The 57,671-nt window shown below is 42.4% G+C and carries 51 protein-coding genes and 1 tRNA gene (2 of these 52 cut by a window edge); 33 read left to right on the top strand and 19 right to left on the bottom strand.

The window, feature by feature from the left end:
• Positions 1-218 carry the 5' end (the start) of a helix-turn-helix transcriptional regulator gene (locus DK415_RS05915; protein ID WP_109432854.1) on the bottom strand. It extends 736 nt beyond the left edge of the window, so only the first 218 of its 954 coding nucleotides appear in the window; the start codon lies at positions 216-218; the stop codon falls past the left edge of the window.
• A 181-nt stretch (positions 219-399) separates the two neighbouring features.
• Positions 400-1,875, bottom strand: coding sequence for a ribonuclease G (rng, locus tag DK415_RS05910; RefSeq protein ID WP_109432853.1), 1,476 nt, complete (start codon positions 1,873-1,875; stop codon positions 400-402).
• A 138-nt stretch (positions 1,876-2,013) separates the two neighbouring features.
• Here rng and putP point away from each other — a divergent pair, with 138 nt between their 5' ends.
• The 5 genes from putP to yedE all read left to right on the top strand — a co-directional run bounded on the left by putP (position 2,014) and on the right by yedE (position 7,887).
• Positions 2,014-3,534: a sodium/proline symporter PutP gene (putP, locus tag DK415_RS05905; protein ID WP_109432852.1), complete on the top strand. Its 1,521-nt coding sequence runs from the start codon at positions 2,014-2,016 to the stop codon at positions 3,532-3,534.
• A 23-nt stretch (positions 3,535-3,557) separates the two neighbouring features.
• Complete coding sequence (gene cmoB, locus DK415_RS05900; RefSeq protein ID WP_109432851.1) at positions 3,558-4,523, top strand: tRNA 5-methoxyuridine(34)/uridine 5-oxyacetic acid(34) synthase CmoB; 966 nt, start codon at positions 3,558-3,560, stop codon at positions 4,521-4,523.
• Positions 4,524-4,609: 86 nt separating this feature from the next.
• On the top strand, positions 4,610-5,908 hold the full coding sequence (gene purA / locus DK415_RS05895) for an adenylosuccinate synthase (protein ID WP_109432850.1): 1,299 nt from the start codon (positions 4,610-4,612) through the stop codon (positions 5,906-5,908).
• 66 nt (positions 5,909-5,974) lie between these two features.
• On the top strand, positions 5,975-6,646 hold the full coding sequence (locus DK415_RS05890; protein ID WP_109432849.1) for a DUF484 domain-containing protein: 672 nt from the start codon (positions 5,975-5,977) through the stop codon (positions 6,644-6,646).
• Positions 6,647-6,825: 179 nt separating this feature from the next.
• Positions 6,826-7,887: a YedE family putative selenium transporter gene (gene yedE, locus DK415_RS05885; protein WP_109432848.1), complete on the top strand. Its 1,062-nt coding sequence runs from the start codon at positions 6,826-6,828 to the stop codon at positions 7,885-7,887.
• Positions 7,888-7,993: 106 nt separating this feature from the next.
• Here the strand turns inward: yedE and suhB are convergent, their stop codons facing one another.
• On the bottom strand, positions 7,994-8,794 hold the full coding sequence (gene suhB, locus DK415_RS05880; RefSeq protein WP_109432847.1) for an inositol-1-monophosphatase: 801 nt from the start codon (positions 8,792-8,794) through the stop codon (positions 7,994-7,996).
• A 153-nt stretch (positions 8,795-8,947) separates the two neighbouring features.
• Between suhB and trmJ the strand changes: the two genes are divergently transcribed.
• The 9 genes from trmJ to iscX all read left to right on the top strand — a co-directional run bounded on the left by trmJ (position 8,948) and on the right by iscX (position 15,416).
• Positions 8,948-9,673: a tRNA (cytosine(32)/uridine(32)-2'-O)-methyltransferase TrmJ gene (trmJ, locus tag DK415_RS05875; RefSeq protein ID WP_109432981.1), complete on the top strand. Its 726-nt coding sequence runs from the start codon at positions 8,948-8,950 to the stop codon at positions 9,671-9,673.
• An 82-nt stretch (positions 9,674-9,755) separates the two neighbouring features.
• A complete protein-coding gene (gene iscR, locus DK415_RS05870) occupies positions 9,756-10,229 on the top strand; it encodes a Fe-S cluster assembly transcriptional regulator IscR (protein WP_109432846.1) in 474 nt (157 codons plus the stop codon).
• 46 nt (positions 10,230-10,275) lie between these two features.
• Entirely contained in the window at positions 10,276-11,490 is a 1,215-nt protein-coding gene (locus DK415_RS05865) for an IscS subfamily cysteine desulfurase (protein WP_109432845.1), read from the top strand.
• A gap of 58 nt (positions 11,491-11,548) precedes the next feature.
• Positions 11,549-11,932 (top strand): Fe-S cluster assembly scaffold IscU, encoded by a 384-nt coding sequence (gene iscU, locus DK415_RS05860; RefSeq protein ID WP_048748757.1) that lies wholly within the window; start codon positions 11,549-11,551, stop codon positions 11,930-11,932.
• A 198-nt stretch (positions 11,933-12,130) separates the two neighbouring features.
• Positions 12,131-12,454 (top strand): iron-sulfur cluster assembly protein IscA, encoded by a 324-nt coding sequence (gene iscA / locus DK415_RS05855; RefSeq protein WP_005700962.1) that lies wholly within the window; start codon positions 12,131-12,133, stop codon positions 12,452-12,454.
• A gap of 11 nt (positions 12,455-12,465) precedes the next feature.
• The gene (gene hscB, locus DK415_RS05850) at positions 12,466-12,987 is read left to right on the top strand and encodes a Fe-S protein assembly co-chaperone HscB (protein WP_109432844.1); all 522 of its coding nucleotides are present in this window, start codon (positions 12,466-12,468) and stop codon (positions 12,985-12,987) included.
• Between the two features lie 23 nt (positions 12,988-13,010).
• On the top strand, positions 13,011-14,870 hold the full coding sequence (hscA, locus tag DK415_RS05845; protein ID WP_109432843.1) for a Fe-S protein assembly chaperone HscA: 1,860 nt from the start codon (positions 13,011-13,013) through the stop codon (positions 14,868-14,870).
• Between the two features lie 10 nt (positions 14,871-14,880).
• Positions 14,881-15,222, top strand: coding sequence for an ISC system 2Fe-2S type ferredoxin (gene fdx, locus DK415_RS05840; protein WP_005700966.1), 342 nt, complete (start codon positions 14,881-14,883; stop codon positions 15,220-15,222).
• Positions 15,222-15,416: a Fe-S cluster assembly protein IscX gene (gene iscX, locus DK415_RS05835; RefSeq protein ID WP_109127639.1), complete on the top strand. Its 195-nt coding sequence runs from the start codon at positions 15,222-15,224 to the stop codon at positions 15,414-15,416. Before fdx ends, iscX begins: the two co-directional genes overlap by 1 nt.
• 132 nt (positions 15,417-15,548) lie before the next feature.
• On the opposite strand, the gene metG is transcribed toward iscX, so the two are convergent.
• Positions 15,549-17,609, bottom strand: coding sequence for a methionine--tRNA ligase (gene metG, locus DK415_RS05830; protein ID WP_109432842.1), 2,061 nt, complete (start codon positions 17,607-17,609; stop codon positions 15,549-15,551).
• Positions 17,610-17,780: 171 nt separating this feature from the next.
• Between metG and apbC the strand changes: the two genes are divergently transcribed.
• Positions 17,781-18,893, top strand: a complete 1,113-nt coding sequence (apbC, locus tag DK415_RS05825) for an iron-sulfur cluster carrier protein ApbC (RefSeq protein ID WP_109432841.1) — start codon at positions 17,781-17,783, stop codon at positions 18,891-18,893.
• A 151-nt stretch (positions 18,894-19,044) separates the two neighbouring features.
• Here apbC and ndk read toward each other — a convergent pair whose 3' ends face one another.
• Positions 19,045-19,470, bottom strand: coding sequence for a nucleoside-diphosphate kinase (gene ndk / locus DK415_RS05820; protein ID WP_109127636.1), 426 nt, complete (start codon positions 19,468-19,470; stop codon positions 19,045-19,047).
• An 11-nt stretch (positions 19,471-19,481) separates the two neighbouring features.
• Positions 19,482-20,789, bottom strand: a complete 1,308-nt coding sequence (gene pepB, locus DK415_RS05815) for an aminopeptidase PepB (protein WP_109432840.1) — start codon at positions 20,787-20,789, stop codon at positions 19,482-19,484.
• A 217-nt stretch (positions 20,790-21,006) separates the two neighbouring features.
• On the opposite strand from pepB, the gene infA reads away from it, so the two are divergent.
• Positions 21,007-21,225: a translation initiation factor IF-1 gene (gene infA / locus DK415_RS05810; RefSeq protein WP_006717435.1), complete on the top strand. Its 219-nt coding sequence runs from the start codon at positions 21,007-21,009 to the stop codon at positions 21,223-21,225.
• Positions 21,226-21,284: 59 nt separating this feature from the next.
• On the opposite strand, the gene lnt is transcribed toward infA, so the two are convergent.
• From lnt to galT, 5 genes are all read right to left on the bottom strand, one after another.
• Positions 21,285-22,829, bottom strand: a complete 1,545-nt coding sequence (lnt, locus tag DK415_RS05805; RefSeq protein ID WP_109432980.1) for an apolipoprotein N-acyltransferase — start codon at positions 22,827-22,829, stop codon at positions 21,285-21,287.
• A 108-nt stretch (positions 22,830-22,937) separates the two neighbouring features.
• Positions 22,938-23,834: a CNNM family magnesium/cobalt transport protein CorC gene (gene corC / locus DK415_RS05800; protein ID WP_109432979.1), complete on the bottom strand. Its 897-nt coding sequence runs from the start codon at positions 23,832-23,834 to the stop codon at positions 22,938-22,940.
• A gap of 198 nt (positions 23,835-24,032) precedes the next feature.
• Positions 24,033-25,070: a galactose-1-epimerase gene (gene galM / locus DK415_RS05795; RefSeq protein ID WP_109432839.1), complete on the bottom strand. Its 1,038-nt coding sequence runs from the start codon at positions 25,068-25,070 to the stop codon at positions 24,033-24,035.
• Positions 25,064-26,218, bottom strand: coding sequence for a galactokinase (gene galK, locus DK415_RS05790; RefSeq protein WP_109432838.1), 1,155 nt, complete (start codon positions 26,216-26,218; stop codon positions 25,064-25,066). Before galK ends, galM begins: the two co-directional genes overlap by 7 nt.
• Positions 26,219-26,353: 135 nt before the next feature.
• The gene (gene galT / locus DK415_RS05785; protein ID WP_109432837.1) at positions 26,354-27,397 is read right to left on the bottom strand and encodes a galactose-1-phosphate uridylyltransferase; all 1,044 of its coding nucleotides are present in this window, start codon (positions 27,395-27,397) and stop codon (positions 26,354-26,356) included.
• Between the two features lie 243 nt (positions 27,398-27,640).
• Between galT and DK415_RS05780 the strand changes: the two genes are divergently transcribed.
• The 4 genes from DK415_RS05780 (at position 27,641) to mglC (ending at position 32,504) form a co-directional block, all read left to right on the top strand.
• Positions 27,641-28,660, top strand: coding sequence for a substrate-binding domain-containing protein (locus DK415_RS05780; protein ID WP_109432836.1), 1,020 nt, complete (start codon positions 27,641-27,643; stop codon positions 28,658-28,660).
• A gap of 216 nt (positions 28,661-28,876) precedes the next feature.
• A complete protein-coding gene (gene mglB, locus DK415_RS05775) occupies positions 28,877-29,869 on the top strand; it encodes a galactose/glucose ABC transporter substrate-binding protein MglB (protein WP_048748781.1) in 993 nt (330 codons plus the stop codon).
• Between the two features lie 73 nt (positions 29,870-29,942).
• Entirely contained in the window at positions 29,943-31,475 is a 1,533-nt protein-coding gene (gene mglA, locus DK415_RS05770; protein WP_162540475.1) for a galactose/methyl galactoside ABC transporter ATP-binding protein MglA, read from the top strand.
• A gap of 18 nt (positions 31,476-31,493) precedes the next feature.
• Positions 31,494-32,504, top strand: coding sequence for a galactose/methyl galactoside ABC transporter permease MglC (gene mglC / locus DK415_RS05765; RefSeq protein WP_006717420.1), 1,011 nt, complete (start codon positions 31,494-31,496; stop codon positions 32,502-32,504).
• An 83-nt stretch (positions 32,505-32,587) separates the two neighbouring features.
• Here the strand turns inward: mglC and DK415_RS05760 are convergent, their stop codons facing one another.
• Both DK415_RS05760 and fabB read right to left on the bottom strand, forming a co-directional pair.
• Positions 32,588-34,444 (bottom strand): ATP-binding protein, encoded by a 1,857-nt coding sequence (locus DK415_RS05760; protein ID WP_109432835.1) that lies wholly within the window; start codon positions 34,442-34,444, stop codon positions 32,588-32,590.
• Between the two features lie 141 nt (positions 34,445-34,585).
• Positions 34,586-35,806, bottom strand: a complete 1,221-nt coding sequence (fabB, locus tag DK415_RS05755; protein WP_109432834.1) for a beta-ketoacyl-ACP synthase I — start codon at positions 35,804-35,806, stop codon at positions 34,586-34,588.
• A gap of 166 nt (positions 35,807-35,972) precedes the next feature.
• Between fabB and mnmC the strand changes: the two genes are divergently transcribed.
• The 3 genes from mnmC to DK415_RS05740 all read left to right on the top strand — a co-directional run bounded on the left by mnmC (position 35,973) and on the right by DK415_RS05740 (position 44,612).
• The gene (gene mnmC, locus DK415_RS05750) at positions 35,973-37,991 is read left to right on the top strand and encodes a bifunctional tRNA (5-methylaminomethyl-2-thiouridine)(34)-methyltransferase MnmC2/FAD-dependent 5-carboxymethylaminomethyl-2-thiouridine(34) oxidoreductase MnmC1 (RefSeq protein WP_109432833.1); all 2,019 of its coding nucleotides are present in this window, start codon (positions 35,973-35,975) and stop codon (positions 37,989-37,991) included.
• A 196-nt stretch (positions 37,992-38,187) separates the two neighbouring features.
• Positions 38,188-41,337, top strand: a complete 3,150-nt coding sequence (locus DK415_RS05745; protein WP_109432832.1) for a TonB-dependent hemoglobin/transferrin/lactoferrin family receptor — start codon at positions 38,188-38,190, stop codon at positions 41,335-41,337.
• Between the two features lie 278 nt (positions 41,338-41,615).
• Positions 41,616-44,612, top strand: a complete 2,997-nt coding sequence (locus tag DK415_RS05740) for a TonB-dependent hemoglobin/transferrin/lactoferrin family receptor (protein ID WP_109432831.1) — start codon at positions 41,616-41,618, stop codon at positions 44,610-44,612.
• 106 nt (positions 44,613-44,718) lie between these two features.
• On the opposite strand, the gene grpE is transcribed toward DK415_RS05740, so the two are convergent.
• Complete coding sequence (grpE, locus tag DK415_RS05735) at positions 44,719-45,297, bottom strand: nucleotide exchange factor GrpE (protein WP_109432830.1); 579 nt, start codon at positions 45,295-45,297, stop codon at positions 44,719-44,721.
• A 127-nt stretch (positions 45,298-45,424) separates the two neighbouring features.
• Here grpE and DK415_RS05730 point away from each other — a divergent pair, with 127 nt between their 5' ends.
• Together DK415_RS05730 and recN are read left to right on the top strand one after the other, a co-directional pair.
• Positions 45,425-46,342 (top strand): NAD(+) kinase, encoded by a 918-nt coding sequence (locus DK415_RS05730; protein WP_109432829.1) that lies wholly within the window; start codon positions 45,425-45,427, stop codon positions 46,340-46,342.
• A gap of 74 nt (positions 46,343-46,416) precedes the next feature.
• A complete protein-coding gene (gene recN, locus DK415_RS05725; protein ID WP_109432828.1) occupies positions 46,417-48,093 on the top strand; it encodes a DNA repair protein RecN in 1,677 nt (558 codons plus the stop codon).
• 62 nt (positions 48,094-48,155) lie between these two features.
• On the opposite strand, the gene DK415_RS05720 is transcribed toward recN, so the two are convergent.
• Positions 48,156-48,803, bottom strand: coding sequence for an OmpW/AlkL family protein (locus DK415_RS05720; RefSeq protein WP_109432827.1), 648 nt, complete (start codon positions 48,801-48,803; stop codon positions 48,156-48,158).
• A gap of 274 nt (positions 48,804-49,077) precedes the next feature.
• Here DK415_RS05720 and DK415_RS05715 point away from each other — a divergent pair, with 274 nt between their 5' ends.
• From DK415_RS05715 to nhaA, 8 genes are all read left to right on the top strand, one after another.
• On the top strand, positions 49,078-49,836 hold the full coding sequence (locus DK415_RS05715; RefSeq protein ID WP_109432826.1) for a beta-methylgalactoside transporter: 759 nt from the start codon (positions 49,078-49,080) through the stop codon (positions 49,834-49,836).
• 7 nt (positions 49,837-49,843) lie between these two features.
• Positions 49,844-50,395 (top strand): septation protein A, encoded by a 552-nt coding sequence (locus tag DK415_RS05710; RefSeq protein ID WP_109432825.1) that lies wholly within the window; start codon positions 49,844-49,846, stop codon positions 50,393-50,395.
• A gap of 3 nt (positions 50,396-50,398) precedes the next feature.
• Positions 50,399-50,860: an acyl-CoA thioester hydrolase YciA gene (gene yciA / locus DK415_RS05705; protein ID WP_109103643.1), complete on the top strand. Its 462-nt coding sequence runs from the start codon at positions 50,399-50,401 to the stop codon at positions 50,858-50,860.
• A 19-nt stretch (positions 50,861-50,879) separates the two neighbouring features.
• Positions 50,880-51,176 (top strand): YciI family protein, encoded by a 297-nt coding sequence (locus DK415_RS05700; protein ID WP_006717394.1) that lies wholly within the window; start codon positions 50,880-50,882, stop codon positions 51,174-51,176.
• Between the two features lie 94 nt (positions 51,177-51,270).
• A complete protein-coding gene (locus DK415_RS05695) occupies positions 51,271-53,508 on the top strand; it encodes a transglycosylase SLT domain-containing protein (protein WP_109432824.1) in 2,238 nt (745 codons plus the stop codon).
• Positions 53,509-53,540: 32 nt separating this feature from the next.
• A complete protein-coding gene (trpR, locus tag DK415_RS05690) occupies positions 53,541-53,849 on the top strand; it encodes a trp operon repressor (RefSeq protein WP_109432823.1) in 309 nt (102 codons plus the stop codon).
• On the top strand, positions 53,827-54,600 hold the full coding sequence (gene mtgA / locus DK415_RS05685; RefSeq protein ID WP_109432822.1) for a monofunctional biosynthetic peptidoglycan transglycosylase: 774 nt from the start codon (positions 53,827-53,829) through the stop codon (positions 54,598-54,600). Before trpR ends, mtgA begins: the two co-directional genes overlap by 23 nt.
• Positions 54,601-54,774: 174 nt before the next feature.
• Positions 54,775-55,941, top strand: coding sequence for a Na+/H+ antiporter NhaA (nhaA, locus tag DK415_RS05680; RefSeq protein WP_109432821.1), 1,167 nt, complete (start codon positions 54,775-54,777; stop codon positions 55,939-55,941).
• Between the two features lie 51 nt (positions 55,942-55,992).
• Here the strand turns inward: nhaA and DK415_RS05675 are convergent, their stop codons facing one another.
• The 4 genes from DK415_RS05675 to DK415_RS05660 form a co-directional block, all read right to left on the bottom strand.
• Positions 55,993-56,208, bottom strand: a complete 216-nt coding sequence (locus DK415_RS05675; RefSeq protein ID WP_109432820.1) for an excalibur calcium-binding domain-containing protein — start codon at positions 56,206-56,208, stop codon at positions 55,993-55,995.
• Between the two features lie 163 nt (positions 56,209-56,371).
• A tRNA-Leu gene (locus DK415_RS05670) sits at positions 56,372-56,457 on the bottom strand.
• Positions 56,458-56,472: 15 nt separating this feature from the next.
• On the bottom strand, positions 56,473-56,823 hold the full coding sequence (secG, locus tag DK415_RS05665; protein ID WP_109127614.1) for a preprotein translocase subunit SecG: 351 nt from the start codon (positions 56,821-56,823) through the stop codon (positions 56,473-56,475).
• Positions 56,824-56,981: 158 nt separating this feature from the next.
• Positions 56,982-57,671, bottom strand: partial view of a DNA topoisomerase III gene (locus tag DK415_RS05660; protein WP_109432819.1) — the 3' end only. 1,236 nt of this gene lie beyond the right edge of the window; 690 of the gene's 1,926 nt are visible here — the last part of the coding sequence; its start codon lies beyond the right edge, outside the window; it ends in the stop codon at positions 56,982-56,984.

Genomic DNA, 57,671 nt, shown 5'->3' with positions numbered 1-57,671 from the left:
TCTTTCCAGCGATAACTGTAAGGCTTGCTGAGGGTATTGCATTCAATATCAAACTGTTCAGACAGGCTTTTTAATTGACGTTGAATGCTACGAATATCACGAGAAAATCCCATGTCCTCCAATTTTTGTTGAATTTCATGACTACTGATATAACTGCGTTTTGGAATTAAACGTAAAATTTCTAATTGAAACTGCAATGCATTGGATTCTTTTGCCATACTATTTCTCAGCGTTGTTATGTAAAAATCCCCAACGCATTGTCGGGGACGAGAATGGAATTGCATTATCCTAATATCGCGATAGGTTGCTCAGGACGTTTCTTGTGACAAGAGAGAAAACAACGACATTCGATGAGAGGTTAAACATCTCTAAAAATAGGCTGTTTTCCCACCGCACTTTTTACATCACCACCACATCAAACTGTTCCTGTGTGTAAAACGGTTCAGTTTTTATTTGAACTTGTTTTCCAATAAAGACTTCCAACTCGGCTAACAAACCGTGGGATTCTTCGTTGATTAAATAGTCTGCAACCGCGTGAGAGGCGTAAACCACAAATTGTTCGCTGGAAAATAAATGGTGCACGCGGATAATTTCACGCATGATTTCGTAACACACGGTTTCCACGGTTTTCACTCGTCCGCGGCCTGCACAAGTCGGGCATTCACAACAAAGGATATGCTCCAAACTTTCCCGCGTACGTTTACGGGTCATTTCCACCAAACCTAATTGCGTAAAGCCATTCACGTTTGTTTTCACCGGATCACGCGATAAGGCATCTTGCAAGGATTCCAACACACGATTACGGTGTTCTTCACTTTGCATATCGATGAAATCAATGATAATCATGCCGCCGAGATTGCGCAGTTGAAGTTGTTGCGCGATGGTTTTGGTGGCTTCAATATTGGTGTTGAAAATGGTTTCTTCCAAATTACGATGTCCCACGAATGCACCGGTATTGATGTCGATGGTGGTCATGGCTTCCGTTTGTTCAATAATTAAATAGCCACCGGATTTGAGATTCACCCGTCTATCTAAGGCATGATGAATGCCTTTTTCCACACTGTACACATCAAAGAGCGGTTGATTTCCAGTGTATAAAATCAGTTTGTCGGTGAGGTTTGGGATAAATTCTTCGGTGAATTGTTTCACTTCATTGAAACAAAGTCGGGAGTCAATGTGAATGCGATCCAACTTGCCGCCGATAAAATCGCGCAGAATGCGCTGTGTCAGCGCCAATTCGCCGTAAAGCATAGAACGAGTTGGGTATTTCGCACGGCGTTCTAGCACTTTTCGCCACAAGCGTTTTAAGAAATCGGCATCTTGTTGTAAATCCAGTTCAGTCGCCCCTTCGGCCGCAGTACGGATAATAAAACCGCCCAATTCATCACATAAAGGCAAGGTGAGTTCTTTCAATCGATTACGTTCTTCCTCGCTTTCAATGCGTTGTGACACGCCCACATGGCTATTTTCCGGCATGAATACTAAATAACGGGAAGGCAAGGTAATATCCGTGGTGAGTCGTGCACCTTTCGTGCCAAGCGGATCTTTTACCACTTGCACCACAATATCCTGCCCTTCATGTACCAGTTGGGAAATGTCTTTCACCACAAATTGCTTTTGTTCACTTTCTTCCACACATTCGGTGTGCGATACAATATCTGACGCGTGTAAGAAAGCGGCTTTTTCCAGCCCGATGTCCACAAATGCCGATTGCATTCCCGGTAATACACGGGTGACGCGGCCTTTATAAATATTTCCGACAATACCACGTTTGCCTTGGCGTTCAATATGCACTTCTTTGAGCAAACCGGTTTCCACTAAGGCAATGCGCGTTTCGCTTGGTGTCACATTGACCAATAATTCAACAGAATCCATAAAATATCTTATCCAAAATGTCATTGTTATTGATTTTGCCGATTAGTCTAACGAAAAGGAAAATAGAATAACAGGGGCAAATAAGGTAAAATGCTCCCCTTTTTTTTGAATATAAGAACTATTTTTAGGATTGATAGAATGTTTGGTTTAGATCCGACAATTGTTACATTTACTATTTATATTTTCGGCATGATTGGCATTGGGGTTGCCGCCTATTATTACACCAAAGATTTATCCGATTACATTTTGGGTGGTCGTCGCTTAGGCAGTTTCGTCACGGCGATGTCTGCCGGTGCTTCGGATATGTCCGGTTGGCTGTTAATGGGGTTGCCTGGCGCCGTGTATTTATCCGGTTTGGTCGAAGGCTGGATTGCCATTGGTTTAACCTTAGGGGCCTATTTAAACTGGCTCTTCGTTGCCGGACGTTTACGGGTTTACACCGAATTTAATCATAATGCGTTAACCCTGCCCGAATATTTCCATCATCGTTTTGGTACACGTCACAACGCATTAAAAATCGTTTCTGCCTCCATTATTTTGGTGTTCTTCACCATTTATTGCGCTTCGGGCGTGGTTGCCGGTGCAAAATTATTCCAAAACCTCTTTTCAATCGATTATTCCACCGCACTTTGGTATGGCGCACTGGCGACTATCGCCTACACCTTTATTGGCGGTTTCCTTGCCGTGAGTTGGACGGATACGATTCAAGCCACACTGATGATTTTCGCCTTATTGCTTACCCCTGTTTTTGTGGTGATTTCTATCGGCGGCATTGACGACTTACAAAGCATCGTACAACAAGCGGAAATAAGCGCACAAAAAGAATTTACGGACTTATTCCGTGGCACCACCATTATGGGCTTGTTAAGCCTTGCCGCGTGGGGATTAGGCTATTTCGGACAACCACACATTCTCGCTCGCTTCATGGCGGCAGACTCTGTGCGCTCCCTCAATAAAGCCCGCAAAATCAGCATGACCTGGATGGTGCTTTGCTTAGTCGGTGCCGTTGCCATCGGTTTCTTTGGTATGGCGTATTTCTATGCAAATGCAAACACCGCCTCTGCCGCTTTGGTAAACCATGAGCCGGAGCAAGTTTTTATTGAGCTATCCCGCATACTATTTAATCCGTGGATTGCCGGTATTTTGCTTTCCGCGATTCTTGCCGCGGTGATGAGTACCTTAAGTTGCCAGTTGTTAATTTCTTCCAGTGCGATTACGGAAGACTTTTACAAAGGCTTTATCCGCCCGAAGGCATCAGAAAAAGAATTAGTTTGGCTCGGTCGCGCCATGGTATTGGTGATTGCTGCTATAGCCATTTGGATTGCACAAGACCAAAACAGCAAGGTTCTGAAACTTGTGGAATTTGCTTGGGCGGGCTTCGGTAGCGCTTTTGGTCCGGTAGTTTTACTTTCACTCTTTTGGAAACGCATGACCTCCTCCGGTGCCATGGCAGGCATGCTCACCGGCTCAATAACGGTATTTGCTTGGAAAGAATGTTTACCGCAAGAAAGCGAATGGGCGCAAGTGTATGAAATGATTCCCGGCTTTATGTTCGCCGCCATCGCGATTATTATTGTGTCACTGCTATCCGCAAAACCGGATGCCGCCATTACCGACACCTTTGAAAAAGCCCAAAAAGCGTATCATGATGCGCTGTAACCTTGATTAACCGAGATAACGATATGATCGATTTTCGCCCTTTTTATCAACAAATTGCCACGACCCATCTTTCCCCTTGGTTGGAAACCTTGCCATTACAAATGAAACAATGGCAACAACAAACCCATGGGGAATACGCCAAATGGGCAAAAGTCGTGGAATTTCTACCGCACTTGCCGGCTTCCCGTATTGATCTAAAAAGTGCGGTCAAATCTGAGTGCGATTCTGCGCTTTCCGATGGTGAACGCCAGCGCATTATTCACCATTTAAAACAACTCATGCCATGGCGAAAAGGGCCTTATCATTTACTCGGCATTCATGTGGATTGCGAATGGCGTTCCGATTTCAAATGGGATCGCGTGCTACCACATTTAGCGCCGTTGCAAGATCGCACGATTTTAGACGTAGGTTGTGGCAGTGGGTATCATATGTGGCGCATGGTGGGCGAAGGTGCGAAAATGGTGGTGGGCATCGACCCGACGGAATTGTTCTTATGCCAATTTGAAGCGGTTCGCAAATTACTAAATGACGATCGCCGAGCTAATTTGATTCCTCTCGGCATCGAGCAAATGCAACCGCTCGCGGCGTTTGATACGGTGTTTTCTATGGGGGTGTTATATCACCGCAAATCGCCCCTAGATCATCTTTCCCAACTGCGTGCGCAACTGGTTAATGGCGGTGAATTGGTGCTCGAAACCTTAGTGGTGGACGGCGATGAAAATACTGTATTAGTCCCGATGGACCGCTACGCCAAAATGAAAAATGTATATTTTATTCCATCCGTTGCCGCACTGATTCATTGGTTACAAAAAACCGGCTTTAAAAATGTGCGTTGCGTGGATGTCGCTGTCACCTCATTAGAGGAACAACGCAAAACCGATTGGTTAGAAAATGAATCTCTCATTGATTTTCTCGATCCGAATGATCATAGCAAGACGATTGAAGGCTATCCCGCACCGAAAAGAGCGGTCATTTTAGCGAATAAATAAAGGAATTACATTGAGATTCAAGGCTGAAAATAGTAAAGTAGGCAACCGTTGATTTTTATAAACTAGCTTAAAAAAGGCGGAAAATTATGGGTAAAAGTGTTGTTGTTCTCGGCGCGCAATGGGGCGATGAAGGAAAAGGAAAAATCGTTGATTTGCTCACCGACCGCGCTAAATATGTGGTTCGTTATCAAGGCGGTCATAATGCCGGTCACACCTTAATCATCAACGGTGAAAAAACCGTTTTACGTTTAATTCCATCAGGTATCTTACGCGATAACGTCACCTGTTTAATCGGTAATGGCGTTGTACTTTCCCCAGCTGCCCTCATGCAAGAAATGGGCGAATTAGAAAACCGTGGCGTGAACGTACGTGACCGTTTATTAATCTCCGAAGCCTGCCCATTAATTCTGCCTTACCACGTTGCAATGGACCACGCTCGTGAAGCAGCGCTTGGCAAAAAAGCCATTGGTACCACCGGTCGTGGTATCGGTCCGGCTTATGAAGACAAAGTGGCTCGTCGCGGTTTACGTGTAGGCGATTTATTTAATCGCGAAGCCTTTGCTGAAAAACTCAAAAATATTCTTGATTACTACAACTTCCAATTGGTGAACTACTACAAAGTTGAGCCGGTTGACTATCAAAAAACCTTAGATGACGTGTTCGCTGTTGCCGATATTATCACCGGTATGGTCGCTGACATTACCACCATTTTAGATACCGCGCGCAAAAACGGCGACAACATTTTATTCGAAGGCGCACAAGGCACCATGTTGGATATTGACCACGGTACTTATCCTTATGTAACCAGTTCCAACACCACTGCCGGTGGCGTTGCTACCGGTTCCGGTTTCGGCCCGCGCAATTTAGATTATGTGTTGGGTATCATCAAAGCCTATTGCACCCGCGTGGGTGGCGGCCCGTTCACCACGGAATTATTCGATGAAGTCGGTGCAGAAATTGCCCGTAAAGGGAATGAATTCGGTGCGGTCACCGGTCGTCCACGTCGTTGCGGTTGGTTCGACGCGGTCGCCATTCGTCGCGCAATTCAATTAAACTCTATTTCCGGTTTCTGCATGACGAAATTAGACGTGTTAGACGGTTTCGATGAAGTGAAAATCTGCGTGGGCTACAAAATGCCAAACGGCGATATTGTAGAATACGCACCACTTGCCGCGAAAGACTGGGAAGGCGTTGAGCCGATTTATGAAACCATGCCGGGTTGGAAAGAAAATACCTTCGGTGTCACTGATGTGAATCAATTACCACAAACTTGCCGTAATTACATCAAACGTATCGAAGAAGTCACCGGCGTACCGGTTTCTATTCTGTCCACCGGACCGGATCGCGTACAAACAATGATTTTACAAGATCCGTTTGCCGCGTAAAAACGCATAAAAAAACGACCGCACTTTTGAAGTATCAAAGTGCGGTTCTTTTTTGGAGAGTTTTTTATGAATGAACAGGAACAAAACATCGTTACTTATTTGCGTGAACACCCCGATTTTTTCACTACCCACCCCGAATTGCTCGCCAAACTATCTGTGGTTCATCTGCAAAAAGGCACGCTATCTTTAGTAGAAGCACAGTTGGAACAGCAACGCCAACAAATCAAAACTCTCACAGCGTTCTTAGAAAAATTCCATCAACTTGCCTATCAAGAGGCAGACATTTTCTACGCGCTTATGCCCTTACAAAAGAAATTGTTTCAAGCGGAAGATTTCCAACGGGGCGAAGAAAAATTGAAACAGTGGGCGCAATCCTATGAACTGGACGGTGCAAAAATATTGCTGTTTCGAGATGCGTGGCCAAAAAATGAAACCATTCCCGAACAATATTGGATTGACCGCAAAGCGTTTGAACTGATTCGCTTAGAACGTCTCGGCTTGCGCCAATTTTACTTGGGCGATTTAAGCAACAAAGAAAAACACCTGATGTTTCTGCCGGAAGAATTTCCCATTGGCTCCGTGGCAATTTGTCTGCTTGGCGCAAAAACAAGCCACAAACCGACCGCACTTTTATTATTCACCTCCCGAGATACTGCCCGTTTCCATAATGGGCAAGACACTACATTCTTAAAACACATCGTGGATATTGTGGAATTGCATTTAACCCGTTGGCTGTGAATCCATTTAGACTAGAAAGTGCGGTGCATTTTCGCCTTGTTTTTGCAAATCCTTGATCCAGCTCACGATCTGATAAAAAGCCGGTTTCTTTATATTGGCGACTTTTCTACAATGTGTGTGTTTTTAATCATTAAAAACACACAATTCAATTTAACTTCAGATATCACAAAGGTCTCATTATGAAAATTTTAACTTGGCCTGTGGTTGCAGGTGCTGCACTTGGTATCGTTGCTCCACTTCTAACCTACAATGGCAATCCCGGCAATATGGGTTTCTGTGCGGCGTGTTTCTTACGCGATACTGCCGGTGCATTAGGGCTCCATCGCGCCGCTCCGCTACAATATATTCGTCCCGAACTTATCGGCTTAGTTTTAGGTGCGCTTGCCAGTGCCTATTTTTCCAAGGAATTCCGACCTCGTGGCGGCTCCGCACCATTGGCTCGTATCATCCTTGGGTTCTTTGCCATGATCGGCGCACTGATTTTCTTAGGCTGTCCGTGGCGTGCCTATTTGCGTCTAGGCGGTGGCGATCTCACTGCCATTGCAGGAATCGTTGGATTATTCGCCGGGATATTGGGCGGCATTTTCTTTGCGAATCGCGGTTTTTCCTTAGGAAAATCAAGTGAGCAAAGCAAATCGTCAGGGCTCATTGGCGTGCTATTTACCTTGGCATTGCTCATCTTGCTTTTAACTCAATTTAAATTTGGCGAAAATCTGGCTATTTACTTTTCAGAAAAAGGCCCGGGCGCGCAACACCCAGCCGTTTGGATGTCGCTTGCCGGCGGTGCATTGCTTGGTGTATTAATGCAAAAATCTCGTTTCTGCACAATTGGCGCATTCCGTAACTTCGTATTGTTCCGCGACACACAGCTTTTAAACGGTGTCATCGCCCTTGTTGTGTTCGCAGCGATCACCAACAGCTTGCTCGGACAATTCCATGTGGGATTTGAACAACAACCTATCGCACATAATCAATATATCTGGAACTTTTTTGCCATGGCATTATGCGGATTGTGTTTCTCCCTTGGTGGCGGTTGCCCGGGTAAACAATTGGTGAATGTCGGGGAAGGAAACAATGACGCGGCATTATTTGTATTAGGTATGCTATTAGGTGCGGCTGCAGCACATAACTTCGGTTTAGCAGCTTCACCTACCGGTGTGACAGCTTATACGCCGCATGTTTTAGTACTTGGCTTTGCCGCCTGTGTTTACATTGGCGTGACCAATAAATCAAAAGCCTAAATCCTCCATAGCGAGATAAAAAAACGCCCGTAATAAACGGGCGTTTTCTGTTTCTGAAATTCGACAACCTTGAAAACTCAATACAAAAGTGCGGTCGATTTTCGTCTTATTTTAAATCTTCGGCTAAGCAAGGCTGAATTTTATTCAACATTTCTTTTAACACGCGTGGTGCTGCAGCAACAATATGGCCGGCTTTTAAGTAACTATGACCGGCATTGTAGTCCGTCACGATACCGCCTGCTTCACGAACGATTAAATCGCCCGCAGCCACATCCCAAGCTTTGATGCCGTATTCAAAATACCCGTCCAAACGACCGGATGCCACATAGCAAAGATCCAACGCAGCAGAACCGGTGCGGCGGAAATCAGCAGCTTCTTCAATCAAGCTTTGCATCATATTGAATTGCATTGGCATGTATTTCGATTGTTTGAATGGGAAACCAGTAGCAAGTACTGCGCCGGATAAATCGCGTTTGTTTTCAACGCGTAAACGCTGTTCGTTTAATTTTGCGCCTTCACCACGCACAGCAGTAAATAATTCGTTACGGATAGGATCATAAACCACGCCCACTTCGGTGCGGCCTTTAACACGAATAGCAATAGAAACGGAGAAATGAGGCAAACCTTTTACAAAGTTTGTGGTGCCATCCAGTGGATCAATCACCCATTGAACATCGTTATCACTGCCTTCTAATGCACCGCTTTCTTCGGTGATGATGGTGTGGTCGGGGTAAGATTTTTTAATGACTTCGATAATCGCTTCTTCTGACGCTTTATCTACGTTGGTTACATAGTCATTTTTGCTTTTTTCCATGGTGACGATGTCGTCACGACGTTCGTAGTTTTTGGCAATAATATTGCCTGCTTTTCGTGCTGCACGAATCGCGATATTTAACATAGGATTCATAGATTCCACCGGATTTTAAAGAACAATTTAGGTGCGCGATTATAAGAGATTTAAAAGAAAATAGCTATCAGAAAAATTTTTAGAATTGTTGACTAAAAACAAGGGGTATTTATGGTAGAATACGCTCCGCTATTGAATAAGATAAAAATGATCATGTTGGAAAATATTCGAATTGTTTTAATTGAAACCTCGCACAGTGGCAACATCGGTTCCACCGCACGAGCAATGAAAACAATGGGATTAACAGATTTAGTGTTAGTGGCGCCGAAACAAGGCGTGGATGATCAAGCGATTGCCCTTGCTGCCGGCGCAGAAGATGTGGTGAAAAGTGCGGTCGTTGTAGAAAACTTTTCCGAAGCCGTTGCCGATTGCTCTTTGGTAATTGGTACCAGCGCAAGATTGCGTCATTTGCAAAACTCGCTCATTGAGCCACGCGAATGTGGGGAAAAAGCCATCAACCATGCAATCAGCGGCAACGTGGCGATTGTGTTTGGACGTGAGCGTGTCGGTTTAACCAATGAAGAATTGCTCAAATGCCACTATCATGTGACGATTCCTGCGAATCCGGATTATGCCTCGTTAAATTTAGCCATGGCGGTACAATTAATCAGTTACGAAATACGCATGGCTTACTTGGCAACACAGCGCGAAGAAAATCAGAAAATGACACAAACGCAGCCTGATGTGTATCCCAAAATGCAAGAATTGGACTATTTTTTTACGCGTACCGAGCAGCTTTATCAATCCCTTGGCTTTATTCAAAATCAAGGTGTCATGCAAAAACTCCGACGCTTATATGGTCGTGCTGAAGTCGAAAAAACAGAGCTTCATATTTTACTCGGCATGTTAAGTGCGGTTGAAAAAAAACTTAAATCGTAAAAGAATAATAGTTGACTGTAAAAGTCAACAATGTAAGATTTCTTCGCTTAATTGATTATTTTTTTATTTAGGAACATAAAAGATGAAATTAACCTCGAAAGGTCGTTATGCAGTCACCGCAATCTTAGATATTGCTATTCATGCCGATAATGGTCCCGTAAGTTTGTCCGATATTTCCGAGCGACAACACATTTCCCTTTCTTATTTGGAACAACTGTTTGCAAAACTGCGCCGCAATAACTTAGTAAAAAGTGTGCGCGGACCGGGTGGCGGCTATAAATTAGGTCACATGCCGGAAGACATTTCCATCGGTATGATCATTGCTGCGGTAAATGAAAATATTGATACGACAAAATGTTTAGGGAAAGGCAATTGCCAAAACGGGCAGGAATGCTTAACGCATACCTTATGGGACAAGCTGAGTCAACGTATTGCAGATTTCTTAAATGAAATCACATTAGCTGAGCTGGTCTCTCAACACAAACAAAACAAGCCATTCCAGCAAAAACATCAAGATTTAGAAAATCTTCTCGTGATAAAAACGAATAACGCATAACATAGCTAAAAGTGCGGTTTAAAATAAAACTATTTAGGAGTGAATGATGAAATTACCTATTTATTTAGATTATGCGGCAACTTGCCCGGTGGACGAACGCGTCGCGAAAAAAATGATGGAATACTTGACCATCGATGGCGTTTTCGGCAACCCGGCATCACGTTCCCACAAATTCGGCTGGCAAGCCGAAGAAGCGGTTGATATTGCGCGTAATCAAATTGCCGATCTTATCGGTGCCGATTCCCGTGAAATTGTTTTCACTTCCGGCGCAACAGAATCAGACAACCTTGCGATCAAAGGTGCTGCGCATTTTTATCAAACCAAAGGCAAGCACATTATCACTTGCAAAACCGAGCACAAAGCAGTGTTGGATACTTGCCGTCAATTAGAACGCGAAGGTTTTGAAGTCACTTATTTAGAACCGGAATCCGATGGTTTAGTGGATTTGGAAAAATTCAAAGCGGCACTTCGCCCAGACACCATCGTTGCCTCAATCATGCACGTGAACAATGAAATCGGTGTGATTCAAGACATTCAAGCGATTGGAGAATTATGCCGTGCGAATAAAACCATTTTCCATGTGGATGCGACCCAAAGTGTCGGTAAAGTGGAAATCAATCTTGCTGAATTACCGGTCGATTTAATGTCCATGTCCAGCCATAAATTATACGGACCAAAAGGTATCGGAGCGTTGTACGTTCGCCGTAAACCACGTATTCGTTTAGAAGCGATTATTCACGGTGGCGGCCATGAGCGCGGTATGCGTTCCGGTACATTACCTGTCCACCAAATCGTTGGTATGGGTGAAGCCTATCGCATCGCAAAAGAAGAAATGGCAACGGAAATTCCACGCATCAAAGCCCTTCGTGATCGTTTATACAACGGTTTAAAAGACATCGAAGAAACCTACGTTAACGGCTCCATGGAACACCGTGTTGCCAACAACCTCAACATCAGTTTCAACTATGTAGAAGGTGAATCCTTAATGATGGCATTACGCGACATCGCGGTCTCTTCAGGCTCTGCTTGTACTTCTGCAAGCCTCGAACCATCTTATGTCCTACGCGCACTTGGCCGTAACGATGAATTGGCACACAGTTCTATTCGCTTCACGTTAGGCCGCTTCACCACTGAAGAAGAAATCGACTACACTATCAGCCTAATGAAAGGTGCGGTGGAAAAATTACGCGCATTGTCTCCGCTTTGGGATATGTTCAAAGAAGGCATCGATTTAAACACCATTGAGTGGGCTGCCCACTAATTTTGACGGGCGGTGCAAATCGCCCAATAAGTACATTATTTTAGGAAAGGAACAAAAAATGGCATATAGCGAAAAAGTTATCGATCATTACGAAAATCCACGTAACGTGGGTTCTATGGACAAAAAAGACAGCTCAGTCGGCACCGGCATGGTGGGCGCACCGGCGTGCGGTGACGTGATGCAATTACAAATCCGTGTGAACGACGAAGGCATTATTGAAGACGCAAAATTCAAAACTTACGGTTGTGGCTCCGCCATTGCTTCCAGTTCTTTAATCACCGAATGGGTGAAAGGTAAATCCTTGGAAGAAGCGGGCGCGATCAAAAACAGCCAAATTGCCGAAGAACTCGAATTACCACCGGTGAAAGTACACTGCTCTATTTTGGCAGAAGATGCCATTAAAGCCGCTATCGCCGATTACAAAGCGAAAAAAGGTTCTTAATGTCATAAAAGTGCGGTCGTTTTTCTAAGCGTTTTTAAACGCAGAGAAAACGGACCGCACTTTGCCTTTTCCTCGCTGAGTAAAGGCGATAATTATTAATATATTCATCATATTATTTTTGATATCCCGAGTGTTACTTCCGTCTACTTATAACACCGCGAAACACTTAAGTAGCATTTGATTTTGGAGAAATAAAACATGTCAATCACACTCACCGAAAGCGCAGCTGATCGCGTCAAAACATTTTTAGAAAAACGCGGGAAAGGGATCGGTTTACGTTTAGGCATTAAAACCTCCGGTTGCTCCGGCTTGTCTTACATGCTGGAATTCGTGGATACATTAAACGAAGACGATCAAGTATTTGAACAACATGGCGTGAAAGTGATCGTGGACACCAAAAGTCTAGTGTATTTAGACGGCACCCAATTGGATTTTGTCAAAGAAGGCCTAAATGAAGGCTTCAAATTTACCAACCCGAACGTCAAAGACGAATGCGGCTGCGGTGAAAGTTTTAACGTATAATTGAGACGATGATGAACAATCCCTTTGCATTATTTGATCTGCCCGTAGCCTTTCAGGTGGATAGCGCGTTATTAAACGAGCGTTATCTGGCGTTGCAAAAATCCCTTCATCCGGATAATTTTTCAGCGGCTTCTGCGCAAGAACAACGCCTTGCCATGCAAAAATCAGCGGAAATTAATGATGCTCTTCGCATTTTAAAAGATCCGATTGCACGCGCCGACAGCATCATTGCCCTCAATACCGGCGAACGAGAAAATCCAGAAGAAAAAAGCAACAAAGACATTGGTTTTCTGATGCAACAAATGGAATGGCGTGAAACCTTAGAAAATATCGAAAACCGTAAAGACACGGATGAATTAACCGCATTTACCAAAGAAATTGACCAAATTCGTCATGCCATTTTAAGCGAATTATCCACCGCACTTGGTGAGCAACAATGGGATATCGCACGGGCAATAACAGATAAATTACGTTTTATCAAAAAACTCCAAACAGAAATTGAGCGAGTTGAAGAAACTCTTTTAGATTTTTAATGTAAACCATATCGAGAGACAACATGGCGTTACTTCAAATTGCAGAGCCGGGACAAAGTGCCGCACCCCATCAACAAAAACTTGCCGTGGGTATCGATCTCGGCACCACCAACTCCCTGATTGCTACCGTACGCAACGGCCACAGTGACATTTTATTAGACGAACAAAATCGTCCGCTATTGCCTTCTGTTGTGCATTTTGGCAAGGATGAAAAGGTAATCGTTGGTTATGAAGCCGCCGAACTTGCCACGCAAGATCCACAAAATACGGTAATTTCCGTAAAGCGTTTAATCGGTCGCAGTCTTGCGGATATTCAACAACGTTATCCGAATTTGCCTTATCAATTTGTCGCCAGTGAAAACGGTTTGCCTTTATTAGCAACACGCCAAGGTGTGCGTAGCCCGATTGAAATCTCCGCAGAAATACTGAAAAAACTGACCGCACTTGGTGAGCAACGCTTAGGCGGTAACCTTGTAGGTGCAGTGATTACCGTGCCTGCCTATTTTGATGATGCTCAACGCCAAAGCACCAAAGACGCAGCGAAATTAGCCGGACTTAATGTTCTGCGTTTATTAAACGAACCGACTGCGGCTGCCATTGCGTACGGCTTGGATAGCGGACAAGAAGGCGTGATTGCCGTGTATGATTTAGGCGGCGGCACCTTTGATATTTCCATTTTGCGCCTCTCCCGCGGCGTGTTTGAAGTGCTGGCAACCGGCGGCGATACTGCGCTAGGCGGTGATGATTTTGATTTGGTCTTAGCCGATTGGATTATCGAACAATCTGCGGTAAAACCGGAAAATGACAGCCAATATCGTGAACTGATTGAATTAGCCAATCACGTTAAAGTGGAATTAACCAACGTAACGGAAGCTAAAATTCAGTATCGCAATTGGCTTGGTAACATCAGCCGAGAACAATTTAACGAACTAATTCAACCGTTGGTTAAACGTTCTTTACTTGCTTGTCGCCGCGCCTTAAAAGATGCCGGCGTAGAAGCGGAAGAGGTGAATGAAGTGGTCATGGTGGGCGGTTCTACCCGCGTGCCTTATGTGCGTGAACAAGTGGGCGAATTTTTCCAAAAACAACCGCTGACATCAATCGATCCCGATAAAGTGGTCGCCCTTGGTGCCGCCATTCAAGCGGATATTCTCGCCGGCAATAAACCGGATTCCGAGCTATTGTTATTGGACGTTATTCCGCTTTCGCTGGGCATTGAAACCATGGGTGGTTTGGTGGAAAAAATCATTCCGCGCAACACCACTATTCCTGTGGCGCGTGCGCAAGAATTCACTACCTTCAAAGACGGGCAAACCGCGATGGCGGTGCATATCGTACAAGGTGAACGGGAATTGGTAAACGATTGTCGTTCTCTCGCCCGCTTCACGTTGCGCGGCATTCCACCGATGGCGGCCGGTGCGGCACATATTCGCGTGACCTACCAAGTAGATGCCGACGGGTTACTCAGCGTCACCGCCATGGAAAAAACCACCGGTGTGCAATCCTCGATTCAGGTGAAGCCGTCTTACGGTTTAACGGATGATGAAATCGCCAACATGCTGAAAGCCTCCATGGAAAATGCCAAAGAGGATATTCAAGCCCGTTTATTGGCAGAACAACGCGTAGAAGCGGAACGTGTACTGGAAAGCGTGCGCTCAGCTCTCGCACAAGATTATGATTTATTAGATGACGACGAATTAAGTGCGGTCAAAAACGCGATTATTTCGTTGGAACAATTAAAACAGCAGGATGATTCCCTTGCCATCAAACAAGGTATCAAAGCGCTGGATTTAGCAACGCAGGAATTTGCGGCTCGTCGTATGGATAAATCCATTCGCACCGCGTTAGCAGGTCACTCCGTTGATGATATTGTAGGAAAGTAAGGATATTAAAATGCCAAAAGTGATTTTTTTACCCAATGAAGAATTTTGTCCGGAAGGCATGGTGGTTGATGCCGCCGCCGGTGATAATTTACTTGAAGTGGCCCACAACGCCGGCGTAGAAATTCACCACGCGTGCGATGGCTCTTGCGCTTGCACCACATGCCATGTGGTGGTGCGTGAAGGAGGCGATTCTTTGAATGAACCAAGCGATCAAGAAGAAGATATGTTAGATAAAGCCTGGGGCTTAGAAATGGACAGCCGCTTGTCTTGCCAATGTATTGTCGGGGATGAAGACTTAGTTGTCGAAATCCCGAAATACAACATTAACCACGCAAACGAGGCAGCACACTAATGAAATGGACGGACGCCCAACTCATTGCCGAAGCGTTGTATGACAACAATCCAGAGCTAGATCCAAAAACTGTGCGTTTTACCGATTTGCACCGCTGGATTTGTGAGTTAGAGGGTTTCGACGATGACCCGCAAAAATCAAACGAAGGGATTTTAGAAGCTATTTTGCTGAAGTGGTTGGAAGAATACGAGTAGAAATTCGTTCAGAAAAGTCACCGCACTTTGGTCGCAAACTTTAATTGTAGGGACAGGCTTATGCCTGTCCTATTCGTCTCATCAGATCGTCGGACAGACATAAAGACTGTCCCTATAAATGTGGAATGATGGTTACTTCACCTGCATTCCCGCTTTCACACCCGCATCAGCAGACAACAGGAACAAATCCGCACCGCCGCTGCCTGCGCTTAAAATCATGCCTTCGGACACGCCGAATTTCATTTTGCGTGGTGCAAGATTTGCCACCATAATCACAAAGCGACCTTCTAGCTCTTCCGGTTTATCATAAGCGGCTTTAATACCGGAAAAGACTTGGCGTTTGTGATCGCCCAAATCCAGTTCAAAGCGCAATAATTTATTGGATTCCGGCACAGCTTCGCATTTCAACACTTTCGCTACGCGCATATCTAACTTAGCAAAATCATCAATCGTGATCGTCTCTGCAATTGGCTCAATAGCTTCCTCAGATTCATTGGCATTTTGAACCGCACTTTTCGCAGCTGGCGCGGCATTCACTTGCGCATTTTCTGCTTTAGATGCCTCAATCATTGCTTCAATTTGTTTACCATCCAAACGGGAGAACAAGGCTTTAAACGGTGCAATTTGATGATTTGATAAAGGCTGCGCTAAATTTTCCCACGTTAATTCTGCTTGCAAGAAGGCCTCTGCACGTTCTGCCAGTTTTGGTAACACCGGTTTCAAATAGCCCATCAGCACGCGGAATAATTGAATCCCCATAGAACACACCGCTTGCAACTCTGAGTCTTTGCCCTCTTCTTTCGCAATCACCCAAGGGGCTTTATCGTCGATATATTTATTGGCTTTATCGGTTAATGCCATGATTTCACGAATGGCTTTGCCAAATTCGCGATTTTCGTAATACGTAGCGATTTGCTCAGATTGTGCAATAAATTCATTAAATAAAGCCTGATCATCTAATGCTGCCGCCAACTTCCCGTCAAAACGTTTTTGGATAAAACCCGCGTTACGGGAAGCCAAATTCACCAGTTTATTCACCAAATCCGTATTCACGCGTTGAACGAAGTCTTCTAAATTCAAATCCAAATCGTCAATGCGGTTACTTAATTTCGCTGCGTAGTAATAACGCAAACATTCCGGATCCAAGTGTTTCAAATAGGTTGCCGCTTGAATGAATGTACCGCGGGATTTTGACATTTTCTCGCCGTTCACCGTTACATAGCCGTGCACAAAAATATTGCTCGGTTTACGGAAACCCGCACCTTCTAACATGGCTGGCCAGAACAAGCTGTGGAAATACATGATATCTTTACCGATGAAGTGATAAAGCTCTGCATCGCTGTCTTTACACCAGAAACTGTCGAAATCAATACTGCTTTCACGTTTACAGAGATTTTTGAAAGAGGCCATGTAACCGATAGGCGCATCCAGCCAAACGTAGAAATATTTACCTTCCGTATTCGGAATTTGGAAACCGAAATACGGCGCATCGCGGGAAATATCCCATTGTTGAAGACCCGCTTCAAACCATTCCTGCATTTTATTCACCACTTCCGGTTGCAAAGATCCGGAGCCCAACCAGTTTTTCAACATGGCTTCAAAACTTGGCAAATCAAAGAAGAAGTGCTCGGAATCTTTCATGACCGGCGTTGCACCGGATACCACTGAGCGCGGGTTAATGAGCTCTGTCGGGCTGTAGGTTGCCGCGCACACTTCGCAGTTGTCGCCATATTGATCCGGCGATTTACATTTCGGGCAAGTGCCTTTCACAAAACGATCGGGCAAGAACATCCCTTTTTCCGGATCGTATAGTTGGGAAATGGTGCGACTTTTAATAAAACCGTTTTCTTTTAAGCGGTTATAAATAAACTCTGAAAACTCACGATTTTCTTCACTGTGTGTGGAATGGTAGTTATCAAAACTGATGTTAAAACCGGCAAAATCCGCCATGTGTTTTTGGCGTACATCGTCAATAAGTTGTTCCGGCGTAATGCCCATTTGATCCGCTTTTAGCATAATCGGCGTACCGTGTGCGTCATCAGCACACACAAAGTGGATTTCGTTTCCGCGCATCCGTTGGAAACGTACCCAAATATCAGCTTGAATATGCTCCAACATGTGGCCTAAATGAATAGGACCGTTGGCATACGGCAAGGCACAAGTAACTAAAATTTTACGCTTGGAATTCGACATATTATTGACCTTCAAAATACTTAAAAATACAGAAAAAATTGGCGCTTATGTTACCTTATTGAGGGTATTTTTTCTAGTTTAATCATGATTTAGGCATTTTTAACTTAACAGATAAAGGCACACATGATTAAATAGAGCCCGACGAATTTACTACATTAAAAAGGAAGCATTATGGCGACATTATTTTCCGAGAATTTAACGGAACAACAAAAGGAACAGATTGTTCAGCTATTCAAAAACTTTCAACATGCTACTCTGCAAAAAGATCTCATTTCTCTTAATACATTGAAAAAAGTCGAAAAAGGCGGAAACACTTTACGTGTGGAATTATCCATGCCTTTTGCCTGGAACACCGCGTTTGCCGAATTAAAAGATGCGTTAACCGCACCATTAAAAGCCGCGGCAGAAGTGGAAAATATCAAATGGCAGCTTAGCTATCAAATCGCTACTCTTAAACGCGCCAACAACCATCCTGCGGTGAAAGGCGTTAAAAATATTATTGCGGTGAGCTCCGGTAAAGGCGGCGTGGGTAAATCTACCGTTTCTGTGAACCTTGCCATCGCGTTACACCAACAAGGCGCCCGCGTGGGGATTTTGGATGCGGATATTTACGGGCCATCGATTCCACACATGCTCGGCGCACCGCATCAACGCCCAACATCGCCTGATAATCAACACATCACGCCAATCGAAGCGCACGGCTTGTATGCTAACTCCATCGGCTTCTTAATGGACGAAGACAACGCCACCATTTGGCGTGGTCCAATGGCAAGCAGCGCATTAAGCCAGCTATTACAAGAAACCCTCTGGCCTGACTTGGATTATCTTGTGATCGATATGCCTCCGGGCACCGGTGACATTCAACTTACCCTGTCCCAACAAATTCCGGTGACAGGCGCAGTGGTTGTCACAACGCCACAAGACATCGCGTTATTGGATGCGGTAAAAGGGATTTCCATGTTTGAGCGCGTTTCCGTGCCGGTGTTAGGTATTGTGGAAAACATGTCCATGCACATTTGCAGCAACTGTGGTCACCAAGAAGCGATTTTCGGTACCGGTGGTGCAGAGCGCATTGCAGACAAATACAACATCAAAGTATTAGGTCAACAACCGTTACACATTCGCCTTCGTCAAGATTTGGATCGCGGCGAACCAACCGTAGTTGCCGCGCCGGACAGCGAAATTGCACAAGGTTTCTTAAAATTAGCGGAAAAAGTTGCGACCGAACTTTACTGGCAGGGCTCTGTAATTCCGAGCGAAATTATGTTCCGCGAAGTGAAGTAACGGCATTACTTAAATTATCCTGTATAAAATAGAAGTGCGGTGGATTTCCAAGATGTTTTAAAACATCCGAAAAATCCACCGCACTTTTTGCTTATCGTAATAAAAAAGCCACGTTGTTTTGACAAAATGGCTTTTTGTTTAAATCGCAATCTTAATAATCGCAAATCTCATCATCAACGAAGAAATAAGCAATTTCACGTTCCGCACTTTCCGGGCTATCGGAACCATGCACGGAGTTTTCCCGTTGACTTAATGCAAAATCACGACGAATCGTGCCTTCTGCCGCCGTTTCAGGATTCGTCGTGCCAATTAAAGTGCGGTAGTCTTGCACCGCATTTTCTTTTTCTAACACACTCACGAATACCGGTGCAGAAATCATATATTCCACCAAAGGTGCAAAAAAGGGTTTGCCTTGGTGTTCCGCATAAAAACCTTCCGCTTGTTCTTGGGTAAAGTGCACCATCTTAGCGGCAATCACTTTGAAGCCTTGTTGCTCAAAGCGTGCCAAAATCGCGCCGATTAAATGACGCTTTACGGCATCTGGTTTAATAATAGATAACGTTCGTTGTAAGCTCATTTCACATCCTCTTACTGTTGTTTCGCTTTAGCTAATAATAAATTGGCAAGGGTTTGCACACCGATACCGGTCGCGCCGGTCGCCCATAAGTCGCTTGGGGTTTTGCGATACGTGGCGGAACAATCAATGTGTAACCAATGTTGTTGATAATTTTTGACGAAATAAGATAAAAACGCGGTTGCCGTGCTGGCACCTGCGCCCACAGGAACCGTACCGGTATTGGCAATATCAGCGAACGCCGTTTTAATTTGTCCGCGATGTAATTCCGCGAAAGGCAAGCGCCAAAATGGCTCTTGTTCTTGCTCAGCTGAATGGAATAAATCGGCGACCAACTGTTCATCCATGGATAGCACGCTATGATAATCATTGCCCACCGCCACTTTTGCCGCACCGGTTAAGGTCGCACAATCCACGATAAATTGAGGCTGTTGTGCATCTGCATCAATTAAACCATCCGCCAACACTAAGCGCCCTTCGGCATCCGTATTAAGAATTTCTACGCTGACACCGTTACGATATTGGATAATGTCACCCAATTTAAAGGCGCGACTACTTACCAAGTTTTCTGCGCAGCAAAGGAATAATTTCACCCGTTGATTTAAACCACGCAAAATCGCCAAGCCTAACGCCCCCGTCAATAATGCTGCGCCGCCCATATCAGTGCGCATGGTGCTCATGCCATCGCTCGGTTTAATGCTGTAGCCACCACTGTCAAACGTAATGCCTTTGCCCACCAAACAGGCCAACACCGGAGCTTCCGAATTGCCTGTCGGGTTGAAATCCAACTGCAACATGGCGGGCAGATTTTGCGAGCCTTTCCCCACCTGCCATAAACCGTGGTAACCACGTTCTAGCAATGCTTCTCGAGAAACGATGGAAAAACTGACCGCACTTTGTTTAGCAGCTTGTTCTGCCATTTGCCCGATAAACTTCGCGGCACGTTGGGCAAGCTCTTCCGGCGTTAAAATGGCTGCCGGCAGATTAATGATTTCACGCACGAAATCGCCACATTGAATTCGGTGATTCAGTTCCTGTTGTTGCTCCGCAGATAACGTCGGAAACTGCAGTTTAAACTGCTTTTTCGCATTGTAAAAACCTTGATAAAACGCCCAACAACTTTCCAACTTCCAGCCTTCCCCGCTTAGCGCAACATCAGAAATCCCTTGATTTTGTAACTTGCGTGCCGCTTTTTGTATGGAAGTGCGGTCGGAAAAATCAGTTAAATGAAGGGTCGCTTTATCTTCATTAAAACTGATGAGTGCCTTTTCACCCCAAACCGCCGAGGCCGGTTGGTTTGAAAGCAGAACCTGCATAGACATAATTTCTCCTTTAAATATTGAGAATAACGGCTTGTAATATATCAGTTTTATTGGGCTTTCTCATCATGAATCCAATAAAAAAGCGCTTCCTACGGGCATCTGCGTTAAAAAACTTTCTTGCCACCAACAAAAACGGTATAATCCGCACCGACTTTTTGTATGAGATTCCGCCCAAAGTAGCCGGCGGAAAAACCGATTAATTATTTTAGAGGATCAAATGGCAAAAGAAGATTCCATTGAAATGCAAGGCACTATCTTAGAAACCTTGCCAAACACCATGTTTCGCGTTGAGTTGGAAAACGGCCACGTGGTAATTGCACACATTTCCGGCAAAATGCGTAAAAACTACATTCGTATTTTAACCGGCGACAAAGTAACCGTAGAAATGACACCATACGATTTAAGCAAAGGCCGCATCGTATTCCGTAGCCGTTAATTTCGCTTTATGACATAAACAAAAACACCGGATAATCTCCGGTGTTTTTGTTTTTCGCGTCAATCTTTTCTTACCCGTTTCAAGATCAGGCGCTGAAGCCACATGCCCAACAAATGCAACAAGAAAAACACCGCACTTAAGACATATAACGGCATATCGCCAAAGACGCTGTAAGGGGTTTTACCTTGTGTCGGCGCAATACGATGCGTCAACACGGTTTCCACAAATTGCGGGGCTTGCGCCACAATTTTACCTTGCGCATCAATAAATGCCGTCACGCCTGTATTCGTTGCCCGAATCACCGGTTTACCGAGTTCCAACGCGCGCATTTGTGCCATTTGTAAATGCTGCCATGGGCCGATGGAATGACCGAACCAGGCATCATTAGAAACCGTGAGAATAAAATCGCTATTTGCCGTGAGATTTTTCTGCAACTGAGCACCGAGAATAATTTCATAACAAATTGCCGCGGTGAAATTCAGGTTCTTGGCTTGTAATGCTTGCTGTACAGGCGCTCCGCTTTGAAAAGCCGACATAGGTAAATTAAACACCGAGCCAAGCGGGCGTAAAATACTCTCTAACGGAACATATTCACCAAACGGCACCAAATGATGTTTATTATAACGGTTCGCTGTTTCCATATGGTAAGGGGCTGTTTGATTCCCCACCACCACAATAGAATTGAACAATTTGCCTAAGGTTTCATCTTGATAAATCGTACCGACCATCACTTCCGTATTGGCTTTTTCCGCCAAGGATTGCAACATTTGAAAAAACGGTTGAATGCTATTTTCATAGGTAGGAAACGCCGCTTCCGGCAAAATGATTAAATCCGTTTTACCTAAATTATCACCAATTAATCGCCCGTAATTTTCCATGGTTTGATATAGATAATTTGGATCCCATTTCAAATTTTGTTCAATATTGCCCTGCACTAAAGAAACATTCAGCGCTTTTTCAGGATTTTCTTTCACATAATTGATCTGCGATGTGTAACTTGCCGCCCCACCGATAGCCACTAAAATGAGACTATTTGCCAAGATAACATTCCATTTTTTCGGTGAATTCCATAACGCAGAAACGATGTTAAAAGCGACCGCACTTAAGAACATAGCCAAGAAGGTTAAACCGGTAACGCCAAAAATCGGCGCAATTCCGGCAAACGGACTATCAATTTGCGTATAACCGAATTGTAACCAAGGAAAACCGGTAAAAACCCAACCGCGCAGGAATTCGGTAAACGTCCACAATACCGGATACATGACGGCTCGCTGCACCTGTAAACGGCGTACCAAATACGCAAATAAGAGCGGATACAACGACAAGTATGCCGCCAACAACACCACTAAGAAATAACTCACCGCTAAAGGCGCATCTCCAAATTGATGAATACTGACATGTAGCCAGTTCACTCCAAACGTAAAGAAACTCAAGCCCCATAAAAAAGCAGATAAAAGAGCGGTGGATTTTTGCGGTGTTTTTACCACCCAAATCAAGCCAAATAAAGAGACATAGGACAAGGCCCAGTAATGAAAAGGCGCAAAGGCGAATACACCAATGCCACCCGAAATAAGCGCAATAAGGTAAGTTAAATATTTGTTCATCATAAAATAGTGAAGCAGGCAAAATGCCTGCTTTTTATCCTTTTAATCTATTGGTCTTCCATTTCGCACCTTGCCAAGACAAGCAATTGACGGTTTTAAATGGAAAAACTACTCAGCCATGTTCTCAACGTTCTCCATTTCCGGCAAATATTCGTCCGGCACGGTAACGCGAAGTTGAATAATACGGCGGCTATCTGCAGAGGTCACTTTAAAATGCAGATTTTCCAGTGTAATTTCTTCACCACGTTTTGGTAAATAACCGAATGCCTGCATAATCAAACCACCAACAGTGTCCACCTCTTCGTCATTAAATTGAGTGTTAAATTGTTGATTAAAATCTTTAATATCCGTTAAGGCACGCACCGCGTAAGCATGGCGGGAAAGTTGGCGAATATCCGCCACATCCTCTTCATCAAATTCGTCTTCAATGTCTCCGACGATTTGCTCCAACACATCTTCAATAGTCACCAAACCGGACACAGCACCAAATTCATCTACCACAATCGCCATGTGGAAGCGCTCGGAACGGAAATCTTTTAGCATTCTGTCCACACGTTTACTTTCCGGCACAATCATGGTCGGACGAATCATATGTAACAGATTAAATTCTTCCGCATTCGCACGTAGGTATTTCAGCAAATCCTTCGCATGCAAAATCCCTACGATATTGTCGCGATCATCCGCATCAGCAATTACCGGGAAACGGGAGTGGGCAGATTCAATGATGGTATCTAAACAAGAATCTAAATCCTGATCAGTTTCAATGAAAACGATTTGAGAACGCGGAATCATAATATCGCGTACACGCAATTCAGCGATTTCCATCACGCCCTCAATCATTTCACGGGTATTTTGGTCGATGAGATCGTTTTGTTCAGAATCTCGGATCACTTCCACTAACTCATCGCGATTTTTAAGTTCACCTTGAAAGAAACGTCCGAAAAGAGATTGGAAAAAAGATTTTTTAGTAACTTCAGATTGGTTGGTCGAGTGTTCTTCGTTCATAAAAATAAAAAAAGTTGCCGTCGGATTGACAGCGGAGAAAGTACCATATTTGCCACGAAAGCGCAAAAGGAAGAACGAAAGTGCGGTCTGTTTTTCCCTTAAATTTTGTGACATATCACAAAATTATTAATCGCTTAATGAAGTACCATGAGATATTTCAAACAAAAAAATGCGGCAAATTCTCACCGCACTTTTAGTTTAATCATTCCCTTTAAAACGATATTCCGTCCATTGGTAATACGCTTCACCGGCTTTCACAATGCCACCATAATTTTGCCATTCTGGATGGTTTGGCGTGTCCGGAAGACATTGCGATTCCAACGCAATGCCACTGTAATCCGCGTATTGCGTGCCATGTCGAGTTGGTGTACCGCCGAGGAAATTGCCGGTGTAAACCTGCAATGCCGCTTGTGAGGTAAGCACTTCCAAATGCAAATCATCATTTGGTGAACTCAACAAAACACAAGGTTTTTGCCAGGCTTTATTAACGACAAAAGAATGATCGTAGCCTTTGGTGGCAAGCTGTTCGCCTTGCATAAAATCCTGTTGAATCGGCTTGGCAAAACGAAAATCAAAACTTGTGCCGACAACGTGTTTTAACGGCGAATTTGGAATGCCTTCGCTATCTACCGGCAAATAGAAATCTGCATTCAGGCGTAAACGGTGATGGCGAACATCTGTCCCCAGCTCAGCGTTTTCTAAATTGAAATAAGCGTGGTTAGTTAAATTCAATGCCGTATCCTGATCGCTTTTACCGGCATACTCGATTTTTACTGAATTCTCTTCCGTTAAAGTGTAAGTTACCGTCACATCCACATTGCCTGGAAAACCTTGATCACCGTTGGCAGAATGCAAGGAAAAACACACGAAATTTTCACCGCACTTTTCTAATGCCCAACGGCGTTTATCAAAGCCTTTTACACCGCCGTGAAGTTGGTGCTTTCCTTGGTTGGCGGTTAAAGTCACAGTTTTATCATTAAGCGTAAATTGCGCATTCGCAATGCGGTTAGCATAACGCCCGACACTCGTACCCAAGTAGGCTTGCTGAACCGGATACTCTTCCAACTTGCAACCCAGCAAGACTTCACGCAATTCTCCGTTGACCGGCACACAGCAAGACGTCCAAGTTGCGCCCCAATCCGTAAATTGCACACGCATACCTTGCGTATTTTGCAAAGTAAAAAGCTGAAACGGCAAACCGTCCGGCGCAGTGCCTTGGGCTAGTTGTTCTAGCATACACGCACTCCTTGTGAAGCCGTGCAAACATAGAAGTCTTCTTTCAAGCCTGTTTGTTTTTCGTAATTGTCTGCCACGATTTTGCGTACAGCTTCTACTTTATCGTGTGGCGCAAGAGCAACGATACAACCACCGAAACCACCTCCGGTCATGCGTGCCCCGCCCTGTTTACCGATGACCAACTGTGCCAATTCCACTAAGTAGTCAATTTGTGGCACGGTGATTTCAAAATCATCGCGCATAGAATCATGTGACTGCCCCATTAATTCGCCAAGACGGGTTAAGTCATTATGTTTCAAGGCATCTACCGCATCTAACACCCGTTGATTTTCTGTGATCACATGGCGGGCGCGTTTTGCCACCAGCGGATCAAGTGCGGTCAATTCTGCTTCTTTTTCTTTAAATTGTGCCACAGACACATCACGCAAGGCTTTCACACCGAAAAATTCTGCCGCACGTTCACATTGCTGACGACGTGTGTTGTATTCGCCGGTAACCAAATCATGCGGCACATTAGAGTTCACAATAATCACCGCCACATCCTGCGGTACGGGCGTTGGTTGGGTCTCAAGACTGCGGCAGTCAATCATCAATAAATGATCTTGTTGGCCGAGCGCAGAAATCAGCTGATCCATATTGCCACAGTTGGCACCAACAAATTTGTTTTCCGCTTTTTGTCCGATAAGCGCAATCTCCGTATGGCTTAAAGGCAAATCGCTCAGTTGCTGGCAAAATTTTCCTGTTGCCACTTCTAACGCAGCAGAAGAACTCAAGCCGGAAGAATGCGGCACGTTACCGGAAATCACCAAATCCGCCCCTTGTTTAAAATCAGGGCAACGCTCCTGAATGAATTTCACCACGCCACGCACATAATTTGCCCATTTTTGTTCACTTTGAGGGATTTCTTTATCTAGCGAAAACTCATCAGACAGATCCAAATCGGCAGCATACACATTCCAAACATGATCGTTGCGTTTCGTTCCAGCAATCGCCGTGCCATAGTTAATCGCACATGGCATCACAAAGCCGTCGTTGTAATCGGTATGTTCGCCGATGATATTGACTCGACCCGGCGCATACACGGTCAACTCAGGTTGTTTGTTGTATTTTTGGCTGAAAATGTGTTGGGATTTTTGGATTGGGGTCATGTTATTTCCTTCTGAATTTCTCATAAATTTGGCTCTAAATGCGTAGGGACAGGCTTTATGCCTGTCCTATCGAAACCTAGATGTTCTAATATTGGACAGGCATAAAGCCTGTCCCTACAAAAACACCATAAAATTTCACCGCACTTTATAATGTACTTCACTCAACGCACGCAGTCTTTCTGCTGCTTGTTCCGCCGTCAAATCACGTTGGCTTTCGCCGAGCATTTCGTAGCCCACCATAAACTTGCGCACAGTGGCGGAACGTAAAAGCGGTGGATAGAAATGAGCGTGCAATTGCCAATGGTCGTTTTCCTCGCCGTTAAATGGTGCAGCGTGGAACCCCATGGAATACGGGAAAGAGGTTTCAAATAAGTTGTCATATTTGGTCGTGAGTTTTTTCAATATCACCGCCAAATCTTTGGCTTGCGCATCACTTAATTCCGTCAAACGTTTAACGTGCACTTTTGGTAACAACAACGTTTCAAACGGCCAAACTGCCCAATACGGCACCACAGCAACCCAATGTTCTGTCTCCACAACGATGCGTTCTTTGCGTTCCAATTCTTGTTGAGCATAATCCACCAACAGCACAGAACCATATTTTTCATAATATTGACGTTGTGCTTTATCTTCTCTCGCCACTTCATTCGGTAAAAAGCTGTTTGCCCAGATTTGTCCGTGTGGATGTGGGTTAGAACAGCCCATCGCTGCGCCTTTGTTTTCAAAGATTTGTACCCATTGGTATTTTTGACCGAGCTCACGGAGCTGTTCCTGCCAGACTTTAATGACTTCTTCGATCTCAAGTGCGGTCAATAATGGCAACGTTTTACTGTGGTCGGGTGAAAAACAAATCACGCGACTTTCACCACGGGCTTGTGAACTTTGGAATAACGGATTGTCATTCTGCTGTGGTGCCGGTGTGTCTTCTAACAGCGCGGAGAAGTCGTTTTTAAACACATAAGGTTTGTGATAATCGGGATTCGGTTCACCGGTAATGCGTTTATTACGCGGGCAAAGGTAACAATTCGGATCATGACTTGGCTTTTGCTCTTCATTGACCTTCTCTTGTTGTCCTTGCCATGGACGTTTAGCGCGATGAGGAGAAACTAAAACCCATTGGTCGGTTAACGGATTATATCTGCGGTGCGGATGATCGGTAGGTTCAAAAACAGTTGTCATAATGTACCTCTGTTCGGTTGTATTTAATTTATGAAAACGATTACAAAAATATGGCATAAAATAGCATATTTAACAAATTAAACTGTTATCAAGATCACAAAAATGAATTTCTATTTATTTGAGCTATAAAGCGATCAGAAAAACTGTGACAGAAACGACACTTTTAAAAGTAAGCGTTTCCAAAAAGTCTTTTTTCCGATTATGATTCCTTAGGTTTTAGTCACACATAATGAAGGGATATCTATGGTTACTATTCGAGATGTTGCTAAACAGGCTGGCGTTTCTGTCGCGACAGTATCTAGGGTGTTAAATAATCACCCTTGTGCGAAAGAACACACCCGTGCCGCTGTATTGAACGCCATTGAACAATTAGGCTACCGTCCGAATGCCAATGCGCAAGCTTTGGCTTCGCAAAGTTCTGATACATTAGGCGTCGTGGTGACCGATGTAACAGACGCTTTTTTTGCAATTTTAGTGAAAGCGATTGATCACGTTGCCATGGAACATGGAAAAAATATTTTGATCGGCATGGGATACCATCAGGCAGAAAAAGAAAAAGAAGCCATTAATACCCTACTGCGTAAACGTTGTAATTGTTTGGTCGTGCATTCCAAAGCGTTAGATGATCAAACTTTAGCGGATTATTTAGAAAGCGTACCGGGAATGGTGATTATCAACCGTTGTATTAAAGGTTATGAATCCCGCTGTGTCGGATTGGATAACCAAAAAGGCACTTATATTGCTACCAATACGCTGATTAATGCAGGACATCGCCATATCGGTTATATCGGCTCAAACCATAGAATTAACGACGAAGCTGAGCGCAAACAAGGTTATTTGAATGCGCTTACAGAACATGGTATCCCCGTTGTCGAAAATGCCATCGTACATAGCACACCGGATTTCGAAGGCGGTGAAGAAGCCATGATTAACCTATTGAGTTATAACGATAATTTAACAGCCGTTGTTGCCTACAATGATTCTATGGCGGCAGGCGCGTTATCCGTACTCAATGAAAACAATATCAAAGTACCGAAACAGTTCTCTATTATTGGTTTTGACGATATGCCAATTGCCCGTTATTTGGTCCCTAAACTTACAACAATTCGTTATCCTATTGATCTTATGGCAAATTATGCCGCAAAACTGGCACTAAGCTTGGTTGATAAAAGCCTTTCTTTACCTATTAATCCGCAATTTAATCCGACATTAGTCAGACGTTTTTCAGTGGAAAGCGTCTATCCAAAGGAGGAAAAACGTTAAAATTGCATTATTTTTGAGCGAGAGATGTAATCGTTTTCATAAATGTGAATATGATCACATTCTTTCCCCAAAAAACAAGGTATCCTTACCACCAATTACCCGAGTAGCGATTGCAGTGTAAAAAGGTAAGATTTTGATAATAATGCTTTAATGAATTATCACTGAAATAACCCCCTCTTTATTCTTTATATGAACAATTAATGGAGAACATGCATTATGAAAAAAACAGTATTAAGTGCAGTTGCTTTAGCAGTAGCTTTCGGTGCCGGCATCAGTGCAGCACAAGCAGAAACCCGTATCGGTGTGACAATCTATAAATATGACGACAACTTTATGTCTTTGATGCGTAAAGAAATCCAAAAAGACGCAGATCAATTAAAAGACGTGAAATTATTAATGAATGACTCTCAAAACGCACAGTCTATTCAAAACGACCAAGTTGACGTATTACTTTCAAAAGGCGTAAAAGCGTTAGCGATCAACTTAGTTGACCCATCTGCGGCACCAACCATCATCGGTAAAGCAAAACCGGACAATATTCCTGTTGTGTTCTTCAATAAAGACCCGGGTGCAAAAGCAATCGCTTCTTATGATAACGCTTACTTTGTAGGTACCGATCCGAAAGAATCAGGCATTATCCAAGGTGACTTAATTGCAAAACAATGGAAAGCAATGCCTGCATTAGACTTAAACAAAGACGGTAAAATCCAATTTGTTTTATTAAAAGGTGAACCGGGTCACCCAGATGCTGAAGCACGTACAAAATATGTAGTAGAACAACTACATGCTCAAGGTATTCAAACTGAACAACTCTTCATTGATACCGGTATGTGGGATGCTGCATTAGCAAAAGACAAAGTAGATGCATGGTTATCCAGTTCTAAAGCAAATGACATCGAAGTGATCATTTCTAACAATGACGGTATGGCATTAGGTGCATTAGAAGCAACCAAAGCACACGGTAAAAAATTACCAATCTTCGGTGTTGACGCCCTACCTGAAGCATTACAACTGATCAAAAAAGGTGAACTTGCAGGTACCGTGTTAAATGACGGTGTAAACCAAGGTAAAGCGGTTGTTGAGTTATCTAATAACTTAGCAAATGGCAAACCGGCTACCGAAGGCACTAAATGGGAACTTAAAGATCGTGTTGTACGCGTTCCTTATGTTGGTGTAGATAAAGATAACTTATCTGAATTCTTAAAATAAATTTGTTTTATTAATGTAAGGGGAAGCGTAGGACAACACTTATGTCCCTTCCCCTTTATTTATGAGGTTGGATATGACAGAGCAAATTCAAAGTCAAAGCGGAAGCCAAAATGGCGAAGTCCTGCTTACCATGACTAATGTCAGCAAGTCCTTTCCGGGCGTAAAAGCCTTAGATCACGCAAACTTAAGCGTCCGTTCGCATTCTGTACACGCATTGATGGGGGAAAACGGTGCGGGTAAATCCACGTTGTTAAAATGCTTGTTCGGCATTTACGTTAAAGACGAAGGTGAAATCTTGTTTTTAGGCAAACCCGTGAATTTTAAAACCTCAAAAGAAGCCTTAGAAAACGGCATTTCCATGGTGCACCAAGAACTTAACCTTGTGCGTCAAACCAGCGTAATGGATAACCTGTGGCTAGGTCGTTACCCACTTAAAGGGCCTTTTGTGGATCACGCGAAAATGTACCGTGATACCAAAGCTATTTTTGATGAATTGGACATTGATGTTGATCCAAAAGAAAAAGTAGCCAAACTTTCCGTTTCACAAATGCAGATGATCGAAATTGCGAAAGCGTTTTCTTATAACGCAAAAATTGTGATTATGGATGAACCGACATCCTCACTTTCTGAAAAAGAAGTGGAACATCTGTTTAAAATTATTCAAAAATTAAAAGATCGCGGTTGCGGTATTATTTATATTTCTCACAAAATGGACGAAATCTTCAAAATTTGTGATGAAATCACCATTCTGCGCGATGGCAAATGGATCAATACCGTGCCGGTAAAAACCTCCTCCATGGAAGAAATCGTCTCCATGATGGTAGGGCGTGAACTCACCCAACGTTTCCCGGAAAAAACTAACGTACCAAAAGAAGTCATCTTAGAAGTGGAAAACCTTACTGCGTTAAACCAACCTTCTATTCAAGATGTATCTTTCAATTTGCGTAAAGGGGAAATTTTAGGGATCGCAGGTCTCGTCGGCGCGAAACGTACAGATATTGTTGAAGCCATTTTCGGCGTGCGCGAACTGAAAAGCGGCACCATTAAACTCAATGGAAAAACAGTAAAAAATCACACCGCACTTGAGGCAATTAACCACGGTTTTGCGCTCGTGACCGAAGAACGTCGTTCAACGGGGATTTATTCTAACTTAAGCATTGAGTTCAACTCTCTGATTTCCAACATGAAATCCTATTTAACCCCTTGGAAATTGCTCAGTAATAAGAAAATGAGCAGTGACACACAATGGGTTATTGATTCCATGAATGTCAAAACGCCATCGCACAAAACAACGATTGGCTCACTTTCCGGCGGTAACCAACAAAAAGTCATCATCGGTCGTTGGTTATTAACCCAACCGGAGATTCTGATGTTGGATGAACCGACCCGCGGGATCGATATCGGTGCAAAATTTGAAATTTACCAATTAATTCAGGAACTGGCGAAAAAAGATAAAGGCATCATCATGATTTCTTCCGAAATGCCTGAGCTCCTTGGGGTAACCGATCGCATTCTCGTCATGAGTAACGGTAAAGTTGCCGGTATCGTTGAAACTGCAAAAACCTCTCAAGAAGAAATTTTGCAACTTGCCGCAAAATATTTATAAATAACAAAGGAACAAATTATGAGTGCCTTAGAAAAAAATAAATCATTCGATTTCCTAAAACAAAATGCGATTTATTTTGTGTTGTTGATTTTACTTGGCATCATCATCGCACAAGATCCGACATTTCTTAACTTGGTTAACTTCAGTAACATTCTGACCCAATCCTCCGTGCGTTTAATCATCGCTCTTGGGGTTGCCGGCTTATTGGTGACACAAGGTACCGACTTGTCCGCCGGTCGTCAGGTTGGTCTCGCCGCGGTAATCTCTGCAACCATGTTGCAATCCATGGAAAACATGAACCGTGTTTTCCCTGACCTCGGTGAAATTCCAATTCCGGTAGTTATCCTTGCCGTTTGTGCTGTAGGTGCAGTCATCGGTTTAGTCAATGGTTTGGTTATTGCTTACTTAAACGTAACGCCGTTTATCGCCACCATGGGTACTATGATTATCGTTTACGGTTTCAACTCCCTTTATTACGATGCTGTAGGCGGCTCCCCTATTGCCGGTTTCAGCGAAAACTTCTCTGTTTTTGCTCAAGGCTTCATCCGTCTAGGTTCGTTTAAGCTCTCCTATATCACTATTTATGCCGCTATTTGTGCTTTCTGTGTATGGGTAATGTGGAATAAAACACGCTTTGGTAAAAACATTTTTGCTATCGGTGGTAACCCTGAAGCGGCAAAAGTTTCCGGGGTAAACGTTGCTCGTAACCTTGTTGTGATCTACATGATTGCCGGTATGTTCTATGCATTCGGTGGTATGTTAGAGGCCGGTCGTATCGGTTCTGCAACCAATAACCTCGGTTTCATGTATGAATTGGATGCTATCGCAGCCTGCGTGGTGGGTGGCGTGTCTTTCGCCGGTGGTGTAGGTACCGTTATCGGTGTTATTACCGGGGTAATCATCTTCACCGTCATTAACTATGGTTTGACTTATATCGGTGTAAACCCTTACTGGCAATACATCATCAAAGGTAGCATCATCATCCTCGCGGTAGCTATCGACTCCTTGAAATACGCGAAGAAAAAATAATCTTCCGATTCATGAAACATTGAAAAATGCCATAAAAAACGACCGCACTTACCAATGTGCGGTCGTTATTTTTTGTATTTTAACTACATATCACTGAGCCACTGACGTAATTTATTAACATCTAACTGCCACTCTTGCACCAAGATATCCACCCAATGCGCAATATTCTCCTGCCAATTTTCCGCGTCACCGTTCTGTGCCAACGCAGCAATTTGTTGCAAGCGTTTTAACCCCACCGATGCTAAAGCGCCTTTTATTTTATGCGAGGTTGAAAGCAGCTCAGCTTGCTGTTCCGGCGCCTTCTTATACGCTTGGTAGGCCTGTTGCAATTCAATCACATAACCGCTCATTGCCTGTTCAAATAAAGTGATATTATCCTGCACAAACTTCACACCCAACATTTCAATTAACTCACCCAGCATTTTCGTGTCAAAGTCTGTAGATTCCTGCAATGGTTTCTTTTCCATTACATCAAAATGTTTGATCTCTTCGCCAAAATAATCCAATAAACATTGATTTAATTCATCGAGCGATAACGGCTTATGAATGACATCGTCCATGCCTTGTTCCAAATACGCTTCTTTCTTTTGCACCACATTCGCCGTCAACGCAATCAATGGCGGAAGAAAATCATAAATGCCATTTTCATAATTTTCACGCAGATGATGGGCAATATCAAAACCTGACATATCCGGTAACTGAATATCCAAGAAGACGAGGTCGTAATAATTCTCCTCAAATTTTTGAATCGCTTCTGCCCCAGTCATAGCCACATCAATTTGGTAACCGAGTTTTTGCAGCATAGATTTTGCGACAACGATATTCACTTCAATGTCTTCCACCAACAAAATGCGCAATTTTAACGGCACTTTATTGCCACTTTCTACCGGCTGTTGGGCCTCTTTTGCTTTAAAGGTTAGTAAGAAAGTTGAACCTTTTCCTAATTCACTACTTACCGTCAAATCGCCGTCCATTAGCTGTGCAATGGTTTTAGAAATGGATAAGCCAATCCCACTGCCCAAAGATTTGTAGTGATGAGAATCTACTTGATAATACAGTTCAAAGACTTTTTCTAAATCCGCTTCCGCAATACCGATGCCGGTATCCGTCACACGAATAGCAAATTCATCTTCAGCAGTTTGCTCAATAGATAAGGTCACACTCCCCTGCGGAGTAAATTTCACCGCATTCGTAATCAAATTCCATAAAATCTGGCTTAATCGTACCCCATCCAACATCAACCAATTCGGTAATGTCGGCGGGCAAATTAAACGAAATTCTAAGTGTTTTTCTCCTGCAATGAGCACCGCAAAATTACTGATATCATTCAGCAACGCATACAAATCCGTTTCTTTACGATTTAACTCAATACGACGCGCATCAATTTTTTCTAAATCGATAATATCGCTGAAGATATGAGAAAGGGAAATTGCACTGCTGTTGATGGTTCGTAAATAACTACTCTGGCGTGCTGTCGGCTGTTCTTCCAATAAAATGCGACTTAACCCGATAATGCCGTTTAACGGTGTGCGTAATTCATGGCTAATTGTGGTCATTAATGTGGTTTTATCTCGGCTGATTTTTTCCACTTTATCCAATGCCGCCGATAAGCGTTTTTCCGCTAACAGTCGCTCTTGCACTTCATTTTGTAGTTTCACCACCGAACGAGACAATGCTTGGCGAGAACGTTCTAATTTTTCCACCAATAAGGTAAAGAAATAAATCACAAAAGGCGCAGAAATCATCCCGAATACAATGGAACGTAAAAGATCTTGCCAATAGATTGTGCCGACAAAAATCAGGCTTAATACCATTTGTGTACATAACGCCAAGATGGCCAGAATTAACACACCTAAAATAGAAAAACGGATTTTCCCCAGGCGGACGACCCAATCCACATAGCGACGAGCAAAACTACCGAACTGTTTAATATTCTTCATAGGATTCCATGGAAAGAGAGAAATAATAAATATTGTACCTTAACTGTACAAAGGATGTTGAGGCGTTTTAAAGACAAAAAAGTGCGGTCGAAAAACACATTGAATTTCGACCGCACTTCTAAGAGAAATTAACCCGAAGGATTAACCGTTGTAACGTTTAAAGACTAAAGTCGCGTTCGTACCACCAAAACCAAAGCTATTTGACATTACAGTTTGTAAACCGGCATTTTCTTTGATTTCTGTTACGATGTTGCAACCTACCGCTTGTTCGTCCAAGGTTTCAATGTTAATGCTTGGTGCGATGAAATCGTTATCTAACATTAACAAGGTGTAAATGGCTTCGTGCGCACCGGCAGCCCCTAAAGAGTGACCTGTCATAGATTTGGTGGAAGAAATCGCCGGGATTTTATCGCCAAATACGTTTTTAATCGCACCCAATTCTTTCACATCACCGACTGGCGTTGATGTACCGTGCACGTTGATGTAGTCGATTGGTGTGTCAATGTTTGCCATGGCTTGTTTCATGCAACGTTCTGCACCTTCACCACTTGGCGCCACCATGTCATAACCGTCAGAGGTTGCGCCATAACCCACGATTTCTGCGTAAATTTTCGCACCACGGGCAAGCGCGTGTTCCAATTCTTCCACAACCACCACGGCACCACCACCGGCAATGACAAAACCATCACGGTTTGCATCATAAGCACGAGATGCTTTGGTTGGAGTTTCATTGTACTTGGTAGAAACCGCGCCCATTGCATCAAATTCAGTCGCGCATTCCCAAGATAACTCTTCTGCGCCACCGGCGAAAACGATGTCTTGTTTACCTAATTGAATGAGTTCTAATGCGTTACCAATACAGTGTGCTGAAGTGGCGCAAGCGGAACTGATACTGTAACTCACCCCCTTGATTTTGTATGGAGTCGCTAAACAAGCGGATACGCTGGATGCCATAGTTTTCGTGACGGCATAAGGGCCGATGGCTTTCACACCGCGCGGACCACGCACAGCATCACAAGCCACCAACTGGTTGTGAGCAGAGCCTGTGCCGGCACCGATAACCAAGCCGGTACTTTCGTTAGACACTTGTTCTTCGGTTAAACCCGCATCTTCAATCGCTTCTTTCATAGAAAGATAAGCGTATGCCGCCGCATCGCCCATGAAACGATATACTTTACGATCGATTAACTCGCTTGGGTTTAATTTAACGGTACCTGCTACATGGCTGCGCATTTTCATTTCAATAAATTCAGGTACGATTTCAATACCGGATTTACCGGCTTTTAATGAAGCCAATACTTCTTCTTTGTTGTTACCAATACTGGAAATAATACCAAATCCGGTGATTACTGCTCTTTTCATTCGTTCTTCCTTATGAGTTGGGAAAATCATTTCGACTTACATTTGTTAGCTGAGCGCAATTTACTATGAAACCAAAATATTGCAAGCATTAATTATAACGTTCGACCAGTTAGGCCAAATCAGCGTATGATATAGCCCAAACGAAATTAGCCAAGGAATTAAACCAATGCGCGTTATTAGCCATGCCGACATCTGTTTTAACCAAGAAAACACGCCTGTTTCCAATCAATTTGACGACGTTTATTTTTCTAACCAAGACGGTTTGGAAGAAAGTCGCTACGTTTTTCAACAAGGCAATCAACTGTGGCAACGCTGGCAGCAACATCAACAAAGGCACTTCGTCATTGCAGAAACCGGCTTTGGCACAGGGCTAAATTTTTTGGCTGTCGCCACGCTGTTTCGTGAGTTCCGCCAACAATTTCCACAAGCAACACTACATCGCCTGTTTTTTATTTCCTTTGAAAAATACCCATTAACATTAGACGCGTTAAAACTTGCCCATCAACATCACCCACAATTTACCGCCCTTACGGAACAATTACAGGCGCATTGGGTGGAGCCTATTGAAGGTTGCTATCGTTTTCATTTTGAGGAAACCACGCTCGATCTTTGGTTTGGCGACATTCACGACAATTTGCCACAGCTCGGCGATTATATGCGCAACAAAATCGATGCGTGGTTTTTAGATGGGTTTGCCCCCAGCAAAAATCCTGATATATGGAATGATGCGCTTTATACGCAAATGTACCGTTACACCAAACCGCAAGGCTCATTCGCCACTTTTACTGCCGCAAGTGCGGTGCGCAAAGGCTTAGAAAATGCCGGTTTCAGTGTGCAAAAGCGCAAAGGTTACGGCAAAAAACGGGAGTGTTTGGTTGGCGAAAAAACACTTGAAAAACCGACCGCACTTTTCACCCCATGGTACCTACCACAATCCGCCCAATTTGAAGGTGTGGCGGATGTTGCCATTGTGGGGGGCGGCATAGCCTCCTTATTTACCGCATTCGCCTTAATACAACGTGGCGCGAACGTCACCCTTTATTGTGAAGATCCACAGCCAGCGATGAACGCCTCCGGCAACAAACAAGGTGCGTTTTATCCGCAACTGAGCGACGATGACGAACGCAACATTCGCTTTTACATACACGCGTTTGCTTACGGCTTACAACAATTACGCAACGCCGAAAACTTCATTGAATTTGAACATGAATTTTGTGGTGTGGCACTGTGCGGATATAACGAAAAAAGTGCGGTTAAATTACAGAAAGTTTCGCAACTTCAGCTGTCTGAAAGCCTTTATCAAAGCCTAAGCCAAGCAGAATTAAGTAACAAAGTCGGTCTCCCGCTGCCTTGTGGTGGCGGATTTATTCCACAGGGTGGATGGCTTGCGCCACAACAATTTGTGCAGAATCTGTTTGCTTATTTACAGCTGCGCGGGCTCATCATAAAAACATCGCAAAAAGTGACCGCACTTTCCGCACAAGAAAATGGCTGGCTGGTGACAAATGCTGAAAACGACAGGTTCCATCATCAAATCGTCGTCCTCGCCAACGGTCATCAACTGCATGAATTTCCTCAAACGCAGTCGCTACCGCTTTATGCCGTGCGTGGGCAAGTCAGCCAGATTCCCACGTCAGAACATCTGCTGAAACTGAAATCCGTGCTCTGTTATGATGGCTACCTCACGCCTGCTGATCAGGCTAAAACCAGCCATTGCATTGGCGCCAGCCATGTGCGTGATTGCGCTGACCGCACCTTTAGCGAACAGGAACAACGGGAAAATCAGGAAAAAATCCAAAAGAACCTAGAGGGTATGCCTTGGGTGAAAGAGGTGGATATCTCTGCCAATCTGGCGCGAATCGGTGTACGTTGCGCCGTGCGGGATCGCACCCCAATGGTAGGTAATGTGCCGAATTTTGAACAGCAATGCGTGGATTATAAAAATCTGTTTAACTTACGCCGTCGCAAACAACCTATTCCGCCGGCTGCCGTATTTCCAAATTTATATCTCATCGGCGCCCTCGGCTCACGCGGTTTAACGTCAGCCCCAATACTGGGCGAAACTTTGGCTTCGCTTATCTATAACGAACCGTTGCCGCTGAGCGAAGACTTAATTCATCACCTGTCCGCAAGCCGAAGTTGGATAAGAAAATTGTTGAAAGGGACTTCTGTCGCAGATCTTTAAGTCCACCTTCCCAAGACCTATTTGAAAAAATAGGTCTTTTTTTCATCAATCCGAAAAATGAAATGTGATGTATATCAAAAAAATTAAAAACAATTTGTTTTTAATACTTTGCGCAAAATAAATGCCATAATATAATAACGCAAATTATTATTATTTACTTAAATCCTATTTTTAATTTACCTGGAGCCATAAATTTATGCGTAAATTTAAACCAAGCTATCTTTCCCTTTCTATTCTCACTGCATTAAGTGTGTCTTCTATTACTTCTGCAGAAACAAGCAATCAACCGACAGAACAATTAAATGAAATCGTGGTTTCAGGCGATTCAAATGGTAACGGAAATGCTACAGACAAAACCCCACCTAAAATTGCGGAAACCGTTAAAACAGCAAAAAAATTAGAAAAAGAACAAGCCCAAGATGTGAAAGATCTTGTGCGTTATGACACCGGTATCACCGTTGTTGAAGCTGGTCGATTTGGGAACAGTGGCTTTGCTGTTCGCGGTGTAGAAGAAAACCGAGTTGCTATTCAAATTGATGGATTAGCCCAAGCACAAACAATTTCATCACAAGGCTTCAAAGAACTGTTTGAAGGCTATGGCAATTTTAATAACACACGTAATAGCGCAGAAATAGAAACACTTAAACAAGCAACGATTCGTAAAGGTGCAGATTCTCTTAAATCCGGTAGCGGTGCATTGGGTGGCTCAGTCAGTTTTGAAACCAAAGACGCCCGCGATTATCTCATGGAGAAAAATTATTATGCCTCTTACAAGCGCGGTTACAACACAGCAGATAATCAAAACCTGAATACATTAACATTAGCAGGGCGTTACAAATGGTTTGATGCCATTGTTGTGGCTACATCGCGTAAAGGGAATGAGCTCGAAAACTTTGGCTACAAAGATTTTAAAGACAATATTCAAGGTAAAGAAAGAGAAAAAGCAGACCCTTATCGTCGTACGCTAGACAGTACATTAATGAAATTCGCTTTCCAACCGACGGATAATCATCGTTTCTCGGTAATGGCCGATTTATATAAACAAACCTCTAAAGGCCACGACTTCTCTTATACGTTGAAACCAAATACACAGTATCAAAGTTATGATGAAGTCGAGTTACGTCATACAGACGATAAAGTCGAACGTAAAAATGTTGCCTTTACGTATGAAAACTTTTCCTCAACACCGCTTTGGGACACATTAAAAATCACTTACTCCCAACAAAAAATCACCACTCGTGCGAGAACTGATGACTATTGTGATGGAAATGACAAATGTGCCTTGGCCGGTAACCCACTTGGGATGAAATATAACGACGAAAACAAACTTGTCGGTAAAGATGGTAAATTAGCGTCTTATTACAATAAACCGGCGATGTCTCAACCTGATTCAGATACAACAGTTGATCTGCCAGTAGAACCATATAATGGAAAAACCAAAAAATACAAATGGCAACGAGTTAACTGGGATAAACTTCCTAGTGGCTATGAAGATTATTATGTAAAACCAGGCAATAAGTCTTGTGATAATGATTTCAGCTCTTGGGACTCACCAAAAGTGGGAGATGTATCAACCTGTAAAGCTACACTATCCAAAAAAGGAAGCACTACCCCAGCAGAAAGCAAGTTAAATATAAATGGCAAAAGCTATGATCTCTTGGGTGCCGATAAAGGTTTAATCGGCGATGAACAGCTTGTTCCAACCAATGTTTCTCATATCTTTAGCTGTGAGGCATTTAATTGTAATAAACCAAACATTACCGGCTTTAAAAAAGATGGAACACCTGTTGATATTCCTATTGAGGTCTTCGAAAAAGATGGCAAAAAATATGCCAAAACAGCCATCATGAGTAATAACCAATTGAGCGGGCCTATGTTTTTCATGCCAAATAAAAAAGGCTATCAAGACAATTTATGGTCACAACGCGATCTAGTCAGCAAAACCAAACAAGTTAATCTCGATCTGACCAAACATATCGACTTAGGTAAGACTCAACACGAGCTATCCTATGGTGCATTGTGGGCAGAGATGGAAAAATCCATGGTAAATACGTCAGGGGCCAGCCCGCGTAACCTGAAATGGTGGGCAGAATATCCTGCAAACTGCGATACATTCTTGAGCCCGACAAAATTAAATCCGGACAGATCACATACTCTCTGTAACAAACAAAATGTATTTTCTTTCTTAATTCCGGTTAAAACCAAAAGTGGCGCATTGTATTTTATTGATGACTTCCGTGTGAACGATTATTTTGCCTTCAATGCGGGCTATCGTTATGACCGCGTAAAATATCAACCTGAATACATTCCGGGTGTCACACCGAAAATCCCTGATGATATGGTGACAAACCTCTATATCACAGAGCCTAAGTTTGATCCTGATCGCGCCGATACGGATATGACGGAATTAGCTAAGAAAGAAGCCAACGCAATTGCCAATATTAAAGAAATTGCGCAACCTAAAAAATTCTCAGCAAGTTCTTATTCCTTTGGCACAACAATTGATCCGTTAGACTGGTTACGCCTACAAGTTAAATACAGTAAGGCATTCCGTGCACCGACAAGTGATGAAATTTATTTCACCTTTAAACATCCGGATTTTTCTATTTTACCAAATAAAAATCTTCAACCGGAAACAGCAAAAACAAAAGAACTCTCTTTAACTTTCCATAATGACATGGGGTACATCACAGGGTCTGTTTTTGATACCAGATATCATAACTTTATTGATTTATCCTATAAAGGAAATTACAACTTTAAAGGGCATTCTAAATTATTGCCATTTAGCGTTTATCAAAATATAAATCGACCAAATGCGAAAGTAACCGGTTTTGAAATCTCATCTCATCTGGAATTAAGCCATCTTGCTAAATTCTTCAATGGATTTAGCCTGAGTTATAAATATAGCCAGCAAAAAGGAAGAATGGATGGCAATATTCCAATGAATGCGATTCAACCCAAAACAGCAATCTATGGTGTCAGTTATGCTCATCCTGATGAGAAATTTGGATTAGATTTATATGTTTCTCACGTATCTGCTAAAAATGCAGAAGATACTTATAATATGTATCACAAAGAAGAAGGTAAAAAAGAAACAACGATCAAATGGAGAAGTGACGCTTATACGACCATCGATTTATTGGGCTATATTAAACCAATTAAAAATCTCACATTAAGAGCCGGTGTCTATAACCTAACCAATCGTAAATACATCACTTGGGATTCGGCGAGATCAATACGTCCATTTGGAACAAGTAATATGATCAATCAAAATACCGGATTAGGTATTAACCGCTTCTATGCACCGGGTAGAAACTATCGACTCTCTATGCAATTAGAATTCTAACCAACAAAAAAGGAGAGGTTTCAAACTTCTCCTTTTTCTTTCTTCTAAAGTGCGGTCGCTTTTTATCACAAATTTTATCCATGTTTCCTATGAGCTAAATTCTTTCTTAGCGACCTATTTTACATAAGGTTACAAACAGAAAAAATTTGGTGATATACATCAAATAAATCACAAAATTCTCATACACCTATTTTACGTCCATCCCTTTCTTTGTATAATAATAAAAATTATTTTTATTTGTATAAATTATATTTTTATTTACCAGGAGCCATAAATTTATGCATAAATTTAAACCAAGCTATCTCACCTATTCCATTCTCGCTACTCTCACTATGTCTACTGCCTATGCTGAAAACAGTACGACTCAAGATCAGCTCAATGAAATTGTCGTTTCAGGCAATGCCTCCGAGCCCAATGTACAAGAGAAAAAAGTGGGTGAAACACAAATTACTTCTCATAAACTAAGTAAACGACAAGCTGCGGATAGCCGAGATTTAGTTCGTTACGAAACAGGTATCACTGTTGTTGAAACAGGAAGAACCGGTTCAAGTGGCTATGCCGTGCGAGGTGTTGATGAAAACCGTGTGGGCATTATGGTTGATGGCCTTCGCCAAGCTGAAACATTAAGCTCTCAAGGATTTAAAGAACTCTTTGAAGGTTATGGTAACTTTAATAACACCAGAAATGATGTTGAAATAGAAAACGTTAAAATGGCGACCATCACTAAAGGCGCTGATTCCATGAAATCCGGTAGCGGGGCGTTAGGTGGTTCTGTAGCCTTTGAAACAAAAGATGCGCGTGATTTTTTGCTGAATAAAAATTATCACATTGGTATTAAACGTGGTTATCAAACCATGAATAATCAAAACCTAACTTCCGTCACTCTCGCCGGAAAATATAAATGGTTTGATGTGCTATTCATTAATACCGAACGAAAAGGTCATGAAATAGAAAACTATTATTATGATATTTATCCAAATGAGGAAGCCGATCACGCCGCAGTTGGACGTACTCGAGAAAAAGCAGATCCCTACCGTATTACCCGTAACAGCAATTTGATCAAAATTGGCTTTCAACCAAACGATGAACATCGTTTCAGCGTTGCATTAGATGATTCCAAATTAAAATCCAAAGGCGCTGACCTGTCTTATAGCTTAAGAGCACACTCCAGAACAGATACTGAACGCTATGGAGAACGTTTAACCAACGATAAATCCCAACGTAAAAATACCCAATTTACCTATGAAAACTTTACCCAAACACCACTTTGGGATCATTTTAAGGTTTCCTATTCCTCACAAAAAATTACAAATAACGCAAGAACAGATGAGTATTGTTATACGTCAAAATGTATTCAAGTCGAAAATAAACAAGGATTGCATTTAGAAGAATCAAATGGCGTTTATCGGGTCGTTGATAAGACAGGCGGAGAAATCACAGGAAAAGGTATTGAAAGCGGTTGGAGCACAGAAAGTGAATATCGAAACGCCAAAGGTGAAAAACTCTCTGGGTTTGATTATAAAGAACAATCTGTGGAATCGACATTGATTGACTGTGAAAAATTAGATTGCTCTAAAAAATACAGAGTATTTGTTAAAAACAATGAGGAGTATGAAAGTAAATACCATTTTGAAGATCGTCAAATCGAAACCAAAACATTACCAAATGGAAAAAAATATGGTTATATCCCATTAAAATCTATCAAAAATGCTTGGGGAGGATTACAAGAGGAAGAACTGTCTTATTTATTCCCACACTCCGCAGGCTATAGCCGTAATGACTATAACGATCGTGATTTAAATACAGATACCAACCAAATCAATTTAGATTTTGATAAAGAATTTGATCTTGGAAAAACTAGTCATAGTTTGAAATATGGCGGGTTATATTCAAAAACTGAAAAAAGCATGGTTAACAAAGACGGCTATCAGGGTGGAAACGTGCAATGGTGGGCTGATAATTTCTTCTGTAATGAACCGATTGAGGGAACCTATCCGGTTGAACGCAAACCTGCGCCCGATAAATGGCCTTCCGGTACATGTACAGGTAATTACCGAGCTAAAACCGGAAACTTATCCAGCTACTTAATCCCAGTCACCACTAAAAACCATGCTTTTTATTTTGGGGATAACATTAAATTTACTGATTGGGTGGGGCTTGATTTAAATTATCGCTATGACCAGATCAAACATCTCCCAAGTTATAATCCCAATATTCCTGTACCGAAAGGCCTTATTGCCGGGATTTTTGTTCCTTTCCCTGACGGCGCGGTTCCTTACGGCCCTGGTGCCAACTGCGGTTATAACACAGACTGTATGAACAAAAATTTTGCTCAAAATCTAGAGCAACTCTTGCGTACTACATCCTATAAACACCATTCTTATAACATTGGACTCAACTTAGATCCACTTGATTGGATGCGGGTACAATTCAAGTATTCCAACGGGTTCCGTGCGCCAACCTCAGATGAAGTGTATATGACCTTTAAGCATCCAAGCTTTTCAATTACCCCAAACACCAAGTTGAAAGCAGAAATTGCTAAAACTAAGGAAGTCGCGTTTACATTTTATAAAGATCGTAGTTATTTCACGCTCAGTGCATTTAGAACCGATTATGATCACTTTATTGATTTAGTCTTTATGGGAGAAAGAGCCATTGAGCAAGGCAGCGCATTAACTTATCCGTTCTATCAAAACCAGAACCGTGACGGCGCAAAAGTAACCGGTGTTGAAGTAAATTCACATGTTGAACTAGGCGATCTAACACCAATTTTACAAGGATTTAGAATAGGCTATAAGTTGACTCACCAAAAAGGTAAAGTTAACGGCAATATTCCAATGAATGCTATTCAGCCAACCACATCTGTATATAATCTCGGCTACTCTACTGAAGGTGATCAATATGGGATCGATTTATTTATCACGGATGTTGCACCGAAAAAACGCAGCGATACCTACAATATGTATTGGAAAACACAAAGTGAAGACCCAAATAGACTCGTTCAAGGTAAACGGGTTACTGACAGTACATTAGCTTGGCGAAGTGGACACTACACTATCTTAGATGCCATCGTTTATGCTCGACCAATTAAGAATCTCACCTTAACCGCGGGTGTATATAACATCACTGATCGCAAATACATCACTTGGGATTCTGCCCGTTCTATTCGCGCCATCGGAACGCTTAACTTAATCGATCAAAATACCGGCGCTGGAATCAAGCGCTTCTATGCACCAGGTAGAAACTTCCGCTTAAATGCAGAACTTACCTTTTAACCCAACAAAAAGGAGAAGTTTCAAACTTCTCCTTTTTCTTTCTTCTAAAGTGCAGTCGGATTTCAAAACGTTTTAAAAACTGACCGCTCTTTTATCTGTAATTAACTTACGCCGCGACCATCACCATTGCCGGGCGAATCACGCGACCGTTAAGCAAGTAGCCTTTTTGTAACACAGTGGTAATTTGGTTACTTTCAAAACCATCTGTCGGTTGCATAGAAATGGCTTGGTGTAGATCCGGATTGAAAATCTCACCGACAACGCCTACAGGCTCAACGCCGAAACGGGCAACCGTTGCCAATAATTCTTTTAACGTTAACTCTACGCCGTTAAATAAAGCTTTAACGGATTCGTCTTCTATGTTTGCCGGCGTGGCTAGAGCGCGTTCTAAGTTATCAATCGTGTTCAAAATGTCTTTGGCAAATTTTTCTAACGCAAATTTATGCGCTTTTTCAACATCTTGTTCTGTACGACGACGAATATTGTCGATTTCAGCACGAGTACGTAACAATAAATCTTGTTCTTTTTTTTCAGTTTCCGCTAATTGCGCTTCTAATTCTTGTACACGTGCAATCGCTTCTTCCAAAGGGTCTTCCACTTGTTTTTGTTCTTCAATATCGACTTCTTGCGATTGAAGATCTTTTTCTAATTCTTCGTTTTGTTCTTGTTTTTGTTCGTCTGCCATTGTCATTCTCCGATTAATAAAAGTTGGGCGATTATAACAAAAAATGCCGCATTTACCACTTGAGTAAAAGGCTTTCTGTTGTAATATAGTGCCCAATTCATTGAATTCAAGTTAGTGTAAAAACAATATGGACACGTTAAATTCGGCAAAACCGCAAACGTTGCATATCTCGTTTCAAACCATTGCATTAGTCGGTAAACCGAGAAATGATATCAACCTACAAATGCATAAAAACCTGTTTTTTTGGTTAATTGAACGCGGTTATCACGTGTTGGTTGAGCAAGATATCGGTAAAAAAATTGACCTTCCACCAAAACATTTAGCCAGTTTAGAGGAAATCGGCAAATCCGCCCAACTTGCCATTGTGATTGGTGGCGATGGCAATATGTTGGGGCGTGCCCGCATTTTAGCCGAATATCATATTCCGCTTATTGGCATCAACCGTGGCAATTTAGGTTTTTTAACCGATATTGACCCGAAAAATGCCTATTCCCAATTACAAGCTTGCTTGGAAAACGGCGAGTTTTTTGTGGAAGAACGCTTCCTCTTGAAAGCCTGCGTGGAACGCGACAATGAAATCATTGCCAGTAGTATTGCCGTCAACGAGGCGGTGATTCACCCGGCAAAAATTGCGCATATGATTGATTTTCATGTGCATATCAACGATCAATTTGCGTTTTCCCAACGTTCCGATGGTTTAATTATTTCAACACCTACCGGTTCAACCGCCTACTCTCTTTCCGCCGGCGGCCCAATTTTAACCCCGCAATTAAATGCCATCGCATTGGTGCCGATGTTTCCGCACACCTTGTCTTCACGCCCACTCGTAGTAGATGGCAACAGTAAAATTTCTATTCGGTTTGCAGAATACAACACCTCTCAATTAGAGTTAGGTTGTGACAGTCAAGTTGCGCTCCAATTCGGACCTGATGATATTATCCACATTCAAAAATGTGACTATCCTCTCCGTTTACTGCACCTCAAAAGCTACAATTATTACAAAGTATTAAGCTCCAAATTAGGTTGGTTGCGCAACTTTTCTTAAAGATTAACAAACCCTCTTTACTGTATATTAAAACAGTAATATACTGACAAACATACAGTAAAGAGGATTTGCTTATGTTGACCCAACTCACCATTAATAATTTTGCTATCGTTCGTCAGTTAAATATTGAATTATCGCAAGGAATGTCCGTCATCACCGGGGAAACCGGCGCGGGAAAATCCATTGCCATTGATGCACTAGGTGTTTGTCTCGGACAACGAACAGAAGCCTCAATGCTACGAGAAGGTCAAGAACGCGCTGATATTTGCGCGACGTTTCATCTAAACAGTAACAACCCGGCTCTCCAATTTCTACAAGAAAACGAATTGCAGGATCCTGACAATCCTGAAGACTGCATTTTACGCCGCATTATTAATCATGACGGACGCTCTAAAGCCTTCATTAATGGCATTCCGGTGTCGGCCGCCCAATTAAAAGAGATCGGGCAACATCTCATTCAAATTAATGGACAACACGCCTCGCAACGTTTACTGAAAAACGACTACCAACTGCAGTTAGTCGATAATTTCTGTCAACATACCGCACTTTTACAACAAATGAGCCTTGATTATCAAACATGGCGCAATTTGCAACATCAAGTTAAAACCTTCCAACAGAAATGTGCGGAAAATGAAGCGAGAAAACAGCTTTTACAGTATCAAGTAAGTGAACTGGATGAGTTTAATTTAAAAGAAAATGAATACGAGGAATTAGAAGCGGATCATCTTCGTCTCTCCAATAGTGAAGAATTAACGCAGCTTTCCCAATCAGTTTTGCAATTATTAAGCGAAAATGAAACGGTCAGCGCAGATTCTCTACTTTATCGCGCCGTGCAACATTTAAGTGAACTCTGCGAGTTAGATAATCGTTATACTGATGTGCAAAATCTATTAAATGAAGCATTGATTCAAGTGCAAGAAGCCACCAATGAAATTCAATCGTTAAGCAGCAATATTGAGCAAGATCCGGCGTTATTGGCTGACATTGAACAACGCCTAGGACAAACCGTGCAATTAGCGCGCAAGCACAATGTAAAACCACAAGATTTAGTGGCATTACACCGTCGCCTCAAAGCGGAATTGAATGAATTGGAAGATTTTTCCGGCAGTGAAGAAATGCTCATTCAACAAGAGCAAGCGGCTCACGAAAAAATACTTGCCACCGCGACCGCACTTCATCAAAGCCGTCTATTAGGCGCACAAAAACTGGCACAGCAAGTGACCAAATCCATTAAACAATTAGCGATGGAACACGCAGAATTTTTTATTGAATTGCATAGTGACTATGACAAGATAAGTTCAAACGGGGCAGATAGTGCGATTTTCACCCTACAAAGTAACTTAGGTCAAAGTGCTCAACCGCTCGCCAAAATTGCTTCCGGCGGGGAACTTTCCCGCATTGCATTGGCCATTCAGGTACAAGCATCTAACCAAACCGCTATCCCAACATTAATTTTTGATGAAATTGATGTCGGTATTAGCGGTGCCACTGCAAATGTGATCGGTAAATTATTAAGAAAACTCAGCGAAAAATGCCAAGTCATTTGTGTTACCCACTTGCCGCAAGTCGCCTGCCATGGAATACATCATTTCTCTGTTGAGAAATCGACCGTCGATCAAAAAACAGAAACAAAAATGACCGCACTTTCTCCTCAGCAACGCGTCAAGGCATTAGCAAAATTGTTAGGCGGAAGCAAAATTACGGATGCCGTCTTAGCCAATGCACAAGAAATGCTAGATGCTGCAGCATAAGTGAAGAAGACAAAAAAATTGGGCGCCGTTTTCGCCCAATTTAGTTATATGTTAGAAGGAAATTAGAAACGATACGCCAAACCGGTAAAGAACACGATTGGATCTAATTTCACTTTCACTTCATGTTCTTTATTTAGGGCTTTAAATTTCGCTGTGGTTTTAATTTTGGTGTACCACATTGCCGTATTTAAATATAAATTATCGGTCAATTTAATATCGATACCCGCGTTTAATACCGGGCCAAATGAATGTTTTTTCACATCAAGATCTGTCACTGCATCCACCATCGGTTTTGCATTGAAGAATCGAGTATAGTTAATACCTGCCCCGACATAAGGACGGGAACCCGCATTTTTATCCAAGAAATAATATTGAACATACAGGCTCGGTGGCAATTGTTTCAATTTAACCACATCCCCTAAACCTAACTTGAGCGCAGGCACCGTGGCACTAATTTTATGAGAAAAAGGCGTTGCGCCTAACAATTCAACACCTAAATTGTCCGTTAACATATAAGTGCCAGTTAAACCTAATTGGGCATTATCACCCACATCCAAATTGACATCGATCGCGGTTTGAGTAGTTGAACTTGAATTAGCAGAAACGAAAACCCCACCGCCACGGACAATCAAGTTACCCGCTTCATGGGCATTCACTGCGCCCATAGCTAAAACAGAGGCTAAACCTAAAATAATTTTGTGCTTTTGCATAATGAACTCCTAAAGATTACTGCAATACTATTTCTAATTAAGAATGTGATGATTAAGAGTGGCGCAATATACCACTTTTAAGGTATGCAAATATGTGATCTCTATCAAGCTTTTTGAAATTAGTAGAATAATTAAAACAAATCTATGTCATTTTTTCTTTAATAACAGCTACGCCATACATTGTTTTAGATCATCACAGAGTTTTTTTATGTTTTTATCCTGAAAGGTCAGTATAATTAGACTCTTTTCTTTCACTCTTAATTAAGTAAATGAAATGCCAATAAACTTTACCCAAATTATTAAAGATAGCTTTCATTTCATGCAAAATGAAAAGCGAAACATCATTGTCTTGTGCGCCCTCTACTTTTTTGCCGACATCATCATGGTGTTGTTGCAATCAGCGATGTTGCCAAATGAAATCGTTGTTTCTCTGTCAAACAACCAAATTTCTTCCGCTATCTCGGAAGAACAAGGCATCAATTTGGTGACATTCTTTTTTCTTAAACAGTTTATTTATATTTTTATCAGTGCATGGTGTTTAGTCACCATTCATCAAATTAGCTTGCGACAATTCAGTACCGTTCTGCAGAGTTTCGTATCAACATTGAAGCGTATTTGGGGCGCCCTTTTACTAAGCTTCTTAATTTTTATCCCAATTCTTGTGGGACTCACAGAAGCAATGATCGCCATTCAACAAAAAGTACAGCCTTCCATTATTTCGTTATTTGCGATTATTATCGGTATCGGCTTATATATTCGTCTTTGTTTGGCGCCGGTGCATTATTTATTAACTGATGCCGGCATAAGTGCTTCCGCCAAAATTACCTGGCGCGCTGCGATGAGTCGAGCGACGGTGTTATTTATCTTCTGTTTACTGATTTATGTTCTCGTGCCGTTGGCTGAAAGTTTTCTAATCAGCTTGTCAAGCAATGCCATCATGGCGGTCATTACCGGCATTATTGCGGCATTAATCAACGTGTTTGCATTAATTGTCACTTACCGTTTTTATACTTTATTTATTGTAAAGGCATAACATCAATATGAAACAATTACTTGAGTTTATTCCCTTAGTTCTTTTCTTTGCAGTATATAAATTAGTTGGGATTCGTGAAGCGGCAATGACATTGGTCATTGCCACCATCGTGCAATTTATTATTTTGAAAGTAAAATACGGCAAAATTGAAACTCAACAAAAAGTTGTTGCAGGTGCAGTCATTTTCTTTGGCTCGTTAACCGCCTATTTTAACGATCTTGAGTTTTTAAAATGGAAAGTGACGATTATTTATGCGCTCTTTGCGTTGGTTTTGCTTATTGCTCAATTTGGTTTCAAAAAACTGTTGATTAAACAACTCCTTGGAAAAGAAATCCAATTGCCGGAACATGTTTGGAAAAACTTAAATCTGGGTTGGAGCGGCTTTTTTATTTTATGTATGTTAATCAACATTTATATCAGCCAATATTTATCCGATGATATTTGGGTCGATTTTAAATCCTTCGGCATCATCGGCATGACCTTTGCCGCCACGCTCATTACCGGAATTTATATTTATCGCTATTTACCTCAAACACAACAAGAAAAAAACAAGGAATAATCAATGTCACCTCAATTAATTGATAGCAAAACCGGACAACAATCTCACGGCACCCTTCTGCTCAGAACGTTAGCGATGCCCTCAAACACTAACGCTAACGGCGATATTTTCGGTGGTTGGATTATGTCTCAAATGGACATTGGCGGTGCAATCTTAGCAAAAGAAATCGCTCACGGACGCGTTGTGACTGTTGCCGTTGAAAGCATGAATTTCATTCAACCGGTTTCTGTTGGAGATGTAGTTTGTTGTTATGGACAATGTTTACACGTTGGACGTAGCTCAATTAAAATCAAAGTGGAAGTGTGGGTTAAAAAAGTTGCAAGCGAACCTATCGGTGAACGCTATTGCGTGACAGAAGCGCAATTTACGTTTGTTGCTGTCGATCAGGAAGGCAAACCTCGTGCTATTCCACGCGAAAATAATCACGAACTAGATGCCGCTTTGGCACACATTAAAACGCCATAAACTAACAAGAGGACTCAAAATGTACTACGTCATTTTTGCTCAAGACAAACCAAACACGTTGGCTCAACGCTTAGCAGTGCGTGAACAACACCTTGCTCGTTTGAAACAACTCCAAGCGGAAGATCGTTTATTAACCGCAGGCCCAAACCCTGCAATTGATGATGAAAATCCGGGTGAAGCCGGTTTCACCGGTTCGACCGTCATTGCCAAGTTTGATAGCTTGCAAGCAGCAAAAGACTGGGCAGCTCAAGATCCTTATGTAGAAGCCGGCGTGTATGGCGATGTCATTATTAAGCCGTTTAAAAAAGTCTTCTAATTTTCAAACGGTCATCACGGAAACATGTTGAACTAATGATAACAAAGGCGGATCTAAGTATCCGCCTTTGATTTATGACTAATGGAAAATAGCCATGCGATATTTGCAACGAACCTCAATTCCTCTGTTAATTTTAACCGCACTTTCTTTCTCTGCCTTGGCAACCAGAACCGAAGCCCCCGTAACCCACGAAATCAATTTAGCGCAAGAACAAGCAAAGTGGGCACAACAGCAACACGAGTCAGAATTGCTTTTGATTAAGCAGCGTTCAACGTTCCTTCAATTAGAAAGTCTGCTTAAAAGTGCGGTGAAAAATAACAACGTTTCTGATAATGCTGAGTTATATCTTAACCTCATTGAGTCTTTAAAAGACTATCCATTGAAAATGGATGCGACAACCACCTACATTGATGCCCGCATTAAAAGCGTTAGTAAAGATACGCTACCTGAAGAAGTAAAAGCATTAAAACACGAAATTGAACAAGTTATCGCGCAAAACCCTACGCATTTTTTACGTAATCGATGGGAACAAGGCATTTTCACACTATTAATAAATGCTGATGATACGGAAGGATTAGTCCATTATGCGCAACGCGTTAAGCCAAGTTCCTTGGAGATGCAAATAGCCGTATTAAATGCCGAACTTCAGCTTGAACGCACAAAAAACGAAACAAATAAAAAACAAAACTCAAACAGCGACTCAAACATTATTTCCCGCTATGAACAACTTTGGTTAACCAACAGCAAACTGCCTAATGATGCTCAACTTTGGGCAAAATGGTATTCCGATGGCAATCGGACACAAGATAAAATCTACCAAAAAGCCGAGGAACTCTTTGTCCAAAATGATGCGAACGGGATGGCGTTGCTATCATCGGAATTAAATAAAATTGATAGCGCAAAAGAAGACGAAATGGTTCTGGCGAATTTAAAACGCTTTGAGTCCTTATTAAAAAATCCGGCAACCCTGCCTGAATTGGCCGATAGACTACCACTCATTGAAGAAAATAATAAAATCGTCACAAAATTTGCAGTAGTGCAGACCTTTCCTCGTTATTTACGCACTCTATCGGAAACAATGAAAGAGCCTAACTTTGCCCTCTATCAACAATGGGCAAAAAATTGGCAATTAACAGATGCGCAAATTCGTGAGTGGGAAATTGCTTTTCTTGGTCGTTTTTTTGACAATGAAAGCCAGAATTTCCAACAATGGCGGGATGCGGAAATTCTCAAATTAAAAGCAGATAACCTTACCGAACGCCGTTTGCGTATGGCCATTTGGCAAAAAACCGATTTAACTCCATGGCTCAACGCACTTTCAGCAGAAGGTCAGCAAAAACAGGAATGGCGTTATTGGCAAGCCAAAACAATAGCAAAACGCGATAGCAAAAAAACAAAAGAAATATTGACCGCACTTTCTGACGAACGCGGTTTTTATCCAATGTTGGCAGCCGCCAAATTACATCCGAAAACCCGTGGCAACGGTTATGATTTCGGCCAACCAGAATTACTTATTGCCCCGAGTATCTCCGATCCTTATTGGGCTGATGAATTCAAAAAAGTAAAACCGGCATTGGAAGAAATTGCCGAACTACGTCAACTCGAAAGATTTGGCCCGGCTAAACAGCGTTGGCGTTTCTTGTTGGAAAATCTGTCCGGTGATGCCAAAAAAGAGAAACAAATGGCGCTTAGTCAATATGCCAACCAACAAAACTGGTTTGATTTAGGTGTGGATGGCTCCATTATTGCTAAAGCGTTTGATTACATTCAGTTGCGCTTACCAATTGCTTATAGCGATTATTATGATATTGCACTCAAAAGCCGCCCGGCGTTAAGCAAAACCAAACCGCAAGCCGCGCTAAATACCAATGTCAGTAAAAGTTTCGCCATGGCGATTTCTCGTCAGGAAAGCGCCTGGAACCCACAAGCACAATCTTCCGCCAATGCGCGGGGATTAATGCAATTGCTACCAACTACTGCCAAAGCAACAGCAGACAATGCCAAATTGCCTTATGCGGGTGAGGCAGATTTATTTAAACCGCTCAATAATATTTTGTTAGGCACGGCACATTTAGCAGAGCTAAACGCCAAATATCCGAACAACCGTATTTTGATTGCTTCCGCTTATAATGCGGGCGCTCATCGCGTGGAAAAATGGTTAGCACGCGCCAATGGTAAGTTGGAAATGGATGAATTCGTGGCATCAATTCCCTTTTATGAAACCCGTGGCTACGTACAAAATGTGTTGAGCTATGATTTTTACTACCAGATTTTGCAAAAACAACAAAATCCACAAACGTTTAGCAAAGAAGAATTTGATCGGCTATACTAGCCGGACTAGTTTAATAGTATAGGATTGTTGATATGTATATTAGTCGCAATTTAGAACAATGGAATGCCTTCCTCAATATGTTGCAAACCGCCTTTGAACAAGGCAAGGCTCAAGAGGTATTAACCTTATTGCTTACTCCCGATGAGCGTGATGCATTAGGGCTTCGCCTACAAATTATCGCCCAATTACTTAATAAAGAGCTGCCACAACGGGAGATCCAACAAAATCTGAACACCAGTGCGGCGACCATCACTCGGGGATCTAACATGTTAAAAACCATGGATCCTGTTTTTATTGATTGGATAAAAACGCAACTCAATGCGCAAGAAAAAAACCATTAAATTTCCATTCAAGCTAGCCAATCTGCGCAATCTATCCTTGCGCAGATTACGGCTTTTTAGGAAATTCCCCACTCAAAGTGCGGTACGTTTTTTATATCGTTTTTTACTTGCTACTTTAGTAGTCACGTTTGCCTTTCGTTTTATTCCCATTCCCTATTCCAGTTATATGCTGGAACAAAAAGTATCTCATATTTTGTCCGGTGATTTTACTTATCAAACACGCTACGATTGGGTGAGCTTAGAGGATATTTCTTGGCAAATGCAATTGGCGGTGATTGCGGCGGAAGATCAGAATTTTCCCGAACACTACGGCTTTGATTTCACCGCGATTAAACGGGCTTTTCTGCATAATCAAAAAAGCAATCGAATCCGTGGTGCCTCCACCATTTCCCAACAAACCGCCAAAAATCTCTATTTATGGCATGGACAAAGTTGGTTACGCAAAGCAATCGAAGTGCCGACAACCTTAATGTTAGAAACCTTGTGGTCCAAAAAGCGTATTCTCGAAGTGTATTTAAACATCGCGGAATTTGGCGAAGGCATTTATGGCGTAGAGGCTGCCAGCCGTTTTTACTTCAAAAAACCGGCCAAAAATTTATCGCAAAATGAAGCCGCACTTTTAGCCGCCACGCTGCCCAATCCGATCATTTATAAAGCCAATGCCCCGAGTGCTTATACCAAGCGCAGACAACTTTGGATTCAACGTCAAATGGAACAATTGGGTAAATCCTACTTAGAAACGCTCAATTAGTTCCAATTTATTTCAAAACTCAAAATAAATAAATTATTCAAAAACCTTAATTAAACAATCTTTAATTAATAAATTCGCCATTTTCTTGAAAAAAACATCAAATTAAGGTAACTTCCTTGCTCCTTATCTATATTTTATTTTTTAATTATTTATCTATTTTGGGGAGTATTCACATTGATTAGGCGTATTCAAACATTTTTCCAATCAGAAGCAGCAGGCGGCATACTATTATTACTTTTTGCCTCAATGGCTATCCTGCTTGCCAACACCTCTTTTAATCAACATTACTTCGGTTTCCTCGATACACCGGTCAGCGTTCAATTTGGTGCTTTCAGCATTGCTAAACCTTTATTAATGTGGGTCAACGATGGCTTTATGGCAGTCTTTTTCGTTTTGGTTGGTATGGAAGTCAAACGTGAAATGTTGGAAGGTTCACTATCAAGCTATCAACAAGCGATTTTCCCTGCTATTGCGGCAATTGGTGGGATGGTGGTTCCGGCCTTAATCTATTTTATGGTTGCCCAAGGTACACCTGAAATTTACTCTGGCTGGGCAATTCCCATGGCCACAGACATTGCCTTTGCCATTGGCATCGTTGCTCTTTTAGGTAAGCGCGTCCCTTTACCACTCAAAGTATTTTTATTGGCACTTGCCATTATTGATGACCTTGGCGCCATTATCGTCATTGCGATCTTTTACTCACATGAACTCAGCACGCCGGCACTGATTATCGCCATGGTGACCATCAGTATTTTAGTCACTATGAATCGCTTTAAAGTCAGCGCACTCTGCGCCTATATGGTCGTTGGCTTAATTTTATGGGCATCCGTATTAAAATCCGGCGTACACGCGACTCTCGCTGGCGTCATTATTGGCTTTTGCATTCCAATGCGAGGTCGCAACGGTTCAAGCCCATTACACCAATTTGAACATATTCTAGCGCCTTGGTGCTCTTATTTAATTCTACCGTTATTTGCTTTTTCCAACGCGGGAGTTCCTTTAGAAAACGTGGGCTTATCCAGCCTTAATTCGCCTCTTACTCTTGGTATCGCACTCGGATTAATCGTCGGAAAACCATTAGGCGTATTTGTGTTCAGCTACTTATCGGTCAAATTACGTCTTGCCCAGTTACCACAAGGGGTTAATTTCGCTCAAATTTTTGCTATTGCAATACTCTGCGGCATCGGTTTTACCATGTCGATGTTCTTAGCAGGTCTGGCTTTCGGCGAAACAACATATAACAGCTTTGATACGCTATCTCGATTAGGGATTTTATTGGGATCAGGGGTATCCGCTGTTGTTGGCTATATTTTATTAAGAAAAACAACAGCTCAACCTTAAGCTGCAAAAAGAAAGCCTTGCTAATCAGCAAGGCCTTTTTATATCGACGAACTATCTACGACAAACATTTTCACAAGGAACTCCATCATTATCCCGATCAAGACGCCCCTCACCACAGACATTAAAGTGGTATTTCGCTTCAGCACAAGAACGCATTTCTTTGCAATACTTCCGCTCATCACAACTGAACTCCTCATGATGATTCGATTTCGCAACGGCAAACTGCACCAGACCAAGTACAACAAAAATGAAAAATATCTTCTGCATAATAAATTCCTTTATTAGGATTTTGAGATGAAATCAGAATACAGACTCAATTAAAATCAGTGACTGCAAGCACAATTATAGGTAAATCACTTCAGAAAGGAAATTTTAGAAAAGGAGAAAAGGAGAAAAAAGAAAACCTAGCATTTCTGCTAGGTTTTATTATTGGTGCTCTGAGCGAGACTTGAACTCGCACGACCTACGGTCACTACCCCCTCAAGATAGCGTGTCTACCAATTCCACCACCAGAGCTTAATTCGATAAATTTTATTGCTGAGGAATATCGCTATTTTTTGTTTCTAACACAGCCGGTGCTTTTTGCTGTTGTTGCTGAATTTGTTCAGCTGTGCCGGATAAATCATCAAATGCGCCTTGTTTTGCATTGTTTTTGTGCGAATTGATGTTGCCAATAACGATACTAATAATAAAGAAGATAATCGCTAAAACAGCTGTTGTTCTAGAAAGGAAGTTACCTGCACCGGCAGAACCAAAAACGGTACCGGATGCGCCACCACCAAAAGATGCACCAGCATCTGCACCTTTACCTTGTTGTAACAGGATAAAAGCGATAAGGGCAATGGAAACGACCAAATAAATGATTAACAAAGCTGAGTACATTTTATCTTCTCTGATTTAGCAAATTCTAATTAAAAATAACGGCGCAGATATTAGCGGATATCTTGATGCTCCGCAAGTTGTTTTATGTATTTTTACGCTGTTTGGTGCAAATTCGATCAGTAAAAAAACATTTTGAAAAACGACCGCACTTTTAACCCTCATTCACTTTTCTTTGTTCTCGGCGCAGCCTTTTTCACGCTTTGATTATACCGGCTTAACTCGCGTAAAGCGGAAAAATTAATGTAGTGCAATAATTCAGGCAAAAGCTGGGTGAGGTTTTGCATAAATTGCTGATAACTCGCCTGTTTACGGCTAATACCATCAAGCTGTGACTCCCAATGAGCCGTCATGTCAGGCTGTGTTGCCACATCCGGCAACGCATTAATTAAGATTCGTCCCGCCTCTGTGCTGTGAATATTACGCCCTTTTTTATATAGAAAACCACGCTTAAACAACAATTCAATAATGCCCGCACGCGTCGCTTCCGTGCCTAACCCATCCGTTTCACGCAAAATTTTTTTCAATTCTTTGTCTTGCACGAAACGAGCAATGCCCGTCATGGCAGAAAGCAAGGTCGCATCTGTAAAAGGTTTTGGCGGTTGCGTTTTTTTACTGATAATTTCACCCTTTTCACAATGCAACATTTGCCCTTTTTTGACGACCGGCAACAGCGCATCTTGCTGTTCATCATCGCTGTCTTCTTTGCCCCAAAGCTGTTTCCAACCGGCAATTTGCAAATTGCGAGCCTGCGCCACAAAAGTCCCACCGGCAATATTCAAAGTAATTTTACATTTACGGTATTCTGCATCCGGGCAGAACTGCATCAAATATTGGCGGGCAATTAGAAA

The sequence above is a fragment of the Aggregatibacter segnis genome, assembly GCF_003130075.1.
In the GTDB taxonomy this organism is placed as follows: Bacteria; Pseudomonadota; Gammaproteobacteria; order Enterobacterales; family Pasteurellaceae; genus Aggregatibacter; species Aggregatibacter segnis_A.
Note: the sequence above shows the minus strand (reverse complement) of the source record. Positions and strands in the feature narration are given on the sequence as shown.

Excerpts from the sequence above, each read along its gene's own strand:
- rng (WP_109432853.1), bottom strand. The coding sequence starts at position 1,875 with ATGGATTCTGTTGAATTATTGGTCAATGTGACACCAAGCGAAACGCGC.
- putP (WP_109432852.1), top strand. The coding sequence starts at position 2,014 with ATGTTTGGTTTAGATCCGACAATTGTTACATTTACTATTTATATTTTC.
- cmoB (WP_109432851.1), top strand. The coding sequence starts at position 3,558 with ATGATCGATTTTCGCCCTTTTTATCAACAAATTGCCACGACCCATCTT.
- purA (WP_109432850.1), top strand. The coding sequence starts at position 4,610 with ATGGGTAAAAGTGTTGTTGTTCTCGGCGCGCAATGGGGCGATGAAGGA.
- DK415_RS05890 (WP_109432849.1), top strand. The coding sequence starts at position 5,975 with ATGAATGAACAGGAACAAAACATCGTTACTTATTTGCGTGAACACCCC.
- yedE (WP_109432848.1), top strand. The coding sequence starts at position 6,826 with ATGAAAATTTTAACTTGGCCTGTGGTTGCAGGTGCTGCACTTGGTATC.
- suhB (WP_109432847.1), bottom strand. The coding sequence starts at position 8,794 with ATGAATCCTATGTTAAATATCGCGATTCGTGCAGCACGAAAAGCAGGC.
- trmJ (WP_109432981.1), top strand. The coding sequence starts at position 8,948 with ATGTTGGAAAATATTCGAATTGTTTTAATTGAAACCTCGCACAGTGGC.
- iscR (WP_109432846.1), top strand. The coding sequence starts at position 9,756 with ATGAAATTAACCTCGAAAGGTCGTTATGCAGTCACCGCAATCTTAGAT.
- DK415_RS05865 (WP_109432845.1), top strand. The coding sequence starts at position 10,276 with ATGAAATTACCTATTTATTTAGATTATGCGGCAACTTGCCCGGTGGAC.
- iscU (WP_048748757.1), top strand. The coding sequence starts at position 11,549 with ATGGCATATAGCGAAAAAGTTATCGATCATTACGAAAATCCACGTAAC.
- iscA (WP_005700962.1), top strand. The coding sequence starts at position 12,131 with ATGTCAATCACACTCACCGAAAGCGCAGCTGATCGCGTCAAAACATTT.
- hscB (WP_109432844.1), top strand. The coding sequence starts at position 12,466 with ATGAACAATCCCTTTGCATTATTTGATCTGCCCGTAGCCTTTCAGGTG.
- hscA (WP_109432843.1), top strand. The coding sequence starts at position 13,011 with ATGGCGTTACTTCAAATTGCAGAGCCGGGACAAAGTGCCGCACCCCAT.
- fdx (WP_005700966.1), top strand. The coding sequence starts at position 14,881 with ATGCCAAAAGTGATTTTTTTACCCAATGAAGAATTTTGTCCGGAAGGC.
- iscX (WP_109127639.1), top strand. The coding sequence starts at position 15,222 with ATGAAATGGACGGACGCCCAACTCATTGCCGAAGCGTTGTATGACAAC.
- metG (WP_109432842.1), bottom strand. The coding sequence starts at position 17,609 with ATGTCGAATTCCAAGCGTAAAATTTTAGTTACTTGTGCCTTGCCGTAT.
- apbC (WP_109432841.1), top strand. The coding sequence starts at position 17,781 with ATGGCGACATTATTTTCCGAGAATTTAACGGAACAACAAAAGGAACAG.
- ndk (WP_109127636.1), bottom strand. The coding sequence starts at position 19,470 with ATGAGCTTACAACGAACGTTATCTATTATTAAACCAGATGCCGTAAAG.
- pepB (WP_109432840.1), bottom strand. The coding sequence starts at position 20,789 with ATGTCTATGCAGGTTCTGCTTTCAAACCAACCGGCCTCGGCGGTTTGG.
- infA (WP_006717435.1), top strand. The coding sequence starts at position 21,007 with ATGGCAAAAGAAGATTCCATTGAAATGCAAGGCACTATCTTAGAAACC.
- lnt (WP_109432980.1), bottom strand. The coding sequence starts at position 22,829 with ATGAACAAATATTTAACTTACCTTATTGCGCTTATTTCGGGTGGCATT.
- corC (WP_109432979.1), bottom strand. The coding sequence starts at position 23,834 with ATGAACGAAGAACACTCGACCAACCAATCTGAAGTTACTAAAAAATCT.
- galM (WP_109432839.1), bottom strand. The coding sequence starts at position 25,070 with ATGCTAGAACAACTAGCCCAAGGCACTGCGCCGGACGGTTTGCCGTTT.
- galK (WP_109432838.1), bottom strand. The coding sequence starts at position 26,218 with ATGACCCCAATCCAAAAATCCCAACACATTTTCAGCCAAAAATACAAC.
- galT (WP_109432837.1), bottom strand. The coding sequence starts at position 27,397 with ATGACAACTGTTTTTGAACCTACCGATCATCCGCACCGCAGATATAAT.
- DK415_RS05780 (WP_109432836.1), top strand. The coding sequence starts at position 27,641 with ATGGTTACTATTCGAGATGTTGCTAAACAGGCTGGCGTTTCTGTCGCG.
- mglB (WP_048748781.1), top strand. The coding sequence starts at position 28,877 with ATGAAAAAAACAGTATTAAGTGCAGTTGCTTTAGCAGTAGCTTTCGGT.
- mglA (WP_162540475.1), top strand. The coding sequence starts at position 29,943 with ATGACAGAGCAAATTCAAAGTCAAAGCGGAAGCCAAAATGGCGAAGTC.
- mglC (WP_006717420.1), top strand. The coding sequence starts at position 31,494 with ATGAGTGCCTTAGAAAAAAATAAATCATTCGATTTCCTAAAACAAAAT.
- DK415_RS05760 (WP_109432835.1), bottom strand. The coding sequence starts at position 34,444 with ATGAAGAATATTAAACAGTTCGGTAGTTTTGCTCGTCGCTATGTGGAT.
- fabB (WP_109432834.1), bottom strand. The coding sequence starts at position 35,806 with ATGAAAAGAGCAGTAATCACCGGATTTGGTATTATTTCCAGTATTGGT.
- mnmC (WP_109432833.1), top strand. The coding sequence starts at position 35,973 with ATGCGCGTTATTAGCCATGCCGACATCTGTTTTAACCAAGAAAACACG.
- DK415_RS05745 (WP_109432832.1), top strand. The coding sequence starts at position 38,188 with ATGCGTAAATTTAAACCAAGCTATCTTTCCCTTTCTATTCTCACTGCA.
- DK415_RS05740 (WP_109432831.1), top strand. The coding sequence starts at position 41,616 with ATGCATAAATTTAAACCAAGCTATCTCACCTATTCCATTCTCGCTACT.
- grpE (WP_109432830.1), bottom strand. The coding sequence starts at position 45,297 with ATGGCAGACGAACAAAAACAAGAACAAAACGAAGAATTAGAAAAAGAT.
- DK415_RS05730 (WP_109432829.1), top strand. The coding sequence starts at position 45,425 with ATGGACACGTTAAATTCGGCAAAACCGCAAACGTTGCATATCTCGTTT.
- recN (WP_109432828.1), top strand. The coding sequence starts at position 46,417 with ATGTTGACCCAACTCACCATTAATAATTTTGCTATCGTTCGTCAGTTA.
- DK415_RS05720 (WP_109432827.1), bottom strand. The coding sequence starts at position 48,803 with ATGCAAAAGCACAAAATTATTTTAGGTTTAGCCTCTGTTTTAGCTATG.
- DK415_RS05715 (WP_109432826.1), top strand. The coding sequence starts at position 49,078 with ATGCCAATAAACTTTACCCAAATTATTAAAGATAGCTTTCATTTCATG.
- DK415_RS05710 (WP_109432825.1), top strand. The coding sequence starts at position 49,844 with ATGAAACAATTACTTGAGTTTATTCCCTTAGTTCTTTTCTTTGCAGTA.
- yciA (WP_109103643.1), top strand. The coding sequence starts at position 50,399 with ATGTCACCTCAATTAATTGATAGCAAAACCGGACAACAATCTCACGGC.
- DK415_RS05700 (WP_006717394.1), top strand. The coding sequence starts at position 50,880 with ATGTACTACGTCATTTTTGCTCAAGACAAACCAAACACGTTGGCTCAA.
- DK415_RS05695 (WP_109432824.1), top strand. The coding sequence starts at position 51,271 with ATGCGATATTTGCAACGAACCTCAATTCCTCTGTTAATTTTAACCGCA.
- trpR (WP_109432823.1), top strand. The coding sequence starts at position 53,541 with ATGTATATTAGTCGCAATTTAGAACAATGGAATGCCTTCCTCAATATG.
- mtgA (WP_109432822.1), top strand. The coding sequence starts at position 53,827 with ATGCGCAAGAAAAAAACCATTAAATTTCCATTCAAGCTAGCCAATCTG.
- DK415_RS05675 (WP_109432820.1), bottom strand. The coding sequence starts at position 56,208 with ATGCAGAAGATATTTTTCATTTTTGTTGTACTTGGTCTGGTGCAGTTT.
- secG (WP_109127614.1), bottom strand. The coding sequence starts at position 56,823 with ATGTACTCAGCTTTGTTAATCATTTATTTGGTCGTTTCCATTGCCCTT.